At 38.8% G+C, this 46214-nt stretch carries 49 protein-coding genes, 19 tRNA genes, 1 rRNA gene and 4 riboswitches; of the genes, 20 read left to right on the top strand and 49 right to left on the bottom strand.

What is annotated here, in order from left to right; genetic code table 11:
* Positions 1–309 precede the first annotated feature (309 nt).
* Positions 310–735 carry a globin domain-containing protein gene (locus tag M3210_RS14430; RefSeq protein ID WP_251515778.1) on the top strand — a complete coding sequence of 142 codons (426 nt, stop codon included), beginning with the start codon at positions 310–312 and terminating at the stop codon, positions 733–735.
* A 126-nt stretch (positions 736–861) separates the two neighbouring features.
* On the opposite strand, the gene M3210_RS14435 is transcribed toward M3210_RS14430, so the two are convergent.
* Together M3210_RS14435 and M3210_RS14440 are read right to left on the bottom strand one after the other, a co-directional pair.
* Positions 862–1548, bottom strand: coding sequence for an amino acid ABC transporter permease (locus M3210_RS14435; protein ID WP_251515779.1), 687 nt, complete (start codon positions 1546–1548; stop codon positions 862–864).
* A 56-nt stretch (positions 1549–1604) separates the two neighbouring features.
* A complete protein-coding gene (locus M3210_RS14440; protein WP_251515780.1) occupies positions 1605–2474 on the bottom strand; it encodes a transporter substrate-binding domain-containing protein in 870 nt (289 codons plus the stop codon).
* A gap of 207 nt (positions 2475–2681) precedes the next feature.
* Between M3210_RS14440 and M3210_RS14445 the strand changes: the two genes are divergently transcribed.
* The 9 genes from M3210_RS14445 (at position 2682) to M3210_RS14485 (ending at position 7122) form a co-directional block, all read left to right on the top strand.
* Positions 2682–2990, top strand: a complete 309-nt coding sequence (locus M3210_RS14445; protein ID WP_251515781.1) for a hypothetical protein — start codon at positions 2682–2684, stop codon at positions 2988–2990.
* Between the two features lie 121 nt (positions 2991–3111).
* A complete protein-coding gene (locus tag M3210_RS14450; RefSeq protein WP_251515782.1) occupies positions 3112–3408 on the top strand; it encodes a hypothetical protein in 297 nt (98 codons plus the stop codon).
* A 206-nt stretch (positions 3409–3614) separates the two neighbouring features.
* Positions 3615–4106: an RNA polymerase sigma factor gene (locus M3210_RS14455; RefSeq protein ID WP_251515783.1), complete on the top strand. Its 492-nt coding sequence runs from the start codon at positions 3615–3617 to the stop codon at positions 4104–4106.
* Positions 4107–4110: 4 nt separating this feature from the next.
* Positions 4111–4596, top strand: coding sequence for a hypothetical protein (locus tag M3210_RS14460; RefSeq protein ID WP_251515784.1), 486 nt, complete (start codon positions 4111–4113; stop codon positions 4594–4596).
* 15 nt (positions 4597–4611) lie between these two features.
* Positions 4612–5268, top strand: a complete 657-nt coding sequence (locus M3210_RS14465) for a YesK family protein (protein ID WP_251515785.1) — start codon at positions 4612–4614, stop codon at positions 5266–5268.
* A 53-nt stretch (positions 5269–5321) separates the two neighbouring features.
* Positions 5322–5774: a hypothetical protein gene (locus tag M3210_RS14470; protein ID WP_251515786.1), complete on the top strand. Its 453-nt coding sequence runs from the start codon at positions 5322–5324 to the stop codon at positions 5772–5774.
* Positions 5775–5851: 77 nt separating this feature from the next.
* Positions 5852–6157: a hypothetical protein gene (locus tag M3210_RS14475; protein ID WP_251515787.1), complete on the top strand. Its 306-nt coding sequence runs from the start codon at positions 5852–5854 to the stop codon at positions 6155–6157.
* Between the two features lie 69 nt (positions 6158–6226).
* Positions 6227–6430, top strand: a complete 204-nt coding sequence (locus tag M3210_RS14480; protein WP_251515788.1) for a hypothetical protein — start codon at positions 6227–6229, stop codon at positions 6428–6430.
* Positions 6431–6495: 65 nt separating this feature from the next.
* A complete protein-coding gene (locus M3210_RS14485) occupies positions 6496–7122 on the top strand; it encodes a Type 1 glutamine amidotransferase-like domain-containing protein (RefSeq protein ID WP_251515789.1) in 627 nt (208 codons plus the stop codon).
* Between the two features lie 72 nt (positions 7123–7194).
* Here the strand turns inward: M3210_RS14485 and M3210_RS14490 are convergent, their stop codons facing one another.
* From M3210_RS14490 to M3210_RS14550, 13 genes are all read right to left on the bottom strand, one after another.
* The gene (locus M3210_RS14490; RefSeq protein WP_251515792.1) at positions 7195–7509 is read right to left on the bottom strand and encodes a YolD-like family protein; all 315 of its coding nucleotides are present in this window, start codon (positions 7507–7509) and stop codon (positions 7195–7197) included.
* Positions 7510–7694: 185 nt separating this feature from the next.
* A complete protein-coding gene (locus M3210_RS14495) occupies positions 7695–8846 on the bottom strand; it encodes a DUF4367 domain-containing protein (protein WP_251515793.1) in 1152 nt (383 codons plus the stop codon).
* The gene (locus M3210_RS14500) at positions 8830–9360 is read right to left on the bottom strand and encodes an RNA polymerase sigma factor (RefSeq protein ID WP_251515795.1); all 531 of its coding nucleotides are present in this window, start codon (positions 9358–9360) and stop codon (positions 8830–8832) included. Before M3210_RS14500 ends, M3210_RS14495 begins: the two co-directional genes overlap by 17 nt.
* 346 nt (positions 9361–9706) lie before the next feature.
* Positions 9707–10018 carry a hypothetical protein gene (locus M3210_RS14505; protein WP_251515797.1) on the bottom strand — a complete coding sequence of 104 codons (312 nt, stop codon included), beginning with the start codon at positions 10016–10018 and terminating at the stop codon, positions 9707–9709.
* A gap of 120 nt (positions 10019–10138) precedes the next feature.
* Entirely contained in the window at positions 10139–10570 is a 432-nt protein-coding gene (locus M3210_RS14510; RefSeq protein ID WP_251515799.1) for an NUDIX hydrolase, read from the bottom strand.
* 437 nt (positions 10571–11007) lie between these two features.
* Positions 11008–11451 (bottom strand): GNAT family N-acetyltransferase, encoded by a 444-nt coding sequence (locus M3210_RS14515; RefSeq protein WP_251515801.1) that lies wholly within the window; start codon positions 11449–11451, stop codon positions 11008–11010.
* Between the two features lie 137 nt (positions 11452–11588).
* A complete protein-coding gene (locus tag M3210_RS14520; RefSeq protein ID WP_251515803.1) occupies positions 11589–11975 on the bottom strand; it encodes a hypothetical protein in 387 nt (128 codons plus the stop codon).
* Positions 11972–12184 carry a helix-turn-helix transcriptional regulator gene (locus M3210_RS14525; protein ID WP_251515805.1) on the bottom strand — a complete coding sequence of 71 codons (213 nt, stop codon included), beginning with the start codon at positions 12182–12184 and terminating at the stop codon, positions 11972–11974. The genes M3210_RS14520 and M3210_RS14525 overlap by 4 nt, the downstream gene beginning before the upstream one ends.
* Positions 12185–12985: 801 nt before the next feature.
* Positions 12986–13870 carry an RpnC/YadD family protein gene (locus tag M3210_RS14530; RefSeq protein ID WP_251515863.1) on the bottom strand — a complete coding sequence of 295 codons (885 nt, stop codon included), beginning with the start codon at positions 13868–13870 and terminating at the stop codon, positions 12986–12988.
* Positions 13871–13983: 113 nt separating this feature from the next.
* A complete protein-coding gene (locus M3210_RS14535; protein ID WP_251515807.1) occupies positions 13984–15276 on the bottom strand; it encodes a replicative DNA helicase in 1293 nt (430 codons plus the stop codon).
* Position 15277: 1 nt separating this feature from the next.
* Positions 15278–15604 carry a replicative helicase loader/inhibitor gene (locus tag M3210_RS14540; protein WP_251515809.1) on the bottom strand — a complete coding sequence of 109 codons (327 nt, stop codon included), beginning with the start codon at positions 15602–15604 and terminating at the stop codon, positions 15278–15280.
* Positions 15601–16380 (bottom strand): DnaD domain-containing protein, encoded by a 780-nt coding sequence (locus M3210_RS14545; protein WP_251515811.1) that lies wholly within the window; start codon positions 16378–16380, stop codon positions 15601–15603. The genes M3210_RS14540 and M3210_RS14545 overlap by 4 nt, the downstream gene beginning before the upstream one ends.
* 104 nt (positions 16381–16484) lie before the next feature.
* Positions 16485–16655, bottom strand: a complete 171-nt coding sequence (locus M3210_RS14550) for a helix-turn-helix domain-containing protein (RefSeq protein ID WP_251515813.1) — start codon at positions 16653–16655, stop codon at positions 16485–16487.
* Between the two features lie 275 nt (positions 16656–16930).
* Between M3210_RS14550 and M3210_RS20620 the strand changes: the two genes are divergently transcribed.
* From M3210_RS20620 to M3210_RS14570, 4 genes are read left to right on the top strand one after another with little or no spacing between them, the layout of a single operon-like run.
* A complete protein-coding gene (locus tag M3210_RS20620; protein WP_251515815.1) occupies positions 16931–18232 on the top strand; it encodes a toprim domain-containing protein in 1302 nt (433 codons plus the stop codon).
* Positions 18208–19641, top strand: a complete 1434-nt coding sequence (locus M3210_RS14560; protein ID WP_251515817.1) for a hypothetical protein — start codon at positions 18208–18210, stop codon at positions 19639–19641. The genes M3210_RS20620 and M3210_RS14560 overlap by 25 nt, the downstream gene beginning before the upstream one ends.
* On the top strand, positions 19628–20320 hold the full coding sequence (locus M3210_RS14565) for a hypothetical protein (RefSeq protein WP_251515819.1): 693 nt from the start codon (positions 19628–19630) through the stop codon (positions 20318–20320). Before M3210_RS14560 ends, M3210_RS14565 begins: the two co-directional genes overlap by 14 nt.
* On the top strand, positions 20317–23520 hold the full coding sequence (locus M3210_RS14570; RefSeq protein ID WP_251515826.1) for an SMC family protein: 3204 nt from the start codon (positions 20317–20319) through the stop codon (positions 23518–23520). The genes M3210_RS14565 and M3210_RS14570 overlap by 4 nt, the downstream gene beginning before the upstream one ends.
* Positions 23521–24045: 525 nt before the next feature.
* On the opposite strand, the gene M3210_RS20755 is transcribed toward M3210_RS14570, so the two are convergent.
* The 8 genes from M3210_RS20755 to M3210_RS14605 form a co-directional block, all read right to left on the bottom strand.
* A complete protein-coding gene (locus M3210_RS20755) occupies positions 24046–24483 on the bottom strand; it encodes a type II toxin-antitoxin system SpoIISA family toxin (protein WP_379595495.1) in 438 nt (145 codons plus the stop codon).
* A 382-nt stretch (positions 24484–24865) separates the two neighbouring features.
* On the bottom strand, positions 24866–25309 hold the full coding sequence (locus tag M3210_RS14575) for a hypothetical protein (protein ID WP_251515828.1): 444 nt from the start codon (positions 25307–25309) through the stop codon (positions 24866–24868).
* Entirely contained in the window at positions 25306–25611 is a 306-nt protein-coding gene (locus M3210_RS14580; RefSeq protein ID WP_251515831.1) for a PadR family transcriptional regulator, read from the bottom strand. Before M3210_RS14580 ends, M3210_RS14575 begins: the two co-directional genes overlap by 4 nt.
* Before the next feature lie 170 nt (positions 25612–25781).
* The gene (locus M3210_RS14585; RefSeq protein ID WP_251515833.1) at positions 25782–26642 is read right to left on the bottom strand and encodes an AraC family transcriptional regulator; all 861 of its coding nucleotides are present in this window, start codon (positions 26640–26642) and stop codon (positions 25782–25784) included.
* Between the two features lie 56 nt (positions 26643–26698).
* Positions 26699–29059 (bottom strand): RNA polymerase recycling motor HelD, encoded by a 2361-nt coding sequence (gene helD, locus M3210_RS14590; RefSeq protein ID WP_251515835.1) that lies wholly within the window; start codon positions 29057–29059, stop codon positions 26699–26701.
* Between the two features lie 517 nt (positions 29060–29576).
* Complete coding sequence (locus M3210_RS14595) at positions 29577–29777, bottom strand: hypothetical protein (RefSeq protein WP_251515837.1); 201 nt, start codon at positions 29775–29777, stop codon at positions 29577–29579.
* A 283-nt stretch (positions 29778–30060) separates the two neighbouring features.
* The gene (locus M3210_RS14600; protein ID WP_251515839.1) at positions 30061–31554 is read right to left on the bottom strand and encodes a sodium:solute symporter family protein; all 1494 of its coding nucleotides are present in this window, start codon (positions 31552–31554) and stop codon (positions 30061–30063) included.
* A 29-nt stretch (positions 31555–31583) separates the two neighbouring features.
* Positions 31584–32963 (bottom strand): LLM class flavin-dependent oxidoreductase, encoded by a 1380-nt coding sequence (locus M3210_RS14605; RefSeq protein ID WP_251515841.1) that lies wholly within the window; start codon positions 32961–32963, stop codon positions 31584–31586.
* 143 nt (positions 32964–33106) lie between these two features.
* A riboswitch (SAM riboswitch) is annotated at positions 33107–33212 on the bottom strand.
* A gap of 177 nt (positions 33213–33389) precedes the next feature.
* Between M3210_RS14605 and M3210_RS14610 the strand changes: the two genes are divergently transcribed.
* Together M3210_RS14610 and M3210_RS14615 are read left to right on the top strand one after the other, a co-directional pair.
* Positions 33390–33743: a magnetosome magnetite crystal formation protein family gene (locus M3210_RS14610; protein ID WP_251515843.1), complete on the top strand. Its 354-nt coding sequence runs from the start codon at positions 33390–33392 to the stop codon at positions 33741–33743.
* Complete coding sequence (locus tag M3210_RS14615; protein WP_251515845.1) at positions 33733–34464, top strand: MerR family transcriptional regulator; 732 nt, start codon at positions 33733–33735, stop codon at positions 34462–34464. Before M3210_RS14610 ends, M3210_RS14615 begins: the two co-directional genes overlap by 11 nt.
* An 84-nt stretch (positions 34465–34548) precedes the next feature.
* Here the strand turns inward: M3210_RS14615 and M3210_RS14620 are convergent, their stop codons facing one another.
* The gene (locus M3210_RS14620; protein ID WP_251515847.1) at positions 34549–34749 is read right to left on the bottom strand and encodes a hypothetical protein; all 201 of its coding nucleotides are present in this window, start codon (positions 34747–34749) and stop codon (positions 34549–34551) included.
* A 310-nt stretch (positions 34750–35059) separates the two neighbouring features.
* Between M3210_RS14620 and M3210_RS14625 the strand changes: the two genes are divergently transcribed.
* Positions 35060–35392, top strand: a complete 333-nt coding sequence (locus M3210_RS14625) for a DinB family protein (protein ID WP_432806994.1) — start codon at positions 35060–35062, stop codon at positions 35390–35392.
* A 242-nt stretch (positions 35393–35634) separates the two neighbouring features.
* Here the strand turns inward: M3210_RS14625 and M3210_RS14630 are convergent, their stop codons facing one another.
* From M3210_RS14630 to M3210_RS14645, 4 genes are all read right to left on the bottom strand, one after another.
* Positions 35635–36435, bottom strand: coding sequence for a MetQ/NlpA family ABC transporter substrate-binding protein (locus M3210_RS14630; protein WP_251515849.1), 801 nt, complete (start codon positions 36433–36435; stop codon positions 35635–35637).
* A gap of 14 nt (positions 36436–36449) precedes the next feature.
* Positions 36450–37115, bottom strand: a complete 666-nt coding sequence (locus M3210_RS14635) for a methionine ABC transporter permease (RefSeq protein ID WP_251515851.1) — start codon at positions 37113–37115, stop codon at positions 36450–36452.
* The gene (locus tag M3210_RS14640; protein ID WP_251515853.1) at positions 37105–37878 is read right to left on the bottom strand and encodes a methionine ABC transporter ATP-binding protein; all 774 of its coding nucleotides are present in this window, start codon (positions 37876–37878) and stop codon (positions 37105–37107) included. The genes M3210_RS14635 and M3210_RS14640 overlap by 11 nt, the downstream gene beginning before the upstream one ends.
* A gap of 535 nt (positions 37879–38413) precedes the next feature.
* A riboswitch (SAM riboswitch) is annotated at positions 38414–38519 on the bottom strand.
* Positions 38520–38899: 380 nt separating this feature from the next.
* Positions 38900–39175: an alpha/beta fold hydrolase gene (locus M3210_RS14645; RefSeq protein WP_432806993.1), complete on the bottom strand. Its 276-nt coding sequence runs from the start codon at positions 39173–39175 to the stop codon at positions 38900–38902.
* 93 nt (positions 39176–39268) lie between these two features.
* Positions 39269–39370, top strand: a riboswitch (SAM riboswitch).
* Positions 39371–39503: 133 nt separating this feature from the next.
* Between M3210_RS14645 and M3210_RS14650 the strand changes: the two genes are divergently transcribed.
* The 3 genes from M3210_RS14650 (at position 39504) to metC (ending at position 43122) form a co-directional block, all read left to right on the top strand.
* Positions 39504–40610: a 5-methyltetrahydropteroyltriglutamate--homocysteine S-methyltransferase gene (locus M3210_RS14650; RefSeq protein WP_251515855.1), complete on the top strand. Its 1107-nt coding sequence runs from the start codon at positions 39504–39506 to the stop codon at positions 40608–40610.
* Positions 40611–40641: 31 nt separating this feature from the next.
* Positions 40642–40750, top strand: a riboswitch (SAM riboswitch).
* 78 nt (positions 40751–40828) lie between these two features.
* Positions 40829–41950: a methionine biosynthesis PLP-dependent protein gene (locus M3210_RS14655; RefSeq protein ID WP_251515857.1), complete on the top strand. Its 1122-nt coding sequence runs from the start codon at positions 40829–40831 to the stop codon at positions 41948–41950.
* Positions 41947–43122 (top strand): cystathionine beta-lyase, encoded by a 1176-nt coding sequence (metC, locus tag M3210_RS14660; RefSeq protein WP_251515859.1) that lies wholly within the window; start codon positions 41947–41949, stop codon positions 43120–43122. The genes M3210_RS14655 and metC overlap by 4 nt, the downstream gene beginning before the upstream one ends.
* Positions 43123–43286: 164 nt before the next feature.
* Here the strand turns inward: metC and M3210_RS14665 are convergent, their stop codons facing one another.
* The 21 genes from M3210_RS14665 to rrf all read right to left on the bottom strand — a co-directional run bounded on the left by M3210_RS14665 (position 43287) and on the right by rrf (position 46204).
* Complete coding sequence (locus M3210_RS14665) at positions 43287–43835, bottom strand: hypothetical protein (RefSeq protein WP_251515861.1); 549 nt, start codon at positions 43833–43835, stop codon at positions 43287–43289.
* Positions 43836–44046: 211 nt separating this feature from the next.
* Positions 44047–44119: transfer RNA gene (locus M3210_RS14670), tRNA-Ala, on the bottom strand.
* Positions 44120–44138: 19 nt separating this feature from the next.
* Positions 44139–44213: transfer RNA gene (locus M3210_RS14675), tRNA-Asn, on the bottom strand.
* A 12-nt stretch (positions 44214–44225) separates the two neighbouring features.
* Positions 44226–44299: transfer RNA gene (locus M3210_RS14680), tRNA-Arg, on the bottom strand.
* Positions 44300–44354: 55 nt separating this feature from the next.
* Positions 44355–44428 (bottom strand) — tRNA-Ile (locus M3210_RS14685).
* 10 nt (positions 44429–44438) lie between these two features.
* Positions 44439–44512, bottom strand: a tRNA-Gly gene (locus M3210_RS14690).
* A gap of 7 nt (positions 44513–44519) precedes the next feature.
* A tRNA-Ser gene (locus M3210_RS14695) sits at positions 44520–44612 on the bottom strand.
* 17 nt (positions 44613–44629) lie between these two features.
* A tRNA-Ile gene (locus M3210_RS14700) sits at positions 44630–44703 on the bottom strand.
* An 8-nt stretch (positions 44704–44711) separates the two neighbouring features.
* Positions 44712–44787 (bottom strand) — tRNA-His (locus tag M3210_RS14705).
* A 32-nt stretch (positions 44788–44819) separates the two neighbouring features.
* Positions 44820–44896: transfer RNA gene (locus M3210_RS14710), tRNA-Arg, on the bottom strand.
* 5 nt (positions 44897–44901) lie between these two features.
* A tRNA-Leu gene (locus M3210_RS14715) sits at positions 44902–44990 on the bottom strand.
* 27 nt (positions 44991–45017) lie between these two features.
* Positions 45018–45099 (bottom strand) — tRNA-Leu (locus tag M3210_RS14720).
* A 12-nt stretch (positions 45100–45111) separates the two neighbouring features.
* Positions 45112–45187 (bottom strand) — tRNA-Lys (locus M3210_RS14725).
* Positions 45188–45363: 176 nt separating this feature from the next.
* A tRNA-Thr gene (locus tag M3210_RS14730) sits at positions 45364–45439 on the bottom strand.
* A gap of 15 nt (positions 45440–45454) precedes the next feature.
* Positions 45455–45539, bottom strand: a tRNA-Tyr gene (locus tag M3210_RS14735).
* An 18-nt stretch (positions 45540–45557) separates the two neighbouring features.
* Positions 45558–45630 (bottom strand) — tRNA-Phe (locus M3210_RS14740).
* 32 nt (positions 45631–45662) lie between these two features.
* Positions 45663–45739 (bottom strand) — tRNA-Asp (locus tag M3210_RS14745).
* A 54-nt stretch (positions 45740–45793) separates the two neighbouring features.
* A tRNA-Met gene (locus M3210_RS14750) sits at positions 45794–45870 on the bottom strand.
* A 51-nt stretch (positions 45871–45921) separates the two neighbouring features.
* Positions 45922–45997, bottom strand: a tRNA-Val gene (locus tag M3210_RS14755).
* Between the two features lie 4 nt (positions 45998–46001).
* Positions 46002–46076 (bottom strand) — tRNA-Glu (locus M3210_RS14760).
* Positions 46077–46088: 12 nt separating this feature from the next.
* Positions 46089–46204, bottom strand: a 5S ribosomal RNA gene (rrf, locus tag M3210_RS14765).
* Positions 46205–46214 lie beyond the last annotated feature (10 nt).

Genomic DNA, 46214 nt, shown 5'->3' on the forward strand with positions numbered 1-46214 from the left:
ACCAAATACTCCAAGGCCTTCCAATTAAAGAATTAAGGAGGGTTATTTGGCATGTGCAAAATAAGTATATCATAATTATTTTAAGTTTTTTAGAGAAAAATATTGACAACTATTAGCTGGTTTAGTTCAATAAGAAAGAACCACCCAAGCAGCTCAACAATCTTCAAGTAATACACCAAATTGCTTAAGTATATCCCTTATTTATTAAATATGACTTGGGTAATTTGTTCTACTAATTACTTCATATAATCTTAATGTTTTGAATTAATAAATTCGGGTACCGTGAAAAGTAAAGGAGGGTGAATTGTTTTGTCCGAGAAGTCATTATACGAGCGTTTAGGTGGAATCTATAATATTGCTGCTGTCGTTGATCATTTCGCTAAAGCACTAGCAGAAGACCCCGTTGCAGGAAAAAACTCTTCTAATCCCTTTCTCAAAGATTGGTATGCAAATAGAAGCTGGAGGGAAGCAGGTTTTGTAGTTTTGACAACTTTATGGGTTAGCGAAAAGGCTGGTGGTCCTTATAAGTACGTCAGCACTATCCCTAATAATGACAGTCTGGACCTGGAACCCACTCATTACGATATGAAGTTAACTGAGGAAGAATTTGATGCAGCAGGTAAAGTGTTGGCAAACACACTCGATCATTTCGATGTGCCAGTGAAAGAAAAAAATGAAGTTCTTGATGCCTTTATGGCTCACAAGGACGAGGTCATCAGTGGAACAATCAAATAATAAAATAGTCATTAATTATTACAAATAGAGGCTGTTTTCAGAAAAAAATTAATGGTCTCTATTTTTTGTTTTACAAAACAAAAAAGTCCACACACCATGATTTCATCAGGTATGTGGAACATATTATTAAAGGTATTGACTATACTTATCCTCCAAACGATCTTGCATATAAGCAATTGCACCACAGATCGGCCAGTAAATAAGAGCGATTAAAATATACATCGTCATTGAATCAAACGTCCTGCCAGCTACAATTTGCGCTTTTTGAAATAGCTCCGGCACGGTTATCATCGCTGCGAGTGACGTGCTCTTTACAATGCTTAATAATACGTTTGAAAGTGGTGGGATCGCAATTCTTACCGCTTGTGGAAGAATAATTTTTCTCATCGTTAACCAGTACGGGAGATTAAGTGCTTTTGCGGACTCCCACTGTCCAATGTCCACACTATTTAAGGCAGAGCGATTAATTTCAGCGATGTAGGCAGCGCTATTTAAACCAAAAGCTAGCGCTGCTGCAGTGAAAGCAGTCAATTCTATACCAATGACCGGCAAACCAAAGTAAAGGAGAAATAGGAAAACGATCATTGGTACACCCCGCATAAACGAGATATACGTTCTAGCAGGAAATCTTAATATAAACAATTTCGAACCTCTTGCAAGCGCAAGGAAAAAACCTAGAATGAGACCCAATAGCATTCCTATCAACGTTAGAATAAGGGTCATCGGTACTCCCTGCAAGAGAAAAGGAAGACTTTCAAGCGCTAATTGAAAATCAAATAAATTATTCAATTGAACATAGTCGATTTCGAACATAGATAACCCCTCTTACTTCTCCCAGTTATGTTCTTTTAGGTATTCGGTATTCTTATCTACTTCGCTATTCCTTCTATCTCAATAACATCTCCCTCAGGTTCGACTGTAACATCTTGTCCATCGAAAAATTCCTCTGAAATTTCTCTTAATGTACCATCCTCCAGCATCTCTGCAACAATGGCATCTACTTCTTCACGTAACTTTTCTGCTTCTTTAGGCATCACAATGCTTGTTGTTGAAGTATGGAACTTTAAATCTGGATGTATTTCAATATTAAATTCCGGAAACGCTTGAATTGCGAGACTCTGTAAGTAATAATCGTTAATTACGACATCCGTTCTTCCGTTATGTACATCTCGTAAATAAGCATCGTTCGTTGCATTACCATACGTTTTTACTTCCGCACCAAACTTTTCAGCGATTTCGCTATAAACAGTTGTTGCCGCTCCTCCAGCGAGTTTACCCTCTAAATCTTCCAGTTTTTCAATCCCTGAATGGTCATCTTTACGAACAATCATCGTTGCGAAAGAATATTTGATAGGTTGTGTGTAAGCAAATTGCTCTTTTCTTTCGCCACGTAGTCCCATGGAGGTCATATCGACTCGACCAGAGTTTATAGCTGATAGTATGGCATCATAGGCCATAATTTCAAACTCAACATCTACCCCTAACCGATTAGCAATTTCTCTCTGAACTTCCACTTCAAAACCTGTTAGTTCATCCGATCCTTCTGGATAGTAAGAAGTAGGATATAGTGTACCTGATGTTCCAACGGTAATAACCCCTTCTTCTTTAATCTCTTCCCAAACTTCATCGGTTACCTCGTCTGTAGTTGTACTATCTTCCGTGGTATCCTCACTATCTCCACAAGCTACAAGTACCAGTACTAAAGCAAATAAAACAGCATATATGGATGATTTTCTCATCTTCCCTCTCCCCCTGTTATATTATTTTGACAACTTATAGTGTAACACGCTGGATTCGATATAACAATATTATTGTATCTGTACTTCATCAGTCGTTCATTTATCTTATAACACCAGTTTCGTAGTGGAGTTTGACTTAGGAAGAAAGTCGAATCACTTAATGAAACTTTTCGATGGCATATCCGTACTGTTACAAGGAGGGTTGATATGAAAATTTTATTTTCTGTTTTTATTTTCGGATTAATCGTCTTTCTGAATCTCGGCCTCTTTTTACCTTCCCTCTTAGCGGTAAACGAAGAGGACATAGGTAGAAACATCAACCATTTAAAGAAGTATAAATGGTTTCAAGACTTGTTAAACAATCAAGAACATAAACAGCTAATTATTCATGACAAAGATGTACGTAGAGTTATTGGAACGTTCGATAGCAAAAAGATGGATAAGAACTTTTTCCAAGATCGGTACCGAAAGAAGATACAAAACATTATACAACAAAAATCAAATTCACTTGTGTAGTACGGGGTCTTTACTTGAAGATTGTTGAACTGCATAGTCGGCTCTTTTTCTTATTCAACTCCCTCTGATAGACTCCATTTAAATATATAAATTAAGGAATTTGCTTAGAGGATGTGATTAAATGCAGGATATATTGCAAGATTTTTTGAAAGTGGAGATTTCTGATCAAGTCTATTATGACGGACTAATTCGCTTTATCTATTCTGGAAATATCAGATGCGGAGAATATGAATGTAATCAATATGTTGTTAAAAAAATGGACTTCTTAAACTTTATCATTTTTGCAGAATATGTGATTGATGAAAAAAGAGAAATTCACCATTCATTTTCCATATCCAAAGGTAAGCTACTTAAAGCGATGAATAACTATGCAAAGAAACAAGGTTTTATAATAAGAAGTTTTGACTGGGCTAATTAGTGAAGTACTAATTTCTTTGTTCCATTAACAGGTGCGTTAATTCAAGAAGGATTAACCACCTTTTTTGTTGTACTTGTAATAAATGGCAGTGAATTAGCCATTGTAGATCAATAGAATTGTAAAATACATAAAAAAGAAAATAAAGGCAACTTTACCCGCCTCCAATTCGTCTCATTTGCAGGGAAATGATTTAGGGAGATTAAAACATGGATAAAAAGAACCCACTCGTTCTCATTGATGCTATATATCATGAGCATTATGTGTATCTCAGAAACTTATTAATAGGATTGACCAAAGATGATGATGTCGCTGACGATATTATCCAGGAGTTGTTTGCCAAAATTCTAGTCTCTCCTTCTAGTGTTACGAAAGTGAACTATATGAGGAGTTGGCTAATTAGAGGAGCGAAAAATACACTGCTCGACTATTACAAAAAGAAGAAGCCAGAGTTGCTTCAAAATGAGAACATTATCGAGTCGTTACTGGTTGATAACTATACACCAGAAATAAGTACCACAATCAATCATGAATTGATGACCGTATTAGGTAAACTGTCCACGACTGACAAAGCAATCATTATTGCGAAAGAGTATTATGGCTATGACTACCAGGAGATCAGTGAGCTTTTAAACATTCCCGTATCGACCATAAAATCGAAAGTGTTTCGAATGAGAAAACGGATGATTAAAGAGAGGTGAGGTTATGGATAGCTTTAAAAAAATACATCTCTTATCTCAGGAGTTGATTCCCTTAATCAATGACCTGGAGGAGGAGCCGAAACAGATAATTCTAGAACACATCAAAGATTGTGGGGATTGCAGAAAATTACATGAGAGCGCCGTAGAGTTCGACGAAAGCATGCCAAAGCAAGACTTTTCGGAGGATGTGGAATTAAAACCATTAAAGAAACTCGTGCAGTTTAATACTGGACTAAAGTTGCTACTTGTTACGGTGAGAGCGCTCATTTTGTTTTATATTTTCTACTCCAGCTTCTCATTTTATGGTGAATCTGCCCCACTGTTGATGGGACAATTTTACTCAGGGATCATTTTATTTTACGTACCGGCTGCGATCTTTTTACTGGTATTCACGTTTACGTTCTTCAATAAAAAATGGTTCTGGACCTCACTAGTTGCTGATTTAGTGATCATTTTTCTCTTAGACAATATCGTGGAGTTATTTTTATAAATTGGGGGTTTGAACATGGCATACCTAATTATGTTAGGTGGATTATTTTTAGGGTTGATCTTTTTTACGTTTGTTTTTATTGTGTCAAAAAGGAACGGCAACTATTATTTGGCACCAATGGTCACCTTTCTTTTTTCTTTATTAATTGTTGTTTACAGTATATTCTTCGTTGGAGGGTTTGAAGGGATGGGTTATTTATTTATCGCTGGTGGTTTTTTAACCATTAGTGTTATCGGTACCCTTCTATTACCCATCATCACCCGGAGAATAAAATCACAGCAACTCCATAAAGGTGATAAAATCAGCCTTGTTGTTTTACCTATTCTATTTTTTGCAATCATTGGATTAACCATCTATTCAGATGATGGTTATTGGATTATTGCACAAGCAAGCGCTGCCCCTATAGAAACGGAAGGTTACCGAATCTCCACTATTTCGGAAGGTAAGAAAGAAATAACTATACTGCTAGGCGAGGAATATCTAGGAAAAGAGATACAAGTTGAAGATGTGAGTAAATGGGGTTCTACAGAAATCACGCTCAAGCTTATAGGTGAAGGCGTAGATGGCAAGGTTCCTTTCATCCAAATAGGGATAGATGAAATAAAAGAACCGTTGAAAGTGCAAACAACGGATGGTGTGGTTTTTGAAGAAATAGGTAGTTCGGGAAATTAATTTTTGACCGTGATTCCAAGGTTACTATTTGCTTATAAGGTAGGTGCCTTACATTGAACAAATCGTCTAAAACAGGAAAAACATTGGCTTTAATAGGTGGCGGAATTATTTTATTTGGTACTGTATTAATGATAAATGATGACGGTGGAACCTTAACTTCTCTCGCTATTCCTTTCATATTTATAGGTTTATTAGTAATCATGGCATCCATCTTATTTATAGGAAACTTGAGTAACAAAGCGTTTCATATAAATAACTTTATCTTTTTATTTATGTTATTGGCGTTTAACGCAATTGCTTTATTTGGGGCCTTATTCAGCAACACGGCAGGGTCCGAAACGTACTTTGCAACTGGGCTTTCGTATGTCATATGGGGTGTCTTTTATTTCCTTCAATTTGTCCGGCCCAATAAGATTTGGCGGATTACTTGGTTTCTTATGATGGTAGTATTTTTATTCTTTTGGCAGACAGGTCTTGGTTATCTGATCGGTCAAATGATATTTTAACTAACAGGAGCGTTATCCAAGAAGGGTTAACGCTCTTTTTGTCGAATATATTAAAGGGCTGAAGGAGTGGAGATGTAATGAAAAATAAACTTTATCATCTTTTTGCGCATGTTGTTAATATAATCCTTTTGGGAGCTGTCGGGTTTCTCGGACTTGCCCTGTTCGTAAATATTAGTGAGCCAGATCCAAGTGTACCCTCCCCTAGTCCTATAGATATGGGAATTTGGATTTTACTTTTATCCATGTGGGGGTTTAGTTACTGGTACCAATTCAAGAACAGACAATGGACGGTGCTGTTATTTGCTAACCTGCTGTTCATTGTTGCTGTTACTATCGTCATACTTGTGTTGATGCCATTGCTTTATGATCTTTGTTACTTTTAAAAAATGAAACGACGTTGAATTATTGTCTTTATTCTTTACTAATGTATCTTAGCGATGGAGTTGATTTTTTTGAGTAATGAAGCCCCCTCAAAATTAGATAAATGGAGAGAAAAATACGCCGCTTTAGTTGTGGCATTAGCTTGTTTATATGGCGTAATAGATAGTTGGGGTAGTAACTGGATTCTTACTGGTATTTTAAGTTTAGGTGTATTAATTTGTGGAACGATAGGTGTTTTTGATATAAAGCGAGCTATTTATAATAGGAAAAAATGATGTTGCTTTCTGATTCTTATTGAGTTAGCGAATGCATTCATTAAAGAAGGAAAATGAGGGATAACATGAAATTTTATCTGTCGTCTTATAAAATCGGATATGAAGAACAAAGATTAATTGACATGACGAAAACCGGTAATAAAAAAGTTGCATATATCAATAATGCACTGGACTTTGCAACTGATTTAGAAAGAAAAAGTAAAAGTGATGCATCGGACATTTCGGATCTGCTCAGACTAGGTTTTATAGTGGATATTTTAGATTTAAAAAAGTATTTCCATAACCCAGAAGGACTAGAAGAAAAACTTAATGAGTATGATGTCATCTGGATAAGGGGCGGCAACACTTTCGTTCTTGCTCAGGCTATGAAATTAAGCGGGTTCGATGAAATTCTTAAAAAGTATTATAGAGACAACAAAGACATCGTATACGGAGGGTACAGTGCGGGCGTTTGTATTCTTGGACCAACGCTAAAAGGGATTGATTTTGCAGATGACCCTAATCAGAAGCCGTATGGAGAAGAGTTTCAAGCTATTTGGGACGGACTACATATTTTAGATTATGCAGTTGCTCCCCATTATAAATCAGACCATCCAGAGTCTCGAGATATAGACAATTATATTGAATATCTGATTAATAATAAAATACCTTTTAAAGCATTAAGGGATGGAGAAGTAATTATCATTGAATGATGGTACAGAGTTACTCAAAAACGCTCAGAAAGATCTGAGCGTTTCACATGTTGTTGAACCATTCTTCTGTTCTTAATCTATCCACACGCCGGTAATAGCGTCCAATGGAAGCTCCATATCTTCTATCTTAATATAATTAAGCAAGGGATTGACACCTAATAACTTTCCTTTTATCTTGTGGTAATCGTGGTCTTTAAAATATTCAATCTCAATCGTCAAGTCATCCTTAAGAGCAAACTGCAGCTTTAAATTCATTTCCGTTATTAATTGTTCATCAAGCATCGGCTTCTCTTTCCATTCCTTTTGACTCCACATTTCCTTCAACATATTTGCATGCTCCGGCAGCATCATTGATGTCCATTTGATTGTACCTCTATCGTTAATCATCCTATATCCACCTTTCAACATATTGTATTTTTTATTATATAAGAACATACGTTTGTGTTCAATGGTAATTTGTTGAAAGTATGGTTTCTTAATTAAACTATCGTACACGTTCACGCAAGAAGCGACAAGCATTTATTAACTCGTTTCAATTCAGAAAAATTTTACCCTTCTTATCCACTAGGGGATTATTCATTTCTAAATTCAATCAATTCCTTTAATCTTTCTTCGTAGCTTTTATCTACCATATTGGAAATTAAAGCATCCACATCGTTGGAATTGAATTCAGGCAATCGCTCATTAACTTCAATTAAAGTTTTTCTAGCTGCTTCATCATGAACAAAGGTGTCAACAATATGAACAGAAGCACCAGATAATATATATTCTTGTACTTCTTTTGGAAGTTTTTCTAAATCAGCTTGAATCTCACCGACGAAATAATGCTCATATTCAGATGGTGTTTTGAATTCTGTTCCGCTAACTTCCTCGAGATTCTTTGTAATTTCTTCGATTTCCCTTGATAATTCTTCAGATGCATCTTCAACCGAGGTTTCTCCAACTTCAATTGTTGTACCTAACTTTGTTAAATCCATCGAGTTCGCGATTTTCAATATTTCTTCCTTTTCAATCCCACGCGTAGATATCGTGATGATTTGGTTTTCACCAAAGATATGAAGGTTGCTAAAGTGAGCAACATCCTCTGCCTCTAACCGGAGAATAGAAGGATGCCCAGCTAATTCAAATTCTTCAAATGATCCGTCTGTGTAGTCAAATTTAAATTGCCACATATCTTCTACACTTCCTTCTCCTAGATAAACGCTAAGAGATTGATCTTCAGGAAGATGGTAATCAGCATATGCATATGCTGATTCAGATACTTCTACTACGTGTTTTGGTTCAGCAGGCTCTTGTCCTGGGACATAAGTTGGAAGAATCAAGTTTATAATATCTATGAGAGGTTCAACACTCTCCGTCCTCTCACCATATTTACTTTCTCTTATAGTCTCTTGTTGCTCCGATTCATCCGCTTCATCAGCTTCATCTAATATAAAAAAGTTTTCTGTTTGGTTGTCCTGTGGTTTTGTTGATGATCCTTCGTTAAGACTGAGAATATCGGTTGCAAACAATTGATAACCAATGAATAGAAGGACTACAAACACACCAAAGCTAGATACATATTTAAGTCTGACAAAATATTTTGCAGGCTGCTTCATGTCGTCTATGTTCAATAGCAGATTGCTCCGAGTCTGTTTTTTTTGTTTTCTAGTCATTATGATATCCCTATCCAGTTGTTGTAAATAGTCATCATAGACAGGCCGATTACTATATTGTTTTTTCATTTAGAAACCCCTCCTTAGTAAGTTGTTTTTCTAAAGCGGGAATGGCCCGATGAAGAGTAGATTTAACCTTGCTTTCTGACCAATTCAAGATTTCACTTGTTTCTTTAATGCTGAAACCATTTAACTTTCTTAAAACAATCACTTCACGATAAGGTTGTTTGATGTTGCCCAACGCTCTATATAGCTCTTTTGAAGTTTCCCTAACCTCAACAATATCTGCTGGTAGTGGGTTGGTGTCTTCTTTGGTTCCAAATATATCCTTAAAGACACTTATCGGTTTTCGCTTTCTCATATAGTCGATGGTTATATTGCGAGCGATACTAAAAAGCCAAGTTTTCGGTTTTGCCCGTTCTTCAAATGAATGATACTTTTTATAAGCATTTAGCAATGTATCCTGAGTTAAGTCTTCCGCTAGTTGATAATCACGGACCATCATGAATATGTAACTGAATATCGAATCACTGTAGCGATCGTACCATTCAGTAATTCCCCTTGTGATGTTGTCTTCTGCCAAAACAACTCTCCCCCTAGATTTTCTCATCGTTACTAAGACGTAATTGGAATTTAAAAGTTGCAAATTTCGTTATTTAATTCTGAATAAAAAAGAGTCGTCCCTTTTGACAACTCTTTAATGAACAAAGCATATTATTGAACAATCCCTCTTTACATTTGAATTCAAAATAAGAAATATAGAACAAAAAACACTAAAAGTGTCCAAGCATAAGAAATATGTATAGATTTTTGGCTTTGTTGGGAAGTTCTTTGTTTTTTGTATTCGAACGAAAAGATAAACAGGAAAATTAAAAATAAGAAATAAACAAGAAACACATAAATTGTGAATCGCCATTGTTCCACCCATGTCATGATAGGCCGATCGTTCCACCCAATATAAATACAATTACTGATAAAACACCTATAATTACATTGATTTTTGGCATCCTTGACCATATCGGATTATTAAGTAGACTTTTATCTTTTTTAGCCTCAAATAAGAAGATAAAATAAATAAAAGTTACAATCAATGCAACAATGAAAAAAGTACCGAATGAAGGTATTACCGTAGTCCATTCTCCGGTTGTTAATTGAACGGTCCTGTCTTGACTTGTAAATTCTAACAACCACATAGATGTTACCATTAATAAAATCATTAGTATTTGGTATAAAGTCCACATCACCTTTATCCCCCTATGTATCTACCGTATAAACAAATAAGTATAAGGTGACCCCCGCTTTGATCACCTTCATTAATTTTTGCACCGTTATAAAAGAATGAACCCGAAAGAGAACTGGTTTTATGCAAAGGAGTTTTCATCAGAAAGAATTGTATCTTTGATATAGTTCACATGCTCTATCATGTGGCCGATGTTACCCTCTCCAGCGTATAAAGACATATCAAAAAAGTTTTGATCTAAATCAGACCAATACAGAATATTTTCATCACCAGAAACTGATATTGCTCTCTTTAATCTACCAACATAAACCTCAACATAACAATCTTGAAGATGATAGGTAAAATCCATTAAATGATGTAATTTTATATCTTCTTTTGAAATACTTGTTTCTTCAAGAAGCTCTCTGTAGGCGGCCTCAATACCTGCCTCTCCAACTTCAATTTTGCCACCCACTAAATTACTTAATCCTTTATAAGGGTATTTTAATCTTTTACACATCAACAACTTATCCAGTTTATTGTTGTAAACCATTATCACATTATAACCTTGCATTCAATCACTCCCTTATTAAACTAACTCCCTCAATATTTCATTCACTTCTATCTCTATTCCATTTATAAGGTTTCTTTGTCCAATGATAAAAAAGAATAATCAGGACCATTAAAATAGATATCCCTATGTTATCAACCCAACGTACTTTCTGATAAAAAATCAACTGCCAAATAATTGCTACTACAAAATATATCAATGGAAGTCTAATACTCTTCCTAAACATACTACCACCCGTTTTCGTTTTTTAGGATATGTCACTTTAATAGAATCAACTGAAGTCTGCTTGTAAAATTTTCCTTTAAATGAAATACTAACATAATATTCCAATATTAAAACTCAAAATTTAATCAAAAAAAGGCGACCTTAATATGATCATCTTGTTAACGTTTGCATACGTAAGCTTAATATTTAATTATATTTTAAAATAATTTCAGGTTCTAATTTTCATGTTGGGTAAAACTTAATCGCATAAAAAGATAACCGTCTTCCATATCATCTGTCATTGTAAAACCTACGCTACTCCATAGTTTTTGTGCATTTATATTTTCTGGCTCCACTGGTAAAGAAATTTTACTTGCGTTGTAGTCTTTACGTAAATATTCAATGCAAAGCTTAGCTGCCGCTGTTCCGTAACCTCTTTTTTGAAAACGGCTGTCTATCATGAAATTTATTATTTGATGGTTCTCTTCGCCAATATACATTAAAACATAGCCGACCATCACATCATCCGCATAAATGGCAAAGGGGCGTGAATCATCATAAAAAACCCAAGCCTCTGCCAAAGACCACGCAACAGGATCTACGAAATCTGTATTGTCAACCGACACTTTCAAATTCAAACATTCTTCATAATTATCTTCGTTAATTGTTTTTAATGTCACCAAAGGAATTCTCCATTCTTAAACATCGCGTTTTTTAAACAATAAAATACATTTGCTCTTTATCGCATCAACTCCCAGCATTGCCCAATTCTTCGGAAATTTATTGATTCGTGATCGATAACTATAAAAATATAACCTTATTTTCGACTTACAACTACTGCACCAATTCCACTTATTATAAAATATACAAATATCATGATCCATAAATAATATACGGAAACTTGTTCCATTCCAACAAAGGTGACGATAGCTAACAATAGAAAAGCTACACCAATAAAGATATTAGAAGCATAGACATAATATCTGATCATATTATAACGTGTTCGCTCATCTATATCAGGAGTATTATCCTTTTTCATCCGATTTCTAATGAGATCAATAATAAAAAACAACAACACTCCAGAGAGAGAACCTAGTAATCCTGAAAGATTTAGTGTACCTGTAATAAGTTGTCCTAGTGTCATCCCAATCAAAGCACCGATTGCTCCAAACGTTAATATCCACTTACTAATTCTTTGCTTCATTTCTCTTCCTCCTCTTCCAAAATAAATATTTTTTCAATGGGCATCTCAAAATACTTTACAATTTTCAAAGCCAATTCAAGACTGGGGTTATACTTATTATTTTCAATCGCTGTCATCGTTTGTCTTGTTACTTGCAGATCTTCTGCCATTTGTAACTGTTTGATGCCCTTTTCTCTTCGTATTTTCCGTATATTATTTTTAACTGGCAATTCTTTCACCACCTGAATGTAAAGACCTCTTTACTTTTTTATAACATAACCCCCTAAGTATGTAAAGAGTTATTAACATTTTTATCGCATATAATCTATGTATCTTTCTTGTAGGCTTGCTATCTGTAAAGTTATTTCCGATGGTAAAAGCTAATACATACCATCATTTCCATAAAAATAGGAGTACAAAACGCGATGCGTTTTGTACTCCTTATCATGTGTTAGTTATTGTTCTCTCTCCCAGAACAGCACCCATTATTTAAATAGTATCTGATTTTTCAAGGCCAAAGATTCTATTTTTGATTCCTGGCATGTACAATATTTCTTTCCGTCGCAGTAAAACTTTTGATACGATTCTGATTTGATGTAATTCACTACTTCATCACATTTGTCACAGATCATAATAAGCATTTTCCGTCCCCCCTTGTTATTAAGGTACATCATATAAATACATAAATCAACCCCAACCCCTTGCAGGACAAGGGAATTCATACAGGGACAATAAATGTCCCTAAAGTATTCACACCCGTGAAATTAGTGTTTTATGAGGTTGTTCAGGTCGGAACTAACTTGAAATTTGAAAAGGATGAAATTAATTTTTATGGTCATTTACTTGAAATAGGAAGAGCATTGCTCAATCTCAGTGGGCAGAAAGCAAATCATGCTAATACCTGTGATAATTTTGCGCCAATTCGACAATATAAACAAAAACAGGGACTTCAATTCTTATGTGAATTGTGTCCCCAAAGAATATGTTCTTTAATGTTTTCTCCCCATCAAACGAACCCGTTACATTTTTATTCATATTTGTTTTTTCAATCTCTCAATCTCTTGCACCTCTAAATGTGTAACATCCGAGATAAACTCCACACTTAATCCTTTCTTCAACATCTCCGTCGCAACTTCTTTTTTTCCTATCTCTTTCCCAATTTCCTTGCCTAGCTCTTTCCCCTTCTCCTCATAAGATATTGGAATCTCCAAGATCTTCTCCGCTTCAGGTAAATTCCTTATCTCCTCCATTAACTTATCCTCCTCTTTTTTTGATAATTTTAGATACGTTTCAAAGAAGCCGTAAATCAATCGTTGTCTGGCTGGATCAAGTTCCATTCTTGTTATCATCCGTAAAAATTCTTTTTTAACTTCTATTTTCTCATCTTCATTATATCCCATCTTGCTTAAAAGCGCCGCAGCAGCCGGGTTGTCCGAACGAATATAATCGCGCCAATTCTTTTTCCGTAGGTGTAAGGTCAAATAATGAAATGTTAAAACATGAAAAAATGGAAATTCCATCGTGTATCTATTCTTTTCCCAATTTTCCTTGTAACTAAAAACGGCTATAGGTACAATAGGCTTTCTATATTTATTGTATAGCAAACTAAAATAGCGAAACATCCTTTCATGAAATTCTCTTTGCACATAACTCTGAGGCTCTATATGAACTATAATTACAACGTCTGTATTTCTTAACTTTGTCTCCACTACAATATCAAGACGACGGTTCTCACCTTGCAACACATCTGTATACACTTCCTCGGAGATCGGTTTTATAGCTTGGAAATCAAGATGTTCATATACGTCCGGGAAAAATGCTTCAATAAATTCCTTAAAAAAGGTGTTGATGAGTTCTTTGTACAGTTGATCGTGCTTCATGTAAATGCGGGGTACTTCTCTTACTACTAGAGGCATTGCCAACATATCACTTCCCTCAGAAATATTTTGGTGAGGTAACTGTATGTTATTCTGACCAAATAGTAGCACATACATTCTCCTCCTTCAACTAGTACAGAGCAATTATTGCGCTAAATACCTACCAGTTTTCCTTCTCTCTGTCTCAGTTCCCTCACCCTGCCATACTCCCGTAAAAACTCCATCTCCACTACTCCAGTCGGTCCGTTCCGATGTTTTGAAATGATCACCTCCAGCACATTCTTTTTTTTACTGTCCTTGTTGTAATAGTCATCTCTGTATAAGAGAGCGATGACATCTGCATCTTGCTCGATATTTCCTGATTCTCTTAAATCAGACATGAGCGGACGTTTATCTTGTCTCGTTTCCACACTTCGGGAGAGCTGTGACAGCAGGACAATCGGGATCTCCAACTCCATTGCGAGCAGTTTCAGTTCCCTCGTAATCTCTCCAATTTCTAAATCGCGGCGTTCTTTTCGAAGGGTGGTTGGTGTAATGAGCTGGAGATAATCGATGAGGACAAGCTGATTTTTATTTACTGCATCAAGCTGATGCTTTCGTATTTCCGCGCGGATTTGTGCTATCGTTCGTTTGGAATCGATGATCTCCAGCTGCCAGTTGGATAGTTCCCCAATTGCTCGCATTGCCTGTTGATAATCCTCGGGTGAAAACCGATTATGTATATCGCGCCATTTCCCTCCATTCACAAGCGCTTGCGCTGAAATCATCCGCTTCAAGAGTTGGCGTCTTCCCATTTCCAGACTAAACAGAAGTGCTGACCCTCCATGCATACAATGACCTGCTGCCAAGTTCAGGGCGAATGCCGTCTTCCCGACAGAGGGTCTTGCAGCGACGATAATCAAATCTCCCCGCTGCATTCCTCCGGTAAGTTCGTCTAATGAACGGATACCTGTCATATGACCCAATTTCTCGGAGTTTGGATTCATCAGTTCTTCACTGATTCCAATCAACTCCTCAAAGGTACTGTTTTCTGTTTCAGATGCTATGAGTGAGCTGACATCCTTTAAGTCATTGACTAAACGATCCAAGCCAGATAGAGACGGCTCGATTAAAAACTCTTGTACGGCCTGCTTTGCCTGATGCAATTGATACGATTCGATTAAGATCTGCTCATAATGTTTGAATGTCGCAGTACTCGGAATCGATTCAAGGAGTTGTGTCAGGTATTGAACGCCTCCAATTGCTTCGATTTTATCTCCTAACACCGCTGTAAGGATCACCATATCAATGACTTGTTTCTCTCGATAAGCTTCTTCCATCGCCTCGAAGATGAGTTTATGCTCCTGGTATCTGAAGTAATTGGAATCGATCTCCAATTCGTTGAACAGCTCGTTTTCAAGGAGTATCGAACCAAGCAAACTCGTTTCTGCATGGTACGTGTCCATCCTAGTCCCACCCTTTCTCCCGCAGTAACTGTTCCAGCTGCTCCTGGAACTCTAGTTTCATTTCCGGGGTAACCTTCATCGCTTCTTCCTTCCACCTTTCAATTTCCGCGAGTGGTGATTCTTCCTCCTCTTCATACGCGGCTATTTCACTGAGCTGTGGTGGATACGGGTGATGCATGACATGCTCACCCAAATTTTCCATCACTTTACGGAAATTCATTTTCTTTAAATTCGGTACTAAAATTTTTGCTTTACGCTCCGTCAGCTTGAACTTCGGATACATTTCCTCCATCGTATACAATACTTCCATTGCCTCATCAATCGTCATTTGAATTCCTCCCTCGCCCATTTCAGAAGTTCCCGCTGTTTATCAGTTTTGTTGATTCGTTGATCATGGACAGGCTTTATACTGTGTTTCTCTTCTTTCATTTTTTCATAGTTCCGCACTTCCTCGATCGTTTGCAGACCATTCGTCACCCATTCTTTTAAAATCGTTTCCACGTAGCTGAAGGTCTTGCCGCCTTTCTTCACTGCGAGCGTAACGCCCTCTTCGACCACTTCCAAACCAACGATCTGCACCCAACGGATGAACTCTTTTTTTATCAACGGCTTCAACTTGCCGAAATTTTGCTCATACATGTTAAAAAGAGATTGAAGCTGGCGCGCGTCTCCTCCTCTTCTCTTTTCTTTTTCTTTCTCTTTATAGATGGCCAAGTTTTGGGTCAAATTTTGAGTCAAGTTGGGGGTCAAGTTTTCAGTCTCTTTTTCCGAAGGTTGACCTAAAGCTTGACCATAAGCATAAATTTGCAGAGCCTCTTTCAGAGGAACCATTTCATAAATCGGACTTTGATTTCGGCTTCCTTGTTTTACCCGAATCATCCCACGCTTCTCCAATTTTTTCCTTGCATCATACATCCCCTGCTTTGATAACCCGGTCAATGACATCAACGTCGAGGAAGGGGTATCGATTTGATTCTTCTGTCCCATCCTGTTGCCGATATTCATTAACGTATGCCAAAGCACGATTTCTCCAGTAGACATTCTGTTCATCATCAACCAATCCATAAAAATATTTTTCTCCTTGTGAAAATTAAAGTTCGCCATCGCTTTTTAATCTCCTTTTCCAATATTTATCCAACTAATTTTTTCATGCCGAAAAGGCCAATGGCGGATCGAAAGTTTTCAGCTTCCGAATCAGCCATTCGCCATCAGTTCATTTCCTTACGCAGCCAATCTTCCAATACATCTTCCAGAAAAAAGATTCTCCCGCCAAGTCGGATATGTGGAATTTTATCTTCCCTCACCAATTCATAGATCGTATCTCTATGTAAGCCAAGAAATTCCGCCACATCATTTACGGATAAAGTACGTCTTTGCATCGCATCTCCCTCCCTTCACTTCTATAATCGAATGAAGTCTGAGTTTGGGGGCGCTTTTTGGTAAACTTTTTATTTTTTTTGGCTAGTAATCATTTATATTGGTTATATTTGTTTTTCGTATTCAAACGAAAAATTAATGCTTGAGGTTTACTGGATAGTAGATAGACCTTTAGTCCATGCGATTGTGATCTTCGCAATCATCGGCTCCAAAACAGTTACTAACCTATATCCTCTCTCTCATGTTACAATATTAGTAAAAAATGAGGGGATGCTCAGTGGAAGATAGCTTTATAGAATACCTAAATACATACATACTAAAAAAAGGCGAGACATTAGATTTGAACAATATGACAGAAGGAGACTTTATCGATATTCCAATCCTAAAGACAACAAAACGGACACTCCGAAAAGTTGGAATGATCACTACTGGCGCTGTTCATGCAGAGACAAAGGATACTGAAGTTAATTTCTTACTGAAAAATCTCAAACTAACCCCTAGGAAAAAACTCTCTTTAAATCATGATGATCCCAAAACTTTGACATGGCTGGAACAAGGATGGATCCTAAAAGAAATCCGCCTCAAACCGGATAGCAAAACGGTCGCAAGTCAATATTATCGAATGGGTCACCGTTTATTCAAATACCAGCTTCGCATGAAAGAACAGCAAGATGTACAATTAACAGAAGAATTGAATCAACTCAGAAACGGCATTCTTCACATCCATCTTCAAGCAGATCAACCGATGATCAAACAACGAATGCATCAACATATAAAAGAAAAATTTTTGGCTGTCTGTGAAGGGGTGGATCTGTTAAAGGAGTCCGCGTTCTTCCCCAAAAAATGGACACTTAATAAACGAATGAAATTCCTGCATTTCAGCTTAGCCTTTTTACGGCTCGGTTCTACCAGACAACAAATGGACTGGAAAGAAATCGGGGCTGCCTACTATCAAACGATTGGCGGGTCCAAAGCATTTGATCGGAATCAGGAGGAATTTCTTGAGCTACTGGAGGAATGGGGCGGCTACCCGGCCGTAGAATTTGGTTTAACAAGTTTTGGTCACATTACCCCTGTCTTTTTCTCTGGAGATGTAATTGGCCAGTACGCTACTTTCTCTCACGGGCCTGTACACGCGGTAACGAATATATCAATAGAATTAGATCAATACAAGACTAATGCAATGACTTTTTGGATTGTTGAAAACCGCGGAATCCTATCCCGTATCGCCTCACAGCCCGAATTTTTGGAAGATGAAAATGTTTTATTGTTGTGCTGTGATGGTCATATCCGCTCAGCACACCGTAACTTTATCGAACAAATTCTAAATAACAGTAATCTGAAACAAGCAATCATCTGGACGGATTATGATCAAGACGGCAAGATTATTGCTCATGAACTGTACAACATCTTAGTTAAACATATACACTCCATTAGATGGATCGGTCCAGATGGCAAGATTTTAAAAGATCAGGAGAAATACCTAGATGAAATGAATCAATTCTTGCAGAAGAAAAGTATGGAACAAGAAGAAATTTTAGGAGATGTAATTCTATGGAAAAGGTGGATAAACAACTAATCTCAATATTCAAGGAAAAAGATGACAGCCCTGCGTTACTGCAGACGATGAGGGATATTTCTACTTTGGCAAGCGTATTACGCGAACTCGGCTCGCAGGCTGTTTTCGACTCTCCAGTTGAAATCCTGCGTTTCCTAAGGATTCTACAGTTGCTTAATGAAGAAGCCCTCGGTTTAGATGACCGAATTGAAAATGCAGAACAGTTGTACTATCGCTATCAAAATCGCTATAAAGACCCGGACCCCCCCTCCAAAAAGAAAGTAGCCCAAATCGTTAATGTACTAGTCAACAATAACTGGCTATCTAAACAGCAGACACAAATTAAAATGCGGGATTTAGGGAAGCGGATGATGGACGTTCTGCTCCGGCTTGCGAATGATTCACTAGCTTATCATTTTGAGGATGATATTGGACGTTCCCTTTTCCAGGCTAGACGTGATGCAGAATTAAGTGAGGCTTATGATGATCATGGCATTTCAGGCGGAAATAAAATTGCCAGCTTAATCCGTAATGTTGAAAATGCTATCGCGATTTTAAAAGAACGGGAATTGGAAATGCTGGCGGACCGCAATGCGCTTCCGCAATTACAAAAAATCCATTACTTAATGGAAGAATTACAGGAAAAGCTTGAGGAAAGAATTCAAATGTTTAAAACCATCGATGAAAGTCTAATCCTGACAAATTTAATGCAAAGGGGAACGGCGACTTTATCAGAGGGAACGAACTTAAGTCTCGGAATGATCAATAAGTATATGAAATTCACCAACATGCAGACAACACCTATCTCCACGACAATCAAACCGGAACTCATTCGTCGTTTCATCCTTTCCATGTTCGATCCGCCGCTTGACTCTGATATTCCAAACGTCCATCAAATGTTCAGTTTTATGGAGCAGAATCAATATGAAGATGAGGCACTGGATGGGTTATGGATTCCGATTAAATTTGCTTCCCCCATCCCGGGTGAGGCCATCGACGAAGCCATTGATTATCTGGAGAACTATGAACCGATTGTCGACCCGATAGTAGATGATGATGACGAAATCGAATATGTAACGGAAGAAGCTACGAGAGATGAGATGGAAGAACTGTTTGGTGATACGAACTGGCTCTTGACGAAATCACTCATTCAAACCGAAGAAATCGAAGAATATATCGAACAGGTCCAGCAAGCATCCATGGAAGAAGTGGTCATTGAAGCCACTTCTGATAAATGGGCAGATGCAGTCAACGCCCTTACTGCGGTTGCCGCCCTCGTTGGCAATAAAAAAATTCACATCCACCCTCCCGAATATACAGACATAAAGCAAAAATTCAACAAGAACTGGGATTGGATGGATCCTAAAGACGGCGAACATATCATCTCCAAACAAAAAGGAAAGCAAGGTGATCCACATGGAAAAGAATGAAACAATGGAATCCGAACACGCTTCACAAAATTTTCAGCCATTAAATGCACTTAGTACGTTAAAAGGGGTCTTGACAGAAACGGAAGAATTGGCATTTATGAATATCCTATTTTCCTCCTCCGCCACCATCCGGTCGGCAAATTTCGGACTAACCCGTAAAGAAGTGGAAAAACTGCTCCACATTCAGCAGGATGATGAGGTATTCTTTTCCTTCTTGACCCGGGTGAACCAGGCAGTAAGCCGGTATTTTCAGCTGATTTTTGATGAGCGGCGCGATCAAGTCATTGTGATGATGCGCGTCCCTGCCCGTTCAGCACGGAACACGTTATCCAAAGAAAGTCTCGCTATTTTGTTATTTATGTTTTATCAGCAAGAGGTACTGCAGCATGAATTCAGTCTGTTTGAACAGCTGCTTGAAGCATTTGGACACGAAACGAAAAAAGCGAACCAGAAGATTTCCATCGCAATGGACACTTTAAAAAAAATTGGTGCAATTGAGGAGTATGATTCCAATTCATATGAAAAAGCCTACCAATTAACAGCAATCGGCGTACATATGTTTTCTGATTCATTTTTGCGCCGTACGGCAGAATTTAGTCAATCGAACCAGTTGAATAAAGAAGAAGTACTGAAGTTCTTCAAACGTTATAACATCTATCAGAAAGGAGAAGAAGAATGATTCCATATCGTTTACAATTTTCCGGAATCCGTGACTTTCTGCCGTCATCTCTCGATTTAGGCGGGGATGGACATGTGATGATAACCGGTCCAAACGGATCTGGTAAATCTACACTCACCTTCTGTATGGGAGCAGCCCTATACTCATCGAAAGTGGACATCGAAGGGTTGAAATCCAGGAATCTGCCTCCTGACCAAGTATGGAAAGCACATGTCTCCGTTTTATTCAGAAACGAGGGCTCGATGAAAATCGATGAACCTGCTTTTATTCAGTTTACGATTTATATTGTACAAGAACCTGGTCAGCCGATTAAAAGGGAATTTATTGTCCAAAAAGGTGACCATGCTGATGAGTGGGAAAGTACGACTAAATATACTTCTGGGGATCGGTACCATAACTTTTCGGCCTATAAAAAAGATCTCCAGTTCCGCTACAAAATTCACCCGGATCTGTTCTATCTCATCTGGTATCAGCAAGAAGTGAACCAGTTTGCCGTCATGAATTCCGAGGAACGGTTTCGGATCTTCAGTGAAATGCATGGTATTGATCATATGCAAAGAAACTGGGAAGAAAGCATTGAAAAAGTAAAAGAAGCCGAAGAAACGATGCGCCAGGCAGAACAAAACATGTTGTTTCATAAGCAAAATTTAAGCATTTTAAAGACGGCTTTGGATCGTTTCATAGATAACCAGAGGAGACTGCGTTCTGGAGCCCAACAATCGTTGGAAGCCTTGCTTTCTTTAGAGTTGCATTATAACAACGAAATAAAGATGCTTAAACGATCGCTGGAAGATTTAAACGGAGAGCTGGAAGAGACTAAAGAAAATTCAGGACTTATTTTCGCACAAAAAGAAGAAACCATCGAAAGACTGAAACAATTAGAGGCAGAAACCAATAAGTTAAATCAGATTATTGACGAAGTGTCCGAGAGACTAGAAGATAAAGAAAATGAAAATACAAAGATTGTGGCTGAAAAAGAGTCATTGGAGAAAGAACTCGAAGACTTGATGGCTAGGAAAAAAAGAATTGAACGAACGGAAGAACAAGCAAATCTTGAGTTTACCAGGCTGACAGACGAACTCACAAAGATTTCTGAGGAACAAAGCCTGCTCGAAAAGGAAATCGATGATAAAGAACAGAATCGTATCGTACTCATTAATGAAAAGGCCAAATTAGAGGCTCAAATCGTTCAAGATGACATTCAGGAAAAAGATCATTTGGAACGCCTCACTCGATTCGGCAGCAGTTTTAGTGTTGAGGAAAACATTAGCAGGCTAAACCAGACTATCCAGGAAAATAAGGATCTGCTCCACGAGACAAAACGGGAAATTGATTCTTTAAAGGACGAACGGATGGCACTGCAGGAGGACCGGAACGTTTCCGACCGCCAGAAGCAATCACTAGATTATTTCCGGGAACGTGGAATAGCGGCCTTTCCATTAAGGGAGCTTATTGAATTAGATGAATCTGCCAAAGTGAATGATGAAAACTTGTTCAATTCCATCAAATATACAGTATTTTTTAATGGTAAAACCGCATCTCCCCCAAATGATTTGTATCATGTTCCATTAATGGAAATTATCCCGGACCGTTGGCGAGATCATCTTCCGGAGATTCATTTGAAAGTAAAAAACAATATAGCCGAGAATAAATATAATCACGCAGTTAAAGCACTCTTCTGGATAGGACAATTTTTTAAAGATAATGAGCCTAGGATCGGCAATGAGATATTGATCGATTCACGAGGCATTCGTGGACCGCAGGAAAAGCAAGCGTATATTTTAAGTCAAAAAGCGATTCAAATCCGACTTCAAGAAATTTCACATCAAATTCATAGCCTGGAGGATAAAGCAGATTCCCTTCAAAAAGTTATTGAGGAAGATACGGAAGACTTCCAGTATTTAAATAGTGAGATTCAGAAAGTTAAAGAGGCAGAAGCTTTTATGACCAACCGGCATGAGCGGGAGCAGTGGAGAGAAAAGTTTACATCTTACTTAGAAAAAGAACAGACTTTAAATTGGACAATCAATGAACTCAGAACTAAGTCAACCGGCCTGATGCAAACGAGTGCAGAATTGACTGAACAACTAAAAATCGTTCAAAAAGAACTTGATTTTTATAAAGAACTTGGAGCAAGTAAAGAAAAATATGAAAAGCTGCAGTACGTAGTAAAGCTTGAAAAAGAGACTGTGCAAGAGATTAAATCTTTGAATTTAAAATTAGACCGCCTAGATTCTGATCTGGAAAAATTAAGCAAATCAATTTCAAGAACAAAACGAAAGATAGATGATAAACAACAAGAATTGGAAGACATCGGGCGCGAGGAAAGAGATTTAAATAATCAGATCCAAAGATATTCAAACCGTTTAGCAATCAACGAAAATGAACTGATTCAAGTGATTCAGGAGCTGCAAGATATGCAAAACCTTGTTCCAGAGTTATACAAGGAATATACAGCTCAGTTCACTAGAGACCAACCTACATCTGAAGAAGCATTAAAAAACCAACTACAAAACGGCAAGGTTATGTTCAATGGTGCCCGGAGTGAGGATGGTATAGACCCTGCAGCAAAGGAAAACTATGATACAGCGAAATCGGAATATGAACGCTTGGACCATGAATTTAAACAATCAAAAGTCCTTTTGGAAGCTGATAAAGAAAGAACAGACAAACTGAAATTCGCTTTGGAAACAACGATTAATATGCGCGTCTTGGAAATTCAGAAACGATTCACCGTCTATATGGGTGAATTTCAATTTGAAGGGGACATCGGCTGGGATTCCCAGGAAGATAAGCAAGGACGGACACATTTCCACTTGTATATTAGAGCTAGAAAAGAAGGACACCGTGGACCAATGGAGGACGTTAGTGTAAAAGCACGTGGCGGTAAAGTCGGAAAAGGAGTATCGGGCGGGGAAGAATCGTTAAGCTCACTTTTATTCGCATTAGCTCTGCTTCAAAACATTGAGACTGCACCAGGTTTTATCGTCCTTGATGAATTTGACAGCGCTCTTGACGAACATCGAAAATCAAAGGTATTCGATTTATACGTAAACCAGCTGCAAAGAAAATTAATCATCTTAACACCAAAAACCCACGAAGAAGAATACATCAATCGTTTTCAAAAAGCTTTTATTGTACAACATGATCCGAGGGTACCAAGGAGTAAAGTAACGGGATTGAAAATGATAGTTGAATGATATAAAGTGTCTAATCACCGCCTGAATCTTACCACTTGTACTTGAAGACCGGGTGGTGATTGGACTTCAATCTTGAATAGCATGTACAGTAATAAAAACACTAATGTTAATTCCAAATATGTTTCATCTATCAATTTCTTCTTTTGGAGAAAAAAGGTGTAAACAAAAAACAACCCCGTATAGTGTTGCTTCCGGTAATTATATTCATTTAAAATCTTCTATACATAAAATCAAACCCGCTATAAAAATTTTCTTAAACCTACATTCCACCAATTAGTTCATATGCTAATAACGAGTACGATGACTTCACCCGTTTCAATTAATCATACGCCTTAAATTTTGAAAACGATTCTTCCTTTATTTTCTCTTGAATAATTGTTTTATAAACCAGAATGGTCCTTCTTTGTTCAGCCTTATGATTTCCATTAAATACTTGTTTTTTTTGATTTTATTTCAACCATGAGCGAATAGGTGATAAACAATAGATTGATTGCTTGAACATCCGTTTAGTTTACGTTTTTCTCCTCATTTAATGACATATTTTTTATCGTAAATATATAATGGATGTAAGAAAAAGTTTTCATTTGGATGGAAATAGGTTAAGTCCCTATTCAACCACCTTCTCATCTTGAACTTCTGACTAACACCCTTTTCTACTTCTTTCATTTCTTCGTCCGTACTGTATGGGATAATATCTATCATTAAATTCTCTAAAGAGGAATATTCCTGTAGCAGCTCTTCAAATTTTTGTATATACGATATCTCAACTTCAGTATATGATATAAACTTATGCTCGTGCAATACATCCGTTAAATTGTCTACTTTAGCCCTTGCTTGATTCAATAATTCTTGAGTTTCAGCTATGGCTTCTTCCGCCTCTGGATGTTCTTTTAACTCATTGCCCCCAAACTTGGTAATATACAGGTTCAGGAATATAAACGAATCAATCAGAAAGAACCCAATAAGTACTGTTCGTTAGTGTGGTGGGGAAATATTATTTGGAGGGATTGTATTGCAAAAGTATTTATTAAATGTAAATATGCAAAGTAACGGAGATTACGAAGTTCATACTTCTACATGTCGCTATTCTCCTTCTCAAAATTTTGATGATTTAGGTTACCATAACACTTGTAGTTCAGCTGTTCAGATAGCAAAAACAAGGCACCGTTATAAGAGGATTAATGGTTGCTATTTTTGTAGTAACGAATGTCATACTACTTAATGTGAAGTAACATATCCTAATCCCCACTACACAACACCAAATTAAATTTCTTATAATATAGACACAAAAAGCGGGTCCATCAGAGAAAAACTCTGATGGACCCGCTTTTTTAATGTGGAATGTTTAGTTTGCCAACACTAAAAAGGTGACAAAAAAGACTGCATACGACCCCATAAAACCGACTGCTGCTTTGGCCAATTTCGTTTTCATGGAGAAGGCTGGGACAATGCCAACTTTAAACATATTCGCGATTAATAGAACGATCGCCAATAGAAAAGATACCATGGAAATAATCAACGCAATCTGTTCCAATAAAATTACCTCCCTTAGTGAAATCAATTTGGAAATAATAAGGATATTGATGAAGCTGATTAAAACGACTACTTGACTCATCCGAAAACCACAGAATTTCCTTTCACTTAATTCGAGGTACCAAGCATCGATAATGCCTAAAAGTAAATCAACGATTATTTTGAATGACTTATCCGTTTGTTTCCATACTTCCATTAGCTCATTGCCGTATCGACTTCTCCAACTTTTGGGATAGAGGTAGATCAGCCACTTCATACGAGACCAAGCCTTTTCATACCAATGGTGGTGACTTTCTGAATTTCTTTCAGCTGCTCCGTCAGATATTGCTGCCCTTCCTCCGTGAGCTTATAAGGCTTCTTACGGTCTTCCGATTCAAGAACACGGATATAGCCTTCCTTCTCTAAACGTGCAATTGCTCCATATAATGTACCTGGGCCTAATTTTATATCGTAATTTTTTTCAATGTCCTCCATAATCGCATAGCCATGACGTTCTTTCTCCGCGAGACTGATTAAAATCAATAAGGAATTCTCCGAAAATCTGCTTTTCTTAACCATGTTTCCACTCCTTTCCACCAACTATTACGTTCAACGTTATATCGTATAACGTAATAGTAAAACAAATACGAAAAGATGTCAATAACAATCATAAGATTTTTCAAAAAATAGGCGAATAGCATATCAAAAGGAGTAACCTCAAGATCTCAGCCATTCGCCATTATTCTTTATTAATTTTTTATCGGTATCCATACCTCGCTATAATAATCGTCTGCATACGGATCAGCATCACTGAGGTATACTTCCATTTCCGGACCGCCGGAATGTTCATAGCCAGTCGCTGGGAACCATTCAGAAAATACCCGCTCCCATACTTTTGGCATCGCATCAGGCATAGCACCTCTTACCGGAAATACAGCCCACGTTTCAGCAGGTATCTGTCTTTCCTCCCAATCTTGAGGAATTTCTTCGATGTTTTTTTCTGCCCCGATTAAATACGTGAGATGCTCCTGTTCCTTATCAAACTCCATACATACTCCAAGTATCCCTAGAGAGCCACAATTTTTAGCAAGCTCATCTGTGAATCCGTTCTGATTGGATTCATCCCAGAAAGCCGCGATATTCCGGTGGTTCTCTCCGTCAACGACACCTGTACGAATACTCTTTCCTACCACCGTAAAGCTGCCTTTTTCCACGATTTTGTAATCCATTTCTACATCACCCTTTAACTGAATTTGAAAAGAGAGTTTTGGATAAGCCTTCAACGATTGACGATGTTTTCTCGCATTGGATGGACTGATGCCATGAATCCTCCGAAATGCTTTGGAAAAAGCTTCCGGGGTTTCATAGCCATATTTCATGGCGACATCGATCACCTTCGCATCAGAAAACACAAGCTCCTGTGCAGCGATAGTAATCCGGCGATTCCGGATATATTCCGTCACTGTATATCCCGTCAGCATATGGAACATCCGTTGAAAGTGGAATTTAGACATGCAGGCGACTGCCGCAATCTCCTCCATCACCAGTTCATCGTCTAAATTTTTCTCTATATATTCGATGCTATCGAGCATTTTTTGAAGGCCCTCCAACTACAACCTCTCCTTTCTATCTCTCAGTTTAGCAACATCTTTTTCATTCCTCCGGTTTATCCGTGCTTTCTTATGACAGGTTTATTTTTCAAAAATCCTTCTTCCATTGCCTGATCAATAAAATTAGTCGGATCGCCCACACTGTATAACTGTAAACCATGCATGGCCCGTGTGCAGGCGGTATAAAATACCCGACGCAGACTCTCATCTCCGTACACTTTCTGTGATGCGTCATAAATGATTACCGCGTCGAATTCGATACCTTTGGATAAATACGAAGGCAGAACAACGACGCCCTGTTCATATTCAATCGAGCTGCTTTTTAACATTTTCAATTCCTCTATATCAGATAGAGCTTCATATGCCTTTTCAGTTTCTGCAGCGGACTTACAGATGATGGCGATACTTTCATTTCCTAGATTTTTTAATTCAGATACTTTTGATGTAATCTCGGCATGCAGTTCATCATGATTTTCGAAAGTAGTGAGTGCAGGGCGCTCGCCATCCCGGTTAAACGGAATAATCTGATCTCCTTCTGGAATGAGTCTCCGGGTGAATTCAATGATTGGTTTCGTTGATCGGTAACTTCGGGTTAAGTTAATGACTTCAGTCTTATCAGGACCATAAAGCTGGGTCAGCTCTTGAAAATCATCCTTTTCATTGGCATGGGCAAAAATCGCTTGATTAAAATCGCCAAGCACTGTCATCCTCGCTGCTGGAAATAACCGCTTCAAAAACTCGAATTGAAAAGCTGAGTAATCCTGTGCTTCATCGACTACAACATGGCGGATGGAACGGTTCGCCTGAAAGCCGAATATGGAATCTTGCAGCTGTAAAAATGGCGTGGCATCTTCATATAGTATCCTGTCTTGCTCCAGCTCTTGGAGTGTAACCTCACAAATAGCTGGCCAATCTTTAGGTGACTCTCCATCGACCAACTCTTGAATTTTACCGCGATTTTCAAAAAGTTGTTTATAGATCCTACTAATATCTACAAAACGTAAAGAACGGATTCTTTTACGAACGGATCTCAATCTTTGACGGACGATGAGCCGCGCCAATGCTTTCGTATCCATATCATAATCGTCACTATTTTCCCGGGTGTAGCCCGCTTTTTTCGCCAAATACTTCTGCGCTTTATAATATTCCTCATTACTGAGAAGCTCGATCGTCTCCTCTACCCATTCCTTTTTCCATTCCAGTTTTTCCAGTGCACGAACTTTATCAAGCAGCCTATCCTTCAACTTTTCCAGTCTGTATTGTAAGCCTAGTGAATGGTCTTCATGATAGAAAAACTCTTCCATTTCTTGGGCTGTTACGATCGTCTCGCCTCTGAACTTGATATCTTTAAATACCATGCCGGACTTTTCCAGTGATTTCACATAAGCTTGGATGACATCCAAAAATTGAGCCGACGCTTTAAAACGGATGCTGGAAACCCGCGCATCATACTCTGGACGACCTGTTTCAGTTAAAACATACTCCAGCTGTTCGTACGGATCCTCAACTGCAAAGTCATTGCTCAAGCGGTGATACAAATATTCCTGGAACGTGACTTGCTGCATATTCTCCTCTCCAAGTTCAGGAAGGACGTTGGATACATAGTTGCTGAATAATGTATTCGGGGAAAACAGGATAATTTGATCCGCATTCAAGTTTTCACGATATTTATATAGTAGGTAAGCGATCCGTTGCAGAGCTGCTGAAGTCTTCCCGCTCCCCGCAGCACCATGAACAATCAACATTCTTCCGCGGTCATGACGGATGATGCGGTTTTGTTCCTTCTGGATGGTCGCCACGATACTGTTCATATATTTATCTGTCCCTTGTCCGAGGACTTCTTGTAAAATTTCATCTCCAATGGTCAGGCTCGTATCAAACATCGATTGGAGCTCACCATCCCTGATGAGGTATTGCCACTTCTTCTCCAAATCACCTTTAATGACACCACCCGGAGTTTTATACTGGGCAGGTCCTGGCTGATAATCGTAATAAACACTCGATATCGGTGCGCGCCAATCATAGATCAGGATGTTTTCACCAGTTTCATCTCGAAGTGTAGAGATACCAATATAGATTTCTTCCGATTGTGAATCACCCTCCTCGAGAAAATCAATCCGTCCAAAATACGGGACATCCAACATTTGTTGAAGTGTCGACAAACGCTGGAAGGAATGTCTATGTGTCGTTTCGCTCACAGCAAGGGCTTGTGCTTCCTGCCTGATAGCGAGGACGGTTTCGAGATAATCGTCAAAAGAATCTACGTTGATTTTAATCTCATCCCAGAAATGTTTCCGGGAATGGATGACCTCTTCCTTACGCTGTCTCGTTTTACTATCCAACTTATCTACTTCATGTTGTATTACTTTCTTTACATTATTCAGTTGCTCTTGTTCCTGCTGAAACTGTGAATCCATCCAAGACACCCCTTTTTAAAAATAAATGCAAAGATAATGTTGACTTCCAAACGGAAATGGTGTATAGTTAGAATAAAGATAACTATGTCCGTTTATGAAATTAAAGTCAACTGTTTAATATTATACTATAAGTATGCGCTCTTTTCAATGTGTATACTTTTTTTATGTCCAAATAAAAGGTCTCTCATCCATTACGGGTGAGAGACCTTTTTGATTGGTGCTAGATATCGTACATTATGTAAAATGAATGAAGCTATTCTGCATTAAAACGGTACCGAGTTAGCGACGAGTTGAAAACTCAACCAGACGATAAGAGCACCAAGAATCATGGCTCCGATCATTAAAAATACAACTTTTCTTCCCTTCAATTTCGTCCACCTTTCTATGACCCTGCCTCTTTTTCTATTACCTTAAGAATATCATAAATACGACACTTATCAATATGCCTTGTGGAGGATGTTTGTAGGGTTACTTCAAAAGATAAACGGTATGTACATAAAGCATTATCCAAATCGAATCAATCGCCACCGCCTCCGCCACCATCTGATCCACCAAAGTCAAAACCGGAGCTATAGTCATCATAAGAATGTTTTTTGTCCTTATCATTCGACTCCGTAGCAACGCCTCCAGGAATGAATACCCCGCCATCTCCGCCGCTCTTTTTCATTTTCGGTTGCTTCGGATTTTCTTCTTTCTTTTTGCGGAACCAATTAAACATTTGCCTCTCTCCCTTCTTTACTTGAATGCGAATATTCCTTTTACTCTTGCATTATATCATTTAATAAAACAACCACCATTAACTGAGCTAATGGTGGTTATTACATGACTTTGAATAGTGAGTGGCCCTTGAAGAGTGTTTACAACATCTATAGTCAGCCTATTTTTTCCCGAAATACCATCTCCAAAGCGAGTATCCGACAATGGTATAAATGATGATCATTCCATAAAACCAGACTGAAAGCATTTCATTCACAAACATCATGCATTCTCCCTTCCAATTTTTATTCTGCCTTTGCCACAATCTCCAGTTCACTTTCCTCCACTTTCATCACATTTGCGAGAATGATCATGGCCAGAATACCAATGACGGTCGCTACCGCTCCAGCGATCATCGTACTTTGCATGATTCCTCCGAAGTATAAAATCAAATATGCCAATAAACCAATCACCATCGAACCATCCGCTGCTCTTGGAGAAGGCTTGCGTCTACCGTAAACGGCATACAGAATCGGTCCTAACGTTCCAGCAGCAATACCAGAAATGCCAATCCACATTACGTCACCCATGTACACGGGTGGTTTGAGGACGATAAGAAACGCTATTAAACCTACGAATGGAACAGCAAGTCTACTAATCTTTAATGCAACTTTCTCCGCTTCCTCTTCTCCCATTTTCACGTAGCCGCGTTTCACCAGGAATTTCAGAAAAATATCATTGGCAAATACAGTAGAGATGGAAACAAACAATCCATCTGTAGTCGACATCGCTGCAGCGAGAATAACTACCCCGAAAAACGCCACAATGATTGCCGGAAACGCCCATTCGATATATCCCATTAGAGCTAGATCTGCAACCACGGTACCTGATCCGAGTGCTACCCTGCTGTATAGCCCACCGAACATGACGAGCACACAGAGGGTGGTCGTAATCACATAGGTGACGATCATTTTGCCTAAATCCTTGTCATGCTTTAAACCTAACACTTTATTAAATAAATGTGGCGCCGATGCGAATGCCCATTGAATCGTAATCGCACCAATTACCGCACCGAGCGAATAGAAGTGGGCGGACTCCGGATTGAATACCTTTACCAGGTTGCCATCTTGCGCGGTCAGATTATCCACTATGCCTGAAAATGTTGCTGCAATACCGTTGTTCCAAAAAACAACAAGCCCTGAAACGAACACGATGATACCGGCAATCGCCATTAAAACTGCTTGAACCGCGTCGGTATAAATATCAGCCAAAGCTCCTCCACCAAATACATACAAAACGACAACAGCTGTAATAAGAATCAGCCCAGTCGTGTAATCCATACCGAGTAAATATTCGAAAACTCTTGCTCCCGCTACAAACTGCGCAGCGATATAAAAAATGTTAAATAGTAAAATTATCCCTGTGCCTACTCTTAGGAAGTCACTTTTATAATAGTCGCCTAGCCAATCGGGTAAGGAAAGTGATTTCTGTTCCTTGTTCACCTTCCGAATTCTTTTCGCAACCATGAGTACCCCGATCGCTCCGCCACCGATAATCGCAATGATCAGCCAAAGATTCGTCAACCCCCATTCATAGGACCAACCAGGATATCCAAGAAAAGTAGCTGCACTAATGTAGGTTGCTGTAAACGAAAGCCCCATCACAATCGGGCCAAGTCCTCCACCTAATGCAAAGTGCCGAACACTTTTCGTTTGCCTAGCTCCGATATAACCGAGAGCCAACATGATGACCAAAAACACAAGGAACCCAACCCATGTATATACACCGATATTGTCCATTTCTTTCTCCTTTCATCATGAAGTGTAAGTTACTTTATCACTGGACTGGATAGCCTTTTCGCCGGATGATTGTCAGGCAGATAAGGAGAATCCGTATCAAATAAATTTTCCCGCAATGTTTTCCCTTCATATTCCAACCGATAAATCCCCCGCTTCTGCAGCTCCGGTACAACATGGTCGACAAACTCACGGAAGGTTTCCAATGAATAGCTCTGCGCAATATTAAATCCATCTGCATCGCCTTCCGTCGCCCATTCCTCGATGTGGTCTGCAATTTGCTCCGGTGTGCCGATGAATTTCACTGTGCCATTACCAAGTCCGTGATTGAGAATCGCTTCGCGCAACGTCCACCTTTTATTTGGGTCCTTTGCATACATATCCAGATTTCCTTGAACCGCATCTGTTTCCATGTCTTCGATGTATTGATCTGGATCATATTTGGAGAAATCAATTCCCGTATGACCTGAAAGTAGAGCCGCTGTTCCTTCATAACTGACATGACTTTTTAATTCCTCATATTTCGCATACGCTTCTTCCTCTGTAGAACCGACGATGGGCAGCACCATAGGAAAAATTCGGATGCTATCTGCATTTCTCCCTTGAGCTACGGTTCGTTTACGAAGATCTGCGGAATACCTCTTCAATGCTTCTAAGGAATGTCCTTTCGTGAACACTCCTTCTGCATGTTTCGCGGCGAAATTCCTTCCTCTTGGAGATGCCCCAGCCTGGAATAATACAGGAGTCCGTTGTGGGGATGGTTCTGTCAAATGGATGCCTGGTACATTGAAGAATTCTCCATGATGGTTAATCGCATGAACCTTCTCAGGTAAAGCGAAAATATCCGCTTCTCGATCATGAACTACCGCATCATCCTCCCAGCTATGCTCCCAAAGTTTATAAACCACTTCTAAAAATTCATCTGCACGATCATAACGTTGATTTTTAGGTATGCGTCCAGATAACCCGAGGTTAACCGCTTCACTTTCTAAATAGGAAGTCACGACATTCCATGCCAAACGTCCTTCTGTTAGATGATCTAAAGTAGACAACTGCCGGGCCAACGCATACGGCTGTGCGTATGTGGCCGACACGGTTGGTGCAAAACCAATATGCTCTGTAACTTGTGCCATGGCGGAGATAATTAATAACGGATCATGCGCAGGCAATTGAACCGCATGACGCACCGCGACATCATGGCTATTACCATATACGGAATACGTGCCTAGTACATCCGCAATAAATACAGCATCGAATTTTCCCCGCTCCAATACTTTGGCTGTTTCTGTCCAATACTCCAGCCGATTATGCCTGATCCCTTCATCCTTCTCATGCTTCCATAGCCCAGTTGAATGCGGGGAAGGTGAATTTTGTACAAAACCATTTAAATGAATTTTTTTCTTGATACTCATGAACATACACTCCTTTTGTTTTTAATGTAACTTTTCCCATATGTTTAATTGGTTTTATGGCAGACGGAGTACCTTTATTTCTCTCTGAGAAACAAAAAAACCTCTTCCTAATGAGGAAGAAGTTTTATAACACGTTATCTCCATCCTCATCGTTCAAGCATACGCTTGCTGGCATTAGCACCTTATTACCTTCGTAATGGTTGCTGCGGGATCCTCGGACCAGGTTCCTCCCCCGACTCTTGATAAGAGAAATCATTCTATTCACTTGTTTGGTAAGAATTAACAATATCATACTGAACAAATATAAGTCTGTCAACAGCAAATTTTCAGACAAGATAATGTATGTTAATAAAATTTTCCCCTTGAAGCTCTACCTACGTCACCTTTTATACTTAAATTTAAGAATAGATAAGAAAGGTGATTAAAATGAATAATCCATCAAAAAAGGAAATACTTGCAGTCCAATTCATGCTTGTCGTCTCGCTGATTCTTGGGTTCATCCCCCCTCTCATCATGTTTATAATGACGAGGAAGAAAAATGGTTATCACGCTGAATCAAGTCGGAAAGCACTCAACTTCCATTTGACGATTTTCCCATTATTTATCATGAGCAGTATGCTTCCTTCATGGGTGAAATACGCTATATTAGCTGTAGAGACCATCATCATCCTGTATGCTATTATTCGAATAGCTCTTCATAAGCCTTATCAATATCCAGCTATTCCTTACATTAAAAACAAAGATAGGAATATAGAAACGAGGTATACGCATGTCAGATAATACGTTGACAATCGGACAATTGGCAAGACGAACGGGCGTTACCGTACGGACACTTAGATATTACGATAAAATAGACTTACTGAAACCAACAGACTACAAAGAAGGAGGACATCGATTATACAGCCAAAAGGACCTCTTACGTTTACAGCAAATCCAATCCCTGAAATTCATCGGCTTTTCATTGAAAGAAATAGTCGATGTATTAGATTCACATGATATAGAAGGACAACAGCTAATCGATTCCATTACATTTAAGAAAAGAGAACTTATGGCAGAACTAGAAAAAATCCAACAAACCATCGACCAATTAGACCATATGCAAACCATCATTTCAGGCTATGGAAAAATTGACGTGACATTATTTTGCTTTATGATTCATTCCATTCTTTTTGAAGAGGAAAATCTACATGAACAAAGCAAAGTCAAAGACTCCATCCACTATTTTAGAAGTACAGAACGAGCACAATTAGACAAAGAATACTTCTCATTGTTTATGGACTTGAAAAAACTTGTAGCGAACGGAGTAAATCCTAAGTCGGATGAAGCACTCGCATTCATCAAACAGTTGGCAGCTCTCTCCGATAAAACATTGTCTATGTTAGGGGCGGAACAAATACACTTAGCAAATCAACTTGATGAACCTAATATACTCCATCCATTCACAGAAGAGGAAAGAGCATTCCTTGAAAGGGCTTATGCTGATATGTCAAAGGATGTTTAAAGATAATTTTCTTTTAAAATAAAAACCTGGTAATCCAAATAAGATTCTGGATTACCAGTTTTTTACTGAAGCCCAAGCCGTTGCTTAAAGCTTATAATTCTTTCGTGGTTTGTTGTTGTCCTTCTCCACCTTGTTTCCCATATCTTCACGGGAAACAGTCGCAGCTGCGTTTCCAAATGGGTCCAGAGCTTGAGCTATCGTATCTTCTGGAACAACACCCATTCCTGATCCTACTGTGTTTTCCTTATGTTGATGTTTACGTCTATTTTTATTTGTATCTGCCACATGTATCACTCCCTCCATAGTATTGGGAATTTCCCTTCGTTTATTTTGCCCAATTGGAGAGGTTTTACATGGATAAATTTGATTTCTTTTATTATGCTATATTACTTGTCGCAATCCATTTATAATTGGGATAGTTAGAACAGAAATATCATTTTATTTTTGGAGGGAAATTGAATGTTAGATATGTTCTTATATAATTGGCAGATAAGAGAAGATTGGTTTGATTTTTGCAAGAATATTTCCGAGGAAGATCTAACAAAAAAAACGGGTTGGTGGATTTGGAAGTTTCCTACACAATTTATTTCATGTTATTGATTGTGAACAAATCTGGATCAATCAATTGAAAGGAACGCAAGTATTAGTTAAGGATTTTAATTCCATTTCAAATCTGGAAGAGGTTATCGAGTTTTCTAATACTACCAAATCCCAAACCTTAAACTATCTACAATCTTATAATAGTGATATTGAAAAAAGAGTTCTGGAAGTGAAAAGTAAGAACGGTAAAACATATCATTTTCCTTATGAAAAAGTACTCCAACATATCATTACACATGAGGTTCACCATATTGGACAATTATCAGTATGGGCAAGAGAAATTGGCAAAAAACCCATCTCATCCGATCTTTTATTTAGGCAAATCTAATAGGAGCAAACCTCTTCTTAGATATTTAAGTAGGGGTTTTTATTTATTATACTGACCTGCACGGTTCTCTGTATTATAAAAAAAGGCGATTAATTTAAGTACATTTCTGCACATTCTCGTCTTTTCTTATAACCTTCAATTCTTAGTAGCCCTTTAATCAAATAGGAAAAGCCGCCATAATGGCAGCCTTTTCTCAAAGAAATGCCTCCTTTTAATTTCTCTAGAATCTTCAATCCTCTGCTTCATGGCCAAATGATTTCATTTGGGAATTCTTCCATCAGTAATTTTTGTGTTTCCGTCGACTCAAATTCTTCAGCTATTCTTTTAATAATCTCGTTATCTTTATTATCTTCTCTGGCAGCCAAGACCATGGTAAATTCATCAAGAGGTCCTCCAGTAATGAGAGCATCTTCTTGAGTTACCCCCGCTCGCGGGGCTAAAGTTCCTGCAATATAAGTTAAATCCGAGTCTTCCAACGTTTGTGGTAACATGTTGTAATCTACTTCTACAATCTTAAAATCCTTTTTATTTTCGATAATATCTGCTTGCGAACCATTAAACCCAACTCCTTCTTTCAGTTTAATCAGTCCAGCGTCATGTAAAATTTGTAATGAGCGGCCATTATTTACAGGATCACTTGGAACCGTAATCGTGGCCCCATCAGGAATCTCTTCAAGACTTTTGTGTTTTGTTGAAAAATATCCTAGTGCAAAATTAAATGTCTCAGCTATTGGAACTAGATTCCAACCATTTGTTTCGTTAGCATTTTTTAAAAACTGTTTATGTTGGAAAAAGTTTAGATCGATTTCTTTATTAGCTAATGCTTGATTAAACATATTCCAATCACTCATATATACAAACTCTAAATCAATTCCTTCTTCCTTTAAATTTGCTTGAATGTGTTTTAGCAACGAGCTGTACACATCAGAGTCGAGTATAGCAATTTCCACAGTTCCATCATCACTCGAATCACTCGCTGAACTTCCACATGCAGCTAATACGATACTCAATAAAATGAATACAGGTAATATAATTTTTTTCATCATATCCTCCATATTTATATTCTTTTATCTAATTTTTTCACGACAAGATTTCCTACAGACTGTACAATTTGTACAATGACAATAATAATTAATATGGTAATCATCATGATTTCAGTTTCATACCGGTTATAGCCGTAACGGATGGCAAAATCTCCAATACCTCCGCCTCCAACAATTCCTACAATGGTTGAATAGGAAATGAAGCTGACTGTGACAATCGTAATGTTATTTGCAATCCCTGCCCTTGCCTCCGAATAGAGCACCTTCCATACTAATTGAAATCGATTGGCTCCCATTGACTCAGCCGCTTCAATTACTCCTCGATTCACCTCAAGGAAAGTGGATTCAATTAATCTAGCAAAATACGGAATACAGCTGATTGTCATTGGTACAATAGCAGCCGTCGTACCAATGGCCGTCCCGACAATTAATCGAGTAAAAGGGATAATCGCAATGGTCAAAAGTAAAAATGGCACAGAGCGAAAAATATTAACAAACGCATTTAGAATTAAATTAAATGCTGGCAATTTTAATAATGATCCCTCACGCGTCAAATACAATAATGTACCAACAAGCGTACCAAGTATGACACCTAAAATAACCGAAACGGTCACCATATAAAATGTTTGCCATAATGCTAATTTCATTTCTGGCAAAACGGGTATAATCTTATCCCACATAGACATCACCTTTTTGAATGGATTCCTTGGATTCATTGAAAAGAATTTTAGAAATAACTGATCTTGGTTTAATATCTTTGTTTTCTTCTAAATTGAATGTCTCAACGACTTTTCCCTGCTCCATAACTGCAACTTTGTTACATATTTTATTAACAACATTCATCTCGTGAGTGACAATGACAATCGTAATTCCCAATGCTTCGTTTATTGTTTTTAAATAATCCAATATTGTTTCCTTTGTTTGGGGATCTACTGCTGATGTTGGCTCGTCGCATAATAGAACTTTAGGTTGCGTGGTGATGGCTCTTGCAATGGCAACCCTCTGTTTCTGTCCCCCACTAAGAGTTGCTGGATAAGCATTTACTTTGTCTAGTAAATCCACAGTCTTCAAGCATTCCAAAGCTCTCTCTTTCCTCTCTGTTCTACTTGCACCTGCTAACTCTAAAGGAAAAGAAACGTTATCAAGTACTGTACGATTCGTTAGTAAATTAAAATGTTGAAAAATCATTCCAATCGATTTTCGTTTTTGCAATAGTTGCTTGCGGGACATGGAAAGCATATTTTCACCATCTACACTAATTTCACCTGAATCAGGTTGCTCTAACAAGTTAATCATACGTAGTAAAGTTGATTTTCCCGCACCACTAAAACCAATCACACCATAAATATCCCCTTCATTAATATCTAAACTAACTGACGATACCGCATCGAACTCTCCATCAGGCGTCTGAAACTTCTTATTTACGTTTCTTATGTTGATCATTGATCAGATACCTCCTAAATTTTTAAATTCTTAATAGCCAAAAATAAAACTAGTCTTATAAACAACAAAAGAGACTCTTTTTCCAAGTTTCATTTTGGGATGAGAACTTGAAACAGTGTGTCTCTGGTCGTCCAGTCAACATTAATTCTATCATTCATCAGAACTTCTCTTCGAAAGGGATTTATGGCGTGACTCTTGCTTACTTGCCAATATAATACTCGTCTAAAACTCTCCTATTCCATCCTATCTGTATAGGATCATTTCTTACCGAAAGACAGAAAGCTTTTTTAACTACGAATGACCAAGTTTTGGTGAATTATAAAATCTCCCCCTCTCAAATAGAAAAAAGACAGCTTTCCCCAATAATTTGGTTAAAGGCTGCCTTTAGTTGTCTAATCAGCATGCAATAAATATGAAATTGGTACATAACAAGTAAAGAATTGAAACAGTTCCTATTTATACTCCTAGGTAACACATCAAAAAACCTCTTCTTAAAAATAAGAAGAGGTTTAGAACTGTTTAGCGTCCAATTCTCTTCTTATCTCGCAAGCATCAAATTGCTTGCAGGAATTAGCACAGTACCTAACAGGCCTGTTGCTGAGGCTTCAAAGGGCCGGTTCCTCCACCTCTCTGGATAAGAAAATTATTTATTAATTATTGATTAATAAACACTCTACAAAAGTTTTTATTAAAAGTCAAGTTAATATTCAGGAAATTTATAACATTTAAAGTTAATTTGTAAATATAACCCCAAATACAGTAAATCCAAGACTTCAAGAAGAATTACATTCAATAAGTGACGCTTAACTTATTTGGTACTATAAATAATAATGAGTCCTCATAAGTACCCCCATGGCAAAATATAAATGACACTCATTCATCTTCCTTATCATAAATAAAATACTCCTAATATGGAACCATTTTGAACATAAATTAACCACTTTCTTCAACTATAATCTCACTATAATAACTTTAACTGATTTCTACTAGCTGATTTAGTTAAAGAAGGATTGGTATTCCTCTAAAATAAATTATACTCTTCGGGAAATCTTTCTGCTTCTTCTAAAAAAGGATAATGATTACTTTTCTCAAAGATAACTAATTTTGAATTAGGTATCCCTTTATCCATTTCAACCGAGTACATTACGGGATACTGTACATCATTTTTACCACAAATTATTAAAGTGGGGTTCGAAATCAGACCCAACTTTTTACTTGTACTATCCCAAAGAAAATGTTCCTTATAATTCTTCTCCTTCATACCATACCAGATACAGACAACCAGTTCTTCTAACATCTAAAGTAATGACGAAAAAACTTTTTAAAAACCACTTGACTTTTCATAAGTTCCATTGTAGTGTGTTTATTAACAATTAACTAAATAAACTTTTTCTTATCCAGAGAGGTGGAGGGACTGGCCCTTTGAAGCCTCGGCAACGGACTTTTTTTAGCACCGTGCCAATTCCAGAAGCGTAATGCTTGAAGATAAGAAGAGCAAATGACAGTGGTCTAACCCTCTTCTTATATATAAGAAGGGGGTTTTATTATTGATAAATTAGCAGTCTTCTACCAAGAACCAATATGTCGTGCCAACTAAAAAAATTAAAAAGAAAGCGGGAGATCATATGTCTATTACACTAACAAAAGCACCTTTTCGAGGAGATCAGGTTGGGAGTCTATTACGTCCAGAAAGTTTACATGTCGCGAGAAAGGAATTCCAAGAAGGAAAAATTACTGCAGAGCAATTACGGGAAATCGAGACAACAGAGATTAAGCGCATTGTTGACAAACAAATTGAAGTAGGGTTAGAAGCAGTAACAGACGGTGAGTTTAGACGGAGATTCTGGCATACAGATTTTCTGGAGCATTTGAATGGGATTGAAGGTTATGTACCAGAGATAGGTTACATTTTTCATGGTAATGAAGAAACGGAAAAGTATAACGTCCGCAATACGGGGAAAGTTTCCTTCAGTCCTGACCACCCATTCATCAAAGATTTTATAGAATTCAAGGAAATAGTTGCTGACCGTGCGGTTGCCAAACAAACAATCCCTAGCCCGAATCAACTGTTCAACGAAGGGATCATCAATGAGGAAATCTATCCTGACATTGAAGACTATGCAAAGGATGTCATCCAAGCCTATCGCGATGCATTGAAAGCCTTCTATGATGCTGGGGCTCGCTATATCCAATTTGATGATGTATATTTTGCCGGACTTTCTTCACCGGATATCCCGTTTAATGACGGAAAATATTCTAGAGAATATCTCATTGATCTTGCACTCCGTGTTGTGAATGGTGTGTTGGAAGGAAAACCGGAAGATTTAATCGTAACGACACATTTATGTCGTGGAAACTATCGTTCAAACTGGGCATTTGAAGGGAGCTATGAACTCGTTGCTCCAATCCTGTTCGCCAAGGAGAAAGTCGATGGATTTTTCCTGGAATTTGATGATGAGCGTTCTGGTGGGTTCGAACCTTTAAAGTATATTCCAAAAGGGGGACCTCGGGTGGTGCTTGGTGTCTTTACTTCAAAGCATGGAGAACTTGAAGATAAAGAAACCATCAAAGCACGAATCCAGGAAGCAACAAAATATGTACCGTTGGAACAAATCTGCCTGAGCACCCAATGCGGCTTTGCTTCCACTCATCATGGAAATAAATTGACGGAAGAAGAACAATGGAGAAAGCTGAAGTCCATTGTGAATCTGTCGAAAGAGATTTGGGGATAACGTATTTCCTCTCCTAAAATTAAATATTTAATTCTTATCCAGAGAGACGGAGGGATTGGCCCGGTGAAGTCTCAGCAACCGGTCTGAATTAGGCCAAGGTGCTAATTCCAATAGGTATGTATATACCTAGAAGATAAGAAGAAGCTTCGTTTTATATGGACCTTCTTCTTATAGAAGGTCCTTTTATTTGCTCCATTCACAGAAAGGAGTTTGATAACATGACGGAGAACCGTATCGAGACACTACTGGTGCAGCTAGGGAACCGTTCTGACAAAACGACAGGTACAATCAATCCGCCCATTTATTTATCGACAGCCTATCGCCATGATGGCCTTGGTCAATCTACAGGATATGATTACACTCGGACAAAGAATCCGACACGATCGATTTTAGAAGAAGGCATTGCAAAGTTGGAGGCTGGTGATCAAGGGTTTGCCTGTAGTTCAGGGATGGCTGCCATCCAATTGGTCCTCTCCCTTTTTCGAACAGGCGACGAGATAATTGTTCCAGAAGATATTTACGGTGGGACTTACCGGTTGCTGAAATATTATACAGAAACCTATGATATGAAAACAACCTACTCCACATTCAGCGACGCTGCTGAAACAGAAAAATTAATCACCGACAAAACGAAAGCATTATTCATTGAAACTCCAACGAATCCTTTAATGCAGCAAATTGATATCGGAGCATATGCAACACTAGCTAAAACATATAATCTCTTGCTGATTGTAGACAATACATTTTTAACTCCTTATTTGCAAAAACCGATTGAACAAGGAGCTGATATTGTCATTCATAGTGCAACAAAATATATCGGTGGGCACAATGATGTTCTCGCTGGATTGGTCGTCGCTAAAGGAGAGGAAATTTGTGAACAGCTTGCAACAAACCATAATGCCTCTGGGGCTGTCCTATCCCCTTTCGACTCTTGGCTATTAATTAGAGGATTAAAAACGCTTGCTCTACGAATGGAACGCCATGAGGAAAATGCAAAGAAAATCTTTGAATATTTAAAAACCGAACCCGCTGTAACGGATGTACTATATCCCGGAATTGGCGGTATGCTTTCATTCCGGCTGAAAGAAAGCAAATGGGTTCCCCCGTTCTTAGCAAACTTGCAATTAATCTCGTTTGCTGAAAGTCTTGGAGGAGTCGAAAGTTTTATTACGTATCCAGCTACCCAGACCCACGCGGACATACCGATTGAAGAACGAACACGGCGAGGCATTGACGATCGTCTATTGCGTTTTTCTGTTGGTATTGAAGATGCAGAAGACTTGATTGCAGACTTGAAACAGGTATTTGCATTTGTAAAAAAGGAGGAGGTTGAAGTATGATCCATGATCAACTAGAAACCAAATTCATCCATGCATCAAGAAGTGGCAATGTCGAACAGAAAACTGGTGCTGTGAATGTTCCGATTTATCTTTCCTCCACCTTCCACCAAGAAAGCTTTGATGAGTTTGGTCCGTTTGATTATAGCAGATCAGGCAACCCTACAAGGCAAGTGTTAGAGGAAACGATTGCTGCGCTTGAAGGTGGTACGAGAGGATTCGCGTTTTCCTCTGGCATTGCTGCGATATCTTCTGCATTTATGTTGCTATCGGCTGGTGACCATGTGGTGATTTCCAGGGATGTGTACGGTGGAACCTATCGTTTTGTAACAGAGGTGTTGACCCGTTATAAAATTGAACACACATTTGTCGATATGACGGAACTGGATGAAGTGGCTTGTGCTATCCAGCCCAACACAAAAGTCATCTACATGGAAACACCATCCAATCCCTGTTTAAACATCACTGATATCCGAGGAGTAGTTAAAATTGCCAAGGCCCATCAATGTTTGACGTTTCTAGATAATACATTCATGTCGCCACTCTATCAAAATCCGCTAAACTTGGGAGTGGATATCGTACTTCATAGTGCGACGAAGTTTCTCTCTGGGCATAGTGATATTATTGCCGGTCTAGCCGTGACAAAAGATGAACAACTTGGTGAAAAACTATACTTTATCCAAAATTCCTTTGGCTCCATTTTAGGTGCGCAAGATTCATATCAATTGATCCAAGGAATCAAAACGTTGGGTGCCCGTCTCAACCAATCTAGCCAATCGGCACAAAAACTTGCAGCTTTCTTAAACGCGCAATCATTCATTAAACAAGTGTATTATCCCGGATTATCTTCCCACCCGGGATCCGAGATTCATAAACGCCAAGCAACTGGTGCCGGAGCAGTCCTTTCCTTTGAATTAGCAGAGGACGTAGATCCCAAAACATTTGTAGAGAATATAAGACTGCCTGTCTTTGCTGTCAGTCTTGGTGCAGTCGAGACGATTCTATCGTATCCAGCTACGATGTCACACGCTGCCATGCCAAAGAATGAACGGGAAAGTCGTGGCATTACCGATGGGTTATTCCGACTTTCTGTCGGTCTGGAACATATCGATGATTTGATTGCAGATTTAGATCAAGCATTACAAATTGCTTACCGGGAAAAAATTGCGAATTAAACTAATGGACTATATAGAACGTAAATAAAACCGTCATCTACTTTTACAGTAAATGGCGGTTTCTGCCGATGTGGAGTTTTGTACATGGAAGATGATTTTAATCAACTAAACCAGATTTGATTGCTTATAAAATGATTTTCTCTTTCACCTTGAAGCACATCCTACTATTCAATTAATATTTGAATATCATCTTTGTTCTGTTCAACCAGATTGTCCAATAATTCATTGGCATGGTGAACATATTCTTCTATACCATACTCATCATCTTCTAAATCCCCTAATACTTCTGATGTATAAGCATTGACATAGGCAGCCATTTCAATAGATGTCTCAGTGTACTTCTTATAATATTCCCTCGGGTCCATTCCAAGCTCTTTCGCTTGTGCCTCAGCAAATGTATGAATGGATTGTTCCTCCGCATTATTAATTTCTCCCTCAGGATATTCAGCAAACGATCCCTCAGCCTCTTCTATATACTCTGAAACGTCTATATTCATCTTTTTTACTTCTTGTTCTGCTAGTTTAGCTTTAACTAGTTCATCAACCATCTCTGCTATTACATTATCTGTATATAAAATACGCAAATCACCAACAGCAATTTCTTCTCCTCTAACAATTGCTGCAATATCATCATCCTTATAAGATGCTGAGTCCACACAACCACTAAGGATGGGCAAAATTAGAAGCATCAAGCAACCGATCCATTTATACATTGTACACCTCCACAATTCACGAATTCGAAATTTGATAGTATGTAATTACTTGGATGCTATACAATACCATAGATAACTTGCTTTTAAAAAAATCACAATCTACTACGCTTGTCCTAATACTTCATTATATGAACGATGGATTTGTTCATTCATAGAAACAAAAAAAAGGATTACCATCAGCAATATGCTAATAGTAATCCTTTTATTAAGATGGAGCCTAGCGGGATCGAACCGCTGACCTCCTGCGTGCAAGGCAGGCGCTCTCCCAGCTGAGCTAAGGCCCCGTAATATAATGTTTAAAAGTGGCTCCACAGGTAGGATTCGAACCTACGACCGATCGGTTAACAGCCGATTGCTCTACCACTGAGCTACTGTGGAATAATTTCACTACGCGCCCTAGAGGATTCGAACCTCTGACCCACAGCTTAGAAGGCTGTTGCTCTATCCTGCTGAGCTAAGGGCGCACTATATTCATAAGAATCAAATGTATTCCCAACCTCAGAAATGAGGTTTTTAGAATGGGCCTGAGTGGACTCGAACCACCGACCTCACGCTTATCAGGCGTGCGCTCTAACCAGCTGAGCTACAGGCCCATATTTATAATGGAGCGGGTGAAGGGAATCGAACCCTCATCATCAGCTTGGAAGGCTGAGGTTTTACCACTAAACTACACCCGCATCTATATGGAGGAGGTAGAGGGATTCGAACCCCCGCGCGGTTTGACCCGCCTGTCGGTTTTCAAGACCGATCCCTTCAGCCGGACTTGGGTATACCTCCGTATAAAGATCTTCAGATGGACCCTGCAGGACTCGAACCTGCGACCGATCGGTTATGAGCCGATAGCTCTAACCAACTGAGCTAAGGGTCCGTATTAAATGGGGCGACCGGTGGGAGTTGAACCCACGAATGCCGGAGCCACAATCCGGTGCGTTAACCACTTCGCCACGACCGCCATATGGCTATTACCCATCTACACGTATGTAATGGCGCGCCCGAGAGGAGTCGAACCCCTAACCTTTTGATCCGTAGTCAAACGCTCTATCCAATTGAGCTACGGGCGCAATTTTGGTGCCGAGGACCGGAATCGAACCGGTACGGTAGTCACCTACCGCAGGATTTTAAGTCCTGTGCGTCTGCCAGTTCCGCCACCCCGGCCGAGGAATAGAGCGCTATATATATAAATGCGGGTGAAGGGACTTGAACCCCCACGTCCGAAGACACTAGATCCTAAGTCTAGCGCGTCTGCCAATTCCGCCACACCCGCGAATTGTTAAAATGGTGAGCCATACAGGATTCGAACCTGTGACCCTCTGATTAAAAGTCAGATGCTCTACCAACTGAGCTAATGGCTCGTAAATGAGATTTGATACTGGTTAGTTTTCTTGAGCTAACTGTTTGAAAGCTCGTCGTGTTGCAAGATAATTCGGTGAAGCTTACACTCCTCGCAGGCCGCTGCAGGGAAGCAAATTCAAAGATGCTATTCCGCGGCGTGCTCTACCAACTGAGCTAATGGCTCTCTAAGAGAAAGTGGTGCCGGCCAGAGGACTTGAACCCCCAACCTACTGATTACAAGTCAGTTGCTCTACCAATTGAGCTAGGCCGGCATGATTAAGTTCAAATGGTGGAGGGGGGCAGATTCGAACTGCCGAACCCTGAGGGAGCGGATTTACAGTCCGCCGCGTTTAGCCACTTCGCTACCCCTCCAGCAAACAATCAAAAGAGTGGCTCGGGACGGAATCGAACCGCCGACACACGGATTTTCAGTCCGTTGCTCTACCGACTGAGCTACCGAGCCATTTCGGTTAATTTCTTATATGAAAAAAATAATGGCGGTCCGGACGGGACTCGAACCCGCGACCTCCTGCGTGACAGGCAGGCATTCTAACCAACTGAACTACCGGACCAATTTGGTTGCACTTTCATAGTACTACTGATTATCAACTGTCGTTGATATTATTTGGTTGCGGGGGCAGGATTTGAACCTGCGACCTCTGGGTTATGAGCCCAACGAGCTGCCAGACTGCTCCACCCCGCGATAATTGGGAATATGCACTTTAGATCGTACATAATATAAAAATGAAATAAATGGTGGAGGATGCAGGGCTCGAACCTGCGACCCCCTGCTTGTAAGGCAGGTGCTCTCCCAGCTGAGCTAATCCTCCATGTTGGTGACCCGTACGGGATTCGAACCCGTGTTACCGCCGTGAAAGGGCGGTGTCTTAACCGCTTGACCAACGGGCCAATTTATATAATGCCTGGCAACGTCCTACTCTTGCAGAGACAAAGTCTCAACTACCATCGGCGCTGGAAAGCTTAACTGCTGTGTTCGGTATGGGAACAGGTGTGACCTTTCCGCCATCATTACCAGACATTTTTAAT

The sequence above is a fragment of the Oceanobacillus luteolus genome (genome assembly GCF_023715655.1).
Taxonomy (GTDB): domain Bacteria; phylum Bacillota; class Bacilli; order Bacillales; family Amphibacillaceae; genus Oceanobacillus; species Oceanobacillus luteolus.

Bases quoted from the DNA above. Each gene is read 5' to 3' on its own strand.
- M3210_RS14445 (WP_251515781.1), top strand. From the start codon at position 2,682: ATGAAAATTTTATTTTCTGTTTTTATTTTCGGATTAATCGTCTTTCTG.
- M3210_RS14440 (WP_251515780.1), bottom strand. From the start codon at position 2,474: ATGAGAAAATCATCCATATATGCTGTTTTATTTGCTTTAGTACTGGTA.
- M3210_RS14485 (WP_251515789.1), top strand. From the start codon at position 6,496: ATGAAATTTTATCTGTCGTCTTATAAAATCGGATATGAAGAACAAAGA.
- metC (WP_251515859.1), top strand. From the start codon at position 41,947: ATGATCCATGATCAACTAGAAACCAAATTCATCCATGCATCAAGAAGT.
- M3210_RS14495 (WP_251515793.1), bottom strand. From the start codon at position 8,846: ATGAAAAAACAATATAGTAATCGGCCTGTCTATGATGACTATTTACAA.
- M3210_RS14665 (WP_251515861.1), bottom strand. From the start codon at position 43,835: ATGTATAAATGGATCGGTTGCTTGATGCTTCTAATTTTGCCCATCCTT.
- M3210_RS14630 (WP_251515849.1), bottom strand. From the start codon at position 36,435: ATGAAAAAAATTATATTACCTGTATTCATTTTATTGAGTATCGTATTA.
- M3210_RS14475 (WP_251515787.1), top strand. From the start codon at position 5,852: ATGAAAAATAAACTTTATCATCTTTTTGCGCATGTTGTTAATATAATC.
- M3210_RS14450 (WP_251515782.1), top strand. From the start codon at position 3,112: ATGCAGGATATATTGCAAGATTTTTTGAAAGTGGAGATTTCTGATCAA.
- M3210_RS14435 (WP_251515779.1), bottom strand. From the start codon at position 1,548: ATGTTCGAAATCGACTATGTTCAATTGAATAATTTATTTGATTTTCAA.
- M3210_RS14530 (WP_251515863.1), bottom strand. From the start codon at position 13,870: ATGCCTCTAGTAGTAAGAGAAGTACCCCGCATTTACATGAAGCACGAT.
- M3210_RS14610 (WP_251515843.1), top strand. From the start codon at position 33,390: ATGAATAATCCATCAAAAAAGGAAATACTTGCAGTCCAATTCATGCTT.
- M3210_RS14550 (WP_251515813.1), bottom strand. From the start codon at position 16,655: ATGCAAAGACGTACTTTATCCGTAAATGATGTGGCGGAATTTCTTGGC.
- M3210_RS14595 (WP_251515837.1), bottom strand. From the start codon at position 29,777: ATGTTTAATTGGTTCCGCAAAAAGAAAGAAGAAAATCCGAAGCAACCG.
- M3210_RS14465 (WP_251515785.1), top strand. From the start codon at position 4,612: ATGGCATACCTAATTATGTTAGGTGGATTATTTTTAGGGTTGATCTTT.
- M3210_RS14650 (WP_251515855.1), top strand. From the start codon at position 39,504: ATGTCTATTACACTAACAAAAGCACCTTTTCGAGGAGATCAGGTTGGG.
- M3210_RS14655 (WP_251515857.1), top strand. From the start codon at position 40,829: ATGACGGAGAACCGTATCGAGACACTACTGGTGCAGCTAGGGAACCGT.
- M3210_RS14520 (WP_251515803.1), bottom strand. From the start codon at position 11,975: ATGAAGCAAAGAATTAGTAAGTGGATATTAACGTTTGGAGCAATCGGT.
- M3210_RS14460 (WP_251515784.1), top strand. From the start codon at position 4,111: ATGGATAGCTTTAAAAAAATACATCTCTTATCTCAGGAGTTGATTCCC.
- M3210_RS14580 (WP_251515831.1), bottom strand. From the start codon at position 25,611: ATGGTTAAGAAAAGCAGATTTTCGGAGAATTCCTTATTGATTTTAATC.
- M3210_RS14615 (WP_251515845.1), top strand. From the start codon at position 33,733: ATGTCAGATAATACGTTGACAATCGGACAATTGGCAAGACGAACGGGC.
- M3210_RS14635 (WP_251515851.1), bottom strand. From the start codon at position 37,115: ATGTGGGATAAGATTATACCCGTTTTGCCAGAAATGAAATTAGCATTA.
- M3210_RS14510 (WP_251515799.1), bottom strand. From the start codon at position 10,570: ATGCAAGGTTATAATGTGATAATGGTTTACAACAATAAACTGGATAAG.
- M3210_RS14645 (WP_432806993.1), bottom strand. From the start codon at position 39,175: ATGTTAGAAGAACTGGTTGTCTGTATCTGGTATGGTATGAAGGAGAAG.
- M3210_RS14570 (WP_251515826.1), top strand. From the start codon at position 20,317: ATGATTCCATATCGTTTACAATTTTCCGGAATCCGTGACTTTCTGCCG.
- M3210_RS14455 (WP_251515783.1), top strand. From the start codon at position 3,615: ATGGATAAAAAGAACCCACTCGTTCTCATTGATGCTATATATCATGAG.
- M3210_RS14575 (WP_251515828.1), bottom strand. From the start codon at position 25,309: ATGAAGTGGCTGATCTACCTCTATCCCAAAAGTTGGAGAAGTCGATAC.
- helD (WP_251515835.1), bottom strand. From the start codon at position 29,059: ATGGATTCACAGTTTCAGCAGGAACAAGAGCAACTGAATAATGTAAAG.
- M3210_RS14490 (WP_251515792.1), bottom strand. From the start codon at position 7,509: ATGATTAACGATAGAGGTACAATCAAATGGACATCAATGATGCTGCCG.
- M3210_RS14545 (WP_251515811.1), bottom strand. From the start codon at position 16,380: ATGGCGAACTTTAATTTTCACAAGGAGAAAAATATTTTTATGGATTGG.
- M3210_RS14535 (WP_251515807.1), bottom strand. From the start codon at position 15,276: ATGGACACGTACCATGCAGAAACGAGTTTGCTTGGTTCGATACTCCTT.
- M3210_RS14600 (WP_251515839.1), bottom strand. From the start codon at position 31,554: ATGGACAATATCGGTGTATATACATGGGTTGGGTTCCTTGTGTTTTTG.
- M3210_RS14540 (WP_251515809.1), bottom strand. From the start codon at position 15,604: ATGACGATTGATGAGGCAATGGAAGTATTGTATACGATGGAGGAAATG.
- M3210_RS14640 (WP_251515853.1), bottom strand. From the start codon at position 37,878: ATGATCAACATAAGAAACGTAAATAAGAAGTTTCAGACGCCTGATGGA.
- M3210_RS14565 (WP_251515819.1), top strand. From the start codon at position 19,628: ATGGAAAAGAATGAAACAATGGAATCCGAACACGCTTCACAAAATTTT.
- M3210_RS14605 (WP_251515841.1), bottom strand. From the start codon at position 32,963: ATGAGTATCAAGAAAAAAATTCATTTAAATGGTTTTGTACAAAATTCA.
- M3210_RS14505 (WP_251515797.1), bottom strand. From the start codon at position 10,018: ATGTGGACTTTATACCAAATACTAATGATTTTATTAATGGTAACATCT.
- M3210_RS14560 (WP_251515817.1), top strand. From the start codon at position 18,208: ATGGAAAAGGTGGATAAACAACTAATCTCAATATTCAAGGAAAAAGAT.